General features: G+C 74.8%; 53 protein-coding genes, 4 tRNA genes and 2 pseudogenes. 38 read left to right on the forward strand and 21 right to left on the reverse strand.

Features of this window, described 5'->3' with window-relative positions; translation table 11 throughout:
• Positions 1-1,050 (reverse strand): adenylate/guanylate cyclase domain-containing protein, encoded by a 1,050-nt coding sequence (locus ACI78U_RS02865; protein ID WP_456873779.1) that lies wholly within the window; start codon positions 1,048-1,050, stop codon positions 1-3.
• Positions 1,051-1,324: 274 nt separating this feature from the next.
• On the opposite strand from ACI78U_RS02865, the gene ACI78U_RS02870 reads away from it, so the two are divergent.
• The 5 genes from ACI78U_RS02870 to ACI78U_RS02890 all read left to right on the forward strand — a co-directional run bounded on the left by ACI78U_RS02870 (position 1,325) and on the right by ACI78U_RS02890 (position 8,141).
• Positions 1,325-2,311: an ABC transporter ATP-binding protein gene (locus ACI78U_RS02870; protein WP_456873780.1), complete on the forward strand. Its 987-nt coding sequence runs from the start codon at positions 1,325-1,327 to the stop codon at positions 2,309-2,311.
• The gene (locus tag ACI78U_RS02875; RefSeq protein ID WP_456873781.1) at positions 2,308-3,072 is read left to right on the forward strand and encodes an ABC transporter permease subunit; all 765 of its coding nucleotides are present in this window, start codon (positions 2,308-2,310) and stop codon (positions 3,070-3,072) included. Before ACI78U_RS02870 ends, ACI78U_RS02875 begins: the two co-directional genes overlap by 4 nt.
• 45 nt (positions 3,073-3,117) lie before the next feature.
• Positions 3,118-3,927 (forward strand): ankyrin repeat domain-containing protein, encoded by an 810-nt coding sequence (locus tag ACI78U_RS02880; protein WP_456873782.1) that lies wholly within the window; start codon positions 3,118-3,120, stop codon positions 3,925-3,927.
• 181 nt (positions 3,928-4,108) lie between these two features.
• The gene (locus tag ACI78U_RS02885) at positions 4,109-7,933 is read left to right on the forward strand and encodes a multifunctional oxoglutarate decarboxylase/oxoglutarate dehydrogenase thiamine pyrophosphate-binding subunit/dihydrolipoyllysine-residue succinyltransferase subunit (protein ID WP_456873783.1); all 3,825 of its coding nucleotides are present in this window, start codon (positions 4,109-4,111) and stop codon (positions 7,931-7,933) included.
• A 16-nt stretch (positions 7,934-7,949) separates the two neighbouring features.
• The gene (locus ACI78U_RS02890) at positions 7,950-8,141 is read left to right on the forward strand and encodes a DUF6104 family protein (RefSeq protein ID WP_456873784.1); all 192 of its coding nucleotides are present in this window, start codon (positions 7,950-7,952) and stop codon (positions 8,139-8,141) included.
• Positions 8,142-8,261: 120 nt separating this feature from the next.
• Here the strand turns inward: ACI78U_RS02890 and ACI78U_RS02895 are convergent, their stop codons facing one another.
• Positions 8,262-9,701 carry an AI-2E family transporter gene (locus ACI78U_RS02895; protein WP_456873785.1) on the reverse strand — a complete coding sequence of 480 codons (1,440 nt, stop codon included), beginning with the start codon at positions 9,699-9,701 and terminating at the stop codon, positions 8,262-8,264.
• Between the two features lie 103 nt (positions 9,702-9,804).
• Here ACI78U_RS02895 and purB point away from each other — a divergent pair, with 103 nt between their 5' ends.
• From purB to ACI78U_RS02935, 8 genes are all read left to right on the forward strand, one after another.
• Positions 9,805-11,112, forward strand: coding sequence for an adenylosuccinate lyase (purB, locus tag ACI78U_RS02900; protein WP_456873786.1), 1,308 nt, complete (start codon positions 9,805-9,807; stop codon positions 11,110-11,112).
• Positions 11,109-11,972 carry a phosphoribosylaminoimidazolesuccinocarboxamide synthase gene (locus ACI78U_RS02905; protein WP_456873787.1) on the forward strand — a complete coding sequence of 288 codons (864 nt, stop codon included), beginning with the start codon at positions 11,109-11,111 and terminating at the stop codon, positions 11,970-11,972. The genes purB and ACI78U_RS02905 overlap by 4 nt, the downstream gene beginning before the upstream one ends.
• A gap of 1 nt (position 11,973) precedes the next feature.
• A complete protein-coding gene (locus tag ACI78U_RS02910; RefSeq protein WP_456873788.1) occupies positions 11,974-12,738 on the forward strand; it encodes an alpha/beta fold hydrolase in 765 nt (254 codons plus the stop codon).
• Positions 12,739-12,868: 130 nt separating this feature from the next.
• Complete coding sequence (locus ACI78U_RS02915) at positions 12,869-13,747, forward strand: DUF559 domain-containing protein (RefSeq protein ID WP_456873789.1); 879 nt, start codon at positions 12,869-12,871, stop codon at positions 13,745-13,747.
• A gap of 91 nt (positions 13,748-13,838) precedes the next feature.
• Positions 13,839-14,078, forward strand: coding sequence for a phosphoribosylformylglycinamidine synthase subunit PurS (purS, locus tag ACI78U_RS02920; protein WP_456873790.1), 240 nt, complete (start codon positions 13,839-13,841; stop codon positions 14,076-14,078).
• An 11-nt stretch (positions 14,079-14,089) separates the two neighbouring features.
• A complete protein-coding gene (gene purQ, locus ACI78U_RS02925) occupies positions 14,090-14,761 on the forward strand; it encodes a phosphoribosylformylglycinamidine synthase subunit PurQ (RefSeq protein WP_456873791.1) in 672 nt (223 codons plus the stop codon).
• Entirely contained in the window at positions 14,758-17,103 is a 2,346-nt protein-coding gene (purL, locus tag ACI78U_RS02930) for a phosphoribosylformylglycinamidine synthase subunit PurL (protein ID WP_456873792.1), read from the forward strand. The genes purQ and purL overlap by 4 nt, the downstream gene beginning before the upstream one ends.
• Positions 17,103-17,492 carry a sterol carrier family protein gene (locus tag ACI78U_RS02935; RefSeq protein ID WP_456873793.1) on the forward strand — a complete coding sequence of 130 codons (390 nt, stop codon included), beginning with the start codon at positions 17,103-17,105 and terminating at the stop codon, positions 17,490-17,492. Before purL ends, ACI78U_RS02935 begins: the two co-directional genes overlap by 1 nt.
• 34 nt (positions 17,493-17,526) lie before the next feature.
• Here the strand turns inward: ACI78U_RS02935 and ACI78U_RS02940 are convergent, their stop codons facing one another.
• A complete protein-coding gene (locus ACI78U_RS02940) occupies positions 17,527-17,685 on the reverse strand; it encodes an MFS transporter small subunit (RefSeq protein ID WP_456873794.1) in 159 nt (52 codons plus the stop codon).
• A complete protein-coding gene (locus ACI78U_RS02945; RefSeq protein WP_456873795.1) occupies positions 17,682-19,100 on the reverse strand; it encodes an L-lactate MFS transporter in 1,419 nt (472 codons plus the stop codon). Before ACI78U_RS02945 ends, ACI78U_RS02940 begins: the two co-directional genes overlap by 4 nt.
• Positions 19,101-19,244: 144 nt before the next feature.
• On the opposite strand from ACI78U_RS02945, the gene ACI78U_RS02950 reads away from it, so the two are divergent.
• Together ACI78U_RS02950 and ACI78U_RS02955 are read left to right on the forward strand one after the other, a co-directional pair.
• On the forward strand, positions 19,245-20,330 hold the full coding sequence (locus ACI78U_RS02950; protein ID WP_456873796.1) for an S-(hydroxymethyl)mycothiol dehydrogenase: 1,086 nt from the start codon (positions 19,245-19,247) through the stop codon (positions 20,328-20,330).
• Positions 20,330-20,938 (forward strand): MBL fold metallo-hydrolase, encoded by a 609-nt coding sequence (locus tag ACI78U_RS02955; RefSeq protein WP_456873797.1) that lies wholly within the window; start codon positions 20,330-20,332, stop codon positions 20,936-20,938. The genes ACI78U_RS02950 and ACI78U_RS02955 overlap by 1 nt, the downstream gene beginning before the upstream one ends.
• A gap of 18 nt (positions 20,939-20,956) precedes the next feature.
• Here the strand turns inward: ACI78U_RS02955 and ACI78U_RS02960 are convergent, their stop codons facing one another.
• Complete coding sequence (locus ACI78U_RS02960) at positions 20,957-21,280, reverse strand: hypothetical protein (RefSeq protein ID WP_456873798.1); 324 nt, start codon at positions 21,278-21,280, stop codon at positions 20,957-20,959.
• Positions 21,281-21,460: 180 nt separating this feature from the next.
• Between ACI78U_RS02960 and purF the strand changes: the two genes are divergently transcribed.
• Positions 21,461-22,993 (forward strand): amidophosphoribosyltransferase, encoded by a 1,533-nt coding sequence (gene purF, locus ACI78U_RS02965; RefSeq protein ID WP_456873799.1) that lies wholly within the window; start codon positions 21,461-21,463, stop codon positions 22,991-22,993.
• Positions 22,990-24,042, forward strand: coding sequence for a phosphoribosylformylglycinamidine cyclo-ligase (gene purM / locus ACI78U_RS02970; protein ID WP_456873800.1), 1,053 nt, complete (start codon positions 22,990-22,992; stop codon positions 24,040-24,042). The genes purF and purM overlap by 4 nt, the downstream gene beginning before the upstream one ends.
• An 81-nt stretch (positions 24,043-24,123) precedes the next feature.
• Here the strand turns inward: purM and ACI78U_RS02975 are convergent, their stop codons facing one another.
• Both ACI78U_RS02975 and ACI78U_RS02980 read right to left on the reverse strand, forming a co-directional pair.
• The gene (locus ACI78U_RS02975; RefSeq protein ID WP_456873801.1) at positions 24,124-24,342 is read right to left on the reverse strand and encodes a DUF3073 domain-containing protein; all 219 of its coding nucleotides are present in this window, start codon (positions 24,340-24,342) and stop codon (positions 24,124-24,126) included.
• Positions 24,343-24,537: 195 nt separating this feature from the next.
• Positions 24,538-25,602 (reverse strand): Glu/Leu/Phe/Val family dehydrogenase, encoded by a 1,065-nt coding sequence (locus ACI78U_RS02980; protein ID WP_456873802.1) that lies wholly within the window; start codon positions 25,600-25,602, stop codon positions 24,538-24,540.
• Between the two features lie 298 nt (positions 25,603-25,900).
• Between ACI78U_RS02980 and ACI78U_RS02985 the strand changes: the two genes are divergently transcribed.
• Entirely contained in the window at positions 25,901-27,208 is a 1,308-nt protein-coding gene (locus ACI78U_RS02985; RefSeq protein WP_456873803.1) for a M23 family metallopeptidase, read from the forward strand.
• Positions 27,209-27,291: 83 nt separating this feature from the next.
• On the opposite strand, the gene ACI78U_RS02990 is transcribed toward ACI78U_RS02985, so the two are convergent.
• A complete protein-coding gene (locus ACI78U_RS02990; protein ID WP_456873804.1) occupies positions 27,292-27,837 on the reverse strand; it encodes a hypothetical protein in 546 nt (181 codons plus the stop codon).
• A 59-nt stretch (positions 27,838-27,896) separates the two neighbouring features.
• On the opposite strand from ACI78U_RS02990, the gene ACI78U_RS02995 reads away from it, so the two are divergent.
• The 5 genes from ACI78U_RS02995 to ACI78U_RS03015 all read left to right on the forward strand — a co-directional run bounded on the left by ACI78U_RS02995 (position 27,897) and on the right by ACI78U_RS03015 (position 34,178).
• Positions 27,897-28,763 (forward strand): MBL fold metallo-hydrolase, encoded by an 867-nt coding sequence (locus tag ACI78U_RS02995; RefSeq protein WP_456873805.1) that lies wholly within the window; start codon positions 27,897-27,899, stop codon positions 28,761-28,763.
• Entirely contained in the window at positions 28,760-30,070 is a 1,311-nt protein-coding gene (locus tag ACI78U_RS03000) for a class I adenylate-forming enzyme family protein (protein ID WP_456873806.1), read from the forward strand. Before ACI78U_RS02995 ends, ACI78U_RS03000 begins: the two co-directional genes overlap by 4 nt.
• Entirely contained in the window at positions 30,067-31,596 is a 1,530-nt protein-coding gene (mftG, locus tag ACI78U_RS03005; protein ID WP_456873807.1) for a mycofactocin dehydrogenase MftG, read from the forward strand. Before ACI78U_RS03000 ends, mftG begins: the two co-directional genes overlap by 4 nt.
• A gap of 87 nt (positions 31,597-31,683) precedes the next feature.
• Positions 31,684-32,670: a phosphotriesterase family protein gene (locus ACI78U_RS03010; RefSeq protein WP_456873808.1), complete on the forward strand. Its 987-nt coding sequence runs from the start codon at positions 31,684-31,686 to the stop codon at positions 32,668-32,670.
• Positions 32,670-34,178, forward strand: a complete 1,509-nt coding sequence (locus tag ACI78U_RS03015) for a class I adenylate-forming enzyme family protein (protein WP_456873809.1) — start codon at positions 32,670-32,672, stop codon at positions 34,176-34,178. The genes ACI78U_RS03010 and ACI78U_RS03015 overlap by 1 nt, the downstream gene beginning before the upstream one ends.
• A 66-nt stretch (positions 34,179-34,244) precedes the next feature.
• On the opposite strand, the gene ACI78U_RS03020 is transcribed toward ACI78U_RS03015, so the two are convergent.
• Entirely contained in the window at positions 34,245-34,445 is a 201-nt protein-coding gene (locus ACI78U_RS03020) for a hypothetical protein (RefSeq protein WP_456873810.1), read from the reverse strand.
• A gap of 195 nt (positions 34,446-34,640) precedes the next feature.
• Between ACI78U_RS03020 and ACI78U_RS03025 the strand changes: the two genes are divergently transcribed.
• Positions 34,641-35,348: a phosphodiesterase gene (locus ACI78U_RS03025; protein ID WP_456873811.1), complete on the forward strand. Its 708-nt coding sequence runs from the start codon at positions 34,641-34,643 to the stop codon at positions 35,346-35,348.
• 159 nt (positions 35,349-35,507) lie between these two features.
• Positions 35,508-36,476: a glycosyltransferase gene (locus ACI78U_RS03030; RefSeq protein WP_456873812.1), complete on the forward strand. Its 969-nt coding sequence runs from the start codon at positions 35,508-35,510 to the stop codon at positions 36,474-36,476.
• A gap of 2 nt (positions 36,477-36,478) precedes the next feature.
• Here the strand turns inward: ACI78U_RS03030 and ACI78U_RS03035 are convergent, their stop codons facing one another.
• The 4 genes from ACI78U_RS03035 to ACI78U_RS03050 form a co-directional block, all read right to left on the reverse strand.
• Positions 36,479-36,934 (reverse strand): GNAT family N-acetyltransferase, encoded by a 456-nt coding sequence (locus ACI78U_RS03035; RefSeq protein WP_456873813.1) that lies wholly within the window; start codon positions 36,932-36,934, stop codon positions 36,479-36,481.
• Positions 36,935-36,959: 25 nt separating this feature from the next.
• Positions 36,960-37,033: transfer RNA gene (locus ACI78U_RS03040), tRNA-Phe, on the reverse strand.
• Between the two features lie 23 nt (positions 37,034-37,056).
• Positions 37,057-37,130: transfer RNA gene (locus tag ACI78U_RS03045), tRNA-Asp, on the reverse strand.
• A 15-nt stretch (positions 37,131-37,145) separates the two neighbouring features.
• A tRNA-Glu gene (locus ACI78U_RS03050) sits at positions 37,146-37,218 on the reverse strand.
• Between the two features lie 426 nt (positions 37,219-37,644).
• Between ACI78U_RS03050 and ACI78U_RS03055 the strand changes: the two are divergent.
• Positions 37,645-37,969 (forward strand): annotated as a pseudogene (locus tag ACI78U_RS03055) (AMIN-like domain-containing (lipo)protein).
• Here the strand turns inward: ACI78U_RS03055 and ACI78U_RS03060 are convergent.
• The 4 genes from ACI78U_RS03060 to ACI78U_RS03075 all read right to left on the reverse strand — a co-directional run bounded on the left by ACI78U_RS03060 (position 37,966) and on the right by ACI78U_RS03075 (position 41,173).
• Positions 37,966-38,295, reverse strand: a complete 330-nt coding sequence (locus tag ACI78U_RS03060) for a hypothetical protein (protein WP_456873814.1) — start codon at positions 38,293-38,295, stop codon at positions 37,966-37,968. The pseudogene ACI78U_RS03055 and the gene ACI78U_RS03060 overlap by 4 nt on opposite strands.
• A gap of 24 nt (positions 38,296-38,319) precedes the next feature.
• Positions 38,320-39,813 (reverse strand): metallophosphoesterase family protein, encoded by a 1,494-nt coding sequence (locus ACI78U_RS03065; protein WP_456873815.1) that lies wholly within the window; start codon positions 39,811-39,813, stop codon positions 38,320-38,322.
• A 191-nt stretch (positions 39,814-40,004) separates the two neighbouring features.
• Positions 40,005-40,607 carry an NAD(P)H:quinone oxidoreductase gene (gene wrbA, locus ACI78U_RS03070; protein WP_456873816.1) on the reverse strand — a complete coding sequence of 201 codons (603 nt, stop codon included), beginning with the start codon at positions 40,605-40,607 and terminating at the stop codon, positions 40,005-40,007.
• Positions 40,608-40,714: 107 nt separating this feature from the next.
• Positions 40,715-41,173: a GtrA family protein gene (locus ACI78U_RS03075; protein WP_456873817.1), complete on the reverse strand. Its 459-nt coding sequence runs from the start codon at positions 41,171-41,173 to the stop codon at positions 40,715-40,717.
• A 166-nt stretch (positions 41,174-41,339) separates the two neighbouring features.
• Here ACI78U_RS03075 and ACI78U_RS03080 point away from each other — a divergent pair, with 166 nt between their 5' ends.
• From ACI78U_RS03080 to ACI78U_RS03110, 7 genes are all read left to right on the forward strand, one after another.
• Complete coding sequence (locus ACI78U_RS03080) at positions 41,340-41,783, forward strand: VanZ family protein (protein ID WP_456873818.1); 444 nt, start codon at positions 41,340-41,342, stop codon at positions 41,781-41,783.
• On the forward strand, positions 41,780-42,661 hold the full coding sequence (locus ACI78U_RS03085; protein ID WP_456873819.1) for a Rieske 2Fe-2S domain-containing protein: 882 nt from the start codon (positions 41,780-41,782) through the stop codon (positions 42,659-42,661). Before ACI78U_RS03080 ends, ACI78U_RS03085 begins: the two co-directional genes overlap by 4 nt.
• A gap of 28 nt (positions 42,662-42,689) precedes the next feature.
• Positions 42,690-43,553 carry a hypothetical protein gene (locus tag ACI78U_RS03090; protein ID WP_456873820.1) on the forward strand — a complete coding sequence of 288 codons (864 nt, stop codon included), beginning with the start codon at positions 42,690-42,692 and terminating at the stop codon, positions 43,551-43,553.
• A 358-nt stretch (positions 43,554-43,911) separates the two neighbouring features.
• A tRNA-Lys gene (locus ACI78U_RS03095) sits at positions 43,912-43,984 on the forward strand.
• A 460-nt stretch (positions 43,985-44,444) separates the two neighbouring features.
• Positions 44,445-47,240, forward strand: a complete 2,796-nt coding sequence (locus ACI78U_RS03100; protein WP_456873821.1) for a toll/interleukin-1 receptor domain-containing protein — start codon at positions 44,445-44,447, stop codon at positions 47,238-47,240.
• 393 nt (positions 47,241-47,633) lie between these two features.
• Entirely contained in the window at positions 47,634-48,260 is a 627-nt protein-coding gene (locus ACI78U_RS03105) for a dihydrofolate reductase family protein (protein ID WP_456873822.1), read from the forward strand.
• Positions 48,257-48,670 carry a VOC family protein gene (locus ACI78U_RS03110; RefSeq protein WP_456873823.1) on the forward strand — a complete coding sequence of 138 codons (414 nt, stop codon included), beginning with the start codon at positions 48,257-48,259 and terminating at the stop codon, positions 48,668-48,670. The genes ACI78U_RS03105 and ACI78U_RS03110 overlap by 4 nt, the downstream gene beginning before the upstream one ends.
• 34 nt (positions 48,671-48,704) lie before the next feature.
• On the opposite strand, the pseudogene ACI78U_RS03115 reads toward ACI78U_RS03110, so the two are convergent.
• Positions 48,705-50,141 (reverse strand): annotated as a pseudogene (locus tag ACI78U_RS03115) (iron-siderophore ABC transporter substrate-binding protein).
• Between the two features lie 48 nt (positions 50,142-50,189).
• Here ACI78U_RS03115 and ACI78U_RS03120 point away from each other — a divergent pair.
• From ACI78U_RS03120 to ACI78U_RS03140, 5 genes are read left to right on the forward strand one after another with little or no spacing between them, the layout of a single operon-like run.
• Complete coding sequence (locus ACI78U_RS03120) at positions 50,190-50,684, forward strand: DUF2975 domain-containing protein (protein ID WP_456873824.1); 495 nt, start codon at positions 50,190-50,192, stop codon at positions 50,682-50,684.
• Complete coding sequence (locus ACI78U_RS03125) at positions 50,684-50,929, forward strand: helix-turn-helix domain-containing protein (RefSeq protein ID WP_456873825.1); 246 nt, start codon at positions 50,684-50,686, stop codon at positions 50,927-50,929. Before ACI78U_RS03120 ends, ACI78U_RS03125 begins: the two co-directional genes overlap by 1 nt.
• Positions 50,926-51,855, forward strand: a complete 930-nt coding sequence (locus ACI78U_RS03130; protein ID WP_456873826.1) for an ABC transporter ATP-binding protein — start codon at positions 50,926-50,928, stop codon at positions 51,853-51,855. Before ACI78U_RS03125 ends, ACI78U_RS03130 begins: the two co-directional genes overlap by 4 nt.
• Positions 51,852-52,643 carry a hypothetical protein gene (locus ACI78U_RS03135; RefSeq protein ID WP_456873827.1) on the forward strand — a complete coding sequence of 264 codons (792 nt, stop codon included), beginning with the start codon at positions 51,852-51,854 and terminating at the stop codon, positions 52,641-52,643. Before ACI78U_RS03130 ends, ACI78U_RS03135 begins: the two co-directional genes overlap by 4 nt.
• Positions 52,640-53,779, forward strand: a complete 1,140-nt coding sequence (locus ACI78U_RS03140) for an NAD(P)/FAD-dependent oxidoreductase (protein ID WP_456873828.1) — start codon at positions 52,640-52,642, stop codon at positions 53,777-53,779. The genes ACI78U_RS03135 and ACI78U_RS03140 overlap by 4 nt, the downstream gene beginning before the upstream one ends.
• 4 nt (positions 53,780-53,783) lie before the next feature.
• On the opposite strand, the gene ACI78U_RS03145 is transcribed toward ACI78U_RS03140, so the two are convergent.
• The 3 genes from ACI78U_RS03145 to ACI78U_RS03155 are packed head-to-tail and all read right to left on the reverse strand — an operon-like array spanning position 53,784 to position 56,116.
• A complete protein-coding gene (locus tag ACI78U_RS03145; protein ID WP_456873829.1) occupies positions 53,784-54,284 on the reverse strand; it encodes a VOC family protein in 501 nt (166 codons plus the stop codon).
• Positions 54,281-54,715: a GNAT family N-acetyltransferase gene (locus ACI78U_RS03150; protein WP_456873861.1), complete on the reverse strand. Its 435-nt coding sequence runs from the start codon at positions 54,713-54,715 to the stop codon at positions 54,281-54,283. The genes ACI78U_RS03145 and ACI78U_RS03150 overlap by 4 nt, the downstream gene beginning before the upstream one ends.
• A gap of 18 nt (positions 54,716-54,733) precedes the next feature.
• A complete protein-coding gene (locus ACI78U_RS03155) occupies positions 54,734-56,116 on the reverse strand; it encodes a cytochrome P450 (protein WP_456873830.1) in 1,383 nt (460 codons plus the stop codon).
• Positions 56,117-56,159 lie beyond the last annotated feature (43 nt).

Consider the following 56,159-nt stretch of genomic DNA (forward strand, 5'->3'; position numbering starts at 1 on the left):
TCAGCCGTCGTGCGGGTTCCCGTCGCACGGGGCCGCGCCGGGCTCCCCCGCCGCCTGCCGGCTGACCCGCCAGGGCTGCACCGACTCGTAGCCGCGCACCGCCACCGGCTCCATGGGCCGCACCCGGTACTGCGGCAGGCCGCGCACGTGCCCGGCGAGCACCCGGTCGACCAGCAACGCCCCGGCCGGGGCGATCGACGTGAGCCGGCTGGCGAGGTTGACCACCGGCGAGTAGACGTCGCCCAGGCGGGTGAGCACCGCCCCGTAGGCGGCGCCCACGCGCAGCGGCGGGCGGTCCCCGGCGTCCCAGGCGGTGGGCAGCCGCAGCCCGATCTCGACGGCGTCGACGGCGGAGGCGGCGGTGAAGAGGACCCCGTCGCCGACGGTCTTGACCACCCGGCCGCGCGAGCGGGCGATCACCTCGGTCGCCGTCGCCTCGAAGGCCTCGACCATCGCGCCGAGCTCGCGGCCGCCCATGCCGCGCGAGCGGGACGTGTAGCCGACCAGGTCGGCGAAGCCCACGGCCAGCTCGCGCCGGTCCCCCGGCGTCTCGGAGGACAGCGCCCGGTCGACGTTCGCCGCGAGGTGCCGCCGCCACACGTAGTCCTGCGTGCGGCTCAGCAGCGGGATCAGCGCCTCGGCGGTGGCCACGACGTCGACCGGCGTCCCGGGGGCCTGCTCCCGGGCCCGGCGGACGAGCGCGTCGGCGAGCAGGTCGGTCTGCCAGTCGGCCAGCCGGGACAGCGCCTGGCCGGTGGCGCGGGCGATGGACGCCTCGCTGCCGGGGTCGACGAAGCCGGAGTCGATCAGCTCCGACACCGTGGCCAGGGCCCCGACGTCGGCGAGGGTGAAGGCGGGGTCGTCGTCGGCGACGTCGGGGAAGCCCAGCGCCCGCCACAACCGCTGGGTTCGCTCGGGGGGCATGCCGGCCGCCGCGGCGACCTCGAGCCGGGTCAGCCGGCGCGGGCCACCGAGCAGCAGCCGCTCCAGCGCCTCCCGGACGTCGGGATCGGGCGGGATCGGCTCGGGGTCGGGTCCGGCGAGGTGCACGGCGACCTGCCCCGGCTCAGCCCGTCGTCCGGCCGGCGGGGGCGCCGGAGACCGTTCCCGCCCGACAGCCGCTCACGGCAGCGCACTGTAGTGACCGGACGGCGGGCGCGTGTGCCCGTGGTCACGCGCGCGGCGAACGGCGGGTGGACGACGGGTGGCCGGCGGGCGTCGGGCGGCACGCCGTGGGCCGCAGGCCTCGGTCGGCGGCGGGCGGTGCGCTTGGATGACGGGGCACGGGGGTGCGGACGGCGGCAGGGCGCGACGAGGAGGACCGATGGCCAGCGGCACCACCGCAGGACCCCGACCCGTGCGGATCGAGGTGTCCGGCCTGACCAAGACCTTCGGCACGGTGCGCGCCGTCTCCGACCTCGGGTTCACCGTGGAGCCCGGCTCGGTCACCGGCTTCCTCGGCCCCAACGGCGCGGGCAAGACGACGACGCTGCGGATGGTCCTCGGCCTGATCACCCCCGACACCGGCACCGCCACCTTCGACGGCGTCCCCTACGCGGCGCTGCGCGAGCCGGTGCGCACGGTGGGCGCGGTCCTCGAGACCGCCTTCCACCCGGCCCGCTCCGGCCGCGACCACCTGCGCGTGTACTGCCGCGCCGCCGGGATCCCGGTCGGCCGCGCCGACGAGGTCCTCGAGCGGGTGGGGCTCGCGACGGCGGGACGGCGCCGGGCCGGCGGCTACTCGCTGGGCATGCGGCAGCGACTCGCGCTGGCCACCGCGCTGCTCGGCGACCCGCCCGTCCTGGTGCTCGACGAGCCGGCCAACGGCCTGGACCCCGAGGGGATCCTCTGGCTCCGCGGCTTCCTGCGGCACCTCGCCCACGACGAGGGCCGCACCGTCCTGGTGTCGAGCCACCTGCTCGCCGAGATGGAGCAGACCGCCGACCGCGTCGTCATCGTCGGCGCCGGCCGGCTGGTGCGGCAGGGCTCGATCGCCGAGCTGCGCTCGGGCGCCCAGGGCGCCGGCACCGTGCTCGCGCGCAGCCCGGAGGCCGACCGGCTGGCCGGGGTGCTCGCCACCGCGGGGCTCGCGGCCACCCGCAGCGACGACGGCCTGGTCACCGTGGAGGGCGCGACCCCGGCCGAGGTCGGCGCGCGGGCCTTCGCCGCGCAGGTGGAGCTGCACGAGCTGCGCGCCGAGACCACCGGCCTCGAGGACCTCTACTTCCGGCTCACCGCCGGCCAGGAGCAGTTCGCGGCCGGCTCCCCCGCCGGGCCCGCGCAGTACACGACCGAGGGAGCGGCCCGATGAGCGCGCTCGTCCGCGCCGAGTGGACCAAGCTGGTCACCACCCGCGTCTGGATCGGCCTGGTCATCGGCGCGTGCGTGATGGCCGGCGGGTTCGCCGCGCTGTTCACCGGCCTGGCCGGCGTGGAGCAGAACGGCCAGCCGGGCCTGCCGTCGGTGGGCACGCCGCAGTACGAGGAGGTCGTGTTCTCCGTCGCGGCCAACGCCAGCGTCTTCCTGCTCATCCTCGGGATCATCGGGATGACCCAGGAGTACCGGCACCGGACGGCGACGCCGACCTTCCTCACCACCCCGCGCCGCGGCCGCGTCGTCGCCGCCAAGCTGCTGGCCTACGCCGCCGCGGCGGTGCCGGTCGCGCTGCTGGTGCTCGCCGTCGACGTCGTCGTCGTGCTGCTCTACGCCGGCGCGCGCGGGGCGGCGCCGTCGCTGGACGGGGACAACCTGCGCACGCTGGGCACCGCGGGCCTGGTGCTGGTCGTGTTCGCCGTGATCGGCGTCGGCGTGGGCGCGCTGCTGCGCAACCAGGTCGGCGCCATCGTCGGCTCGCTGGTGTACCTCTACGTCGTCGAGCCGATCATCTCCTCGATCGGCGCGATCCAGGGCGCCTACAAGTGGTTGCCCGGCGGCGCGGTGCAGGCCGTCACGTCGGACTTCCAGGCGCCCGAGCTGCTCGACCCGTGGCAGGGCGGCCTGCTGCTGCTCGGCTACGGCCTGGTCGCGGCGCTGCTGGGCACCCTGCTGGCCGTCCGCCGCGACGTCGTCTGAGCCCCGGCCGGCGCGCACCCCACACCGAGGACGAAGGACCCCTGCATGACCACCCGCATGACGGTGCAGCGACTCGCACGCCTGGTGCAGACCGGCGACGTCGAGGCCGTGCGCGCCGCCGTCACCGACGCGCCGCGGCTGCTCGCCGGGACCGTGGAGCAGGCCGGCGAGAGCGGCTGGACGCCGCTGCACCTGGCCGTGGCCGCCGGCCGCGAGGACGTCGTCCGCGAGCTCGCCGCGGCCGGCGCCGACCTCGGGGCGCGCACCGAGTCCGGCCGCACGCCGCTGCACGTCGCCGTCGAGCACGCCTCCGGGCTGGTGCCGGTCCTCGACGAGCTCGGCGCCCCGGTCGACGCCCCCGCCGCCGCCTACCTCGACGACGTCGGCCGGCTGGCCGGCGAGCTCGACGGTGGCGCGCCGCTCACCGACCCGGGCACCGGGCTGGACCTGCTCACCGTGGCCGCGGCCGGTGGGGCGGCCGGCACCCTGCGGCTGCTGCTCGAGCGCGGGGCCGACCCCGACGGCGGGGCGCTGGCCGCGGCCGCGGCGGTGCGCCGGCCCGACCTGGTGCGCGTGCTGCTCGACGCCGGCGCCCGCGTCGACCGCCGCGACCCCGACACCGGCCGCACGCCGCTGCACGAGGCCGTGGCCGCCGGACCGGGCGGCGACGCGCCCGAGGTCGTGCGCCTCCTGCTGGCCGCCGGGGCCGACGTCGACGCGACCACCTCCGACGGCGCGAGCGCCCTCGACATCGGCCGGGTCGCCGCGGCCCGCCACCGACGCGACGACGCAGGTCAGGCCGGTGCCCGCGACGCGCTCGTCGACCTGCTCGTGGCCGCCGGCGCCCGCAGCTGAGCCCGCGCGCGAGGATCCCCCGGGCAGGCCCGGCGCGCGAGCCGGACGGCAGGTCGGGCGGGAGCGACCGGCGTAGAGTCAACGCCCGGTCCAGAGACGTCCACCGACGACGAAGAAGGCACTCGACCCCGTGTCACGCGACAACTCATCCCGGCCGTCCTCCACCGGTACCTCCTCGGCGGTGGCGGGCTTCGGCACCAACGAGTGGCTGGTCGAGGAGATGTACCAGCAGTTCCTCGCCGACCCGTCCAGCGTGGACCAGGCGTGGCACGAGTTCTTCGCCGACTACCGGCCGGGCAGCCCGGTCGCGGCCAGCGACGACCGTGAGCAGGCGCCCGCCCCGGCCGAGGCCGTGGCGACCGCGCCCACGAACCCGTCGCCGACGCCGGCCCCGGCCGCCGCGCCGGCCGCGGGCAACGGCGCCGAGCCCGCCGCGCGCCCGGCCGCCGCCGACGCCGCCGCCTCCGCCCCCGCGGCGGCCGCCCCGGCAGCGCCCGCCCCGGCACCGGCCGCCACCCGGTCGACCCCGGTGCCGGAGCGCACCGAGGACACCGTCGTCGACCGCGCCGCCGACCGTGCCGAGCAGAAGGCGAAGGCCGCCCCGGCCGCGGCCGCGCCGCAGCCGGCGAAGGCCCCTGCCGGCGACGGGCCGAAGCGGACGCCGCTGCGCGGCGCCGCCGCCAGCGTCGTCAAGAACATGAACGCCTCGCTCACCGTGCCCACGGCGACGAGCGTGCGCGCGGTGCCGGCCAAGCTGCTGGCCGACAACCGCATCGTCGTCAACAACCACCTCAAGCGCTCGCGCGGCGGCAAGGTCTCCTTCACCCACCTGATCGGCTACGCGCTGGTCCGGGCGCTGGACGACTTCCCGAACATGAACGCCGCCTTCGCCGAGGTCGACGGCAAGCCGACCCTCGTGCAGCCCGAGCACGTCAACTTCGGCCTGGCCATCGACCTGCCCAAGGCCGACGGCTCCCGCTCGCTGGTCGTCGCCTCGATCAAGGCCGCCGAGGAGATGGACTTCGCCCAGTTCTGGGGCGCCTACGAGGACGTCATCCGCCGGGCCCGCGCCGGCAAGCTGACCCTCGAGGACTTCTCGGGCACCACGATCAGCCTGACCAACCCGGGCACGATCGGCACCGTCCACTCGGTGCCGCGGCTGACCGCCGGCCAGGGCGCGATCATCGGCGTCGGCGCCATGGAGTACCCGGCCGAGTTCCAGGGGATGAGCCCCGAGGCGCTGACCGAGCTCGGTGTCTCGAAGATCATCACGCTGACCTCGACCTACGACCACCGGATCATCCAGGGCGCCGAGTCCGGCGACTTCCTGCGCCGCCTGCACCAGCTGCTGCTGGGCGAGGACGGCTTCTACGACGAGGTCTTCCGGTCGCTGCGCATCCCCTACGAGCCGGTGCGCTGGATGCCCGACGTGCGGGTCAGCCGCGAGGGGCAGATCGACAAGGAAGCCCGGGTCATCGAGGTCATCGAGTCCTACCGGCGCAACGGCCACCTCATGGCCGACACCGACCCGCTCGAGTTCAAGGTCCGCAGCCACCCCGACCTCGACATCCTCCAGCACGGTCTGACGCTGTGGGACCTCGACCGGACCTTCCCCGTCGGCGGCTTCGCCGGCGAGAAGGTGATGCCGCTGCGCGACATCCTCGGCGTGCTGCGCAACTCCTACTGCCGCACCGTCGGCGTGGAGTACATGCACATCACCGACCCCGAGGAGCGCGAGTGGCTCCAGCAGCGCATCGAGGTCAAGCACGAGCAGCCCGACCGGGAGAAGCAGAAGCACATCCTCGGCCGGCTCAACGCCGCTGAGGCCTTCGAGACCTTCCTGCAGACCAAGTACGTCGGCCAGAAGCGGTTCAGCCTCGAGGGCGGCGAGTCGGTCATCCCGCTGCTCGACGAGGTGCTCATCGCCGGCACCGACCACGGCCTCGACGAGGTCGCGATCGGCATGGCCCACCGCGGCCGGCTCAACGTGCTGGCCAACGTGCTCGGCAAGAGCTACGCCAAGATCTTCGGCGAGTTCGAGGGCAACATCGACCCCGGCACCGTCCAGGGCTCCGGCGACGTCAAGTACCACCTCGGCGCCGAGGGGACCTTCGAGAACCCGTTCACGCCCGGTGCGGAGATCGCCGTCTCGCTGGCCAGCAACCCCTCGCACCTGGAGACGGTCAACCCCGTCCTCGAGGGCGTCGTCCGCGCCAAGCAGGACATGATCGACAAGGGCGAGCAGGGCTTCACCGTCCTGCCGGTGCTGCTGCACGGCGACGCCGCGTTCGCCGGCCAGGGCGTGGTCCAGGAGACGCTGAACCTGTCGCAGCTGCGCGGCTACCGCACCGGCGGCACCGTGCACGTCGTCATCAACAACCAGGTCGGCTTCACCACCAGCCCGGCGGCGTCGCGCTCGAGCCTGTACTCCACCGACGTCGCGCGGATGGTCAACGCGCCGGTCTTCCACGTCAACGGCGACGACCCCGAGGCGTGCGTCCGCATGGCCCGGCTCGCCGTCGAGTACCGGCAGGCGTTCAAGAAGGACGTCGTCATCGACCTCGTCTGCTACCGCCGCCGCGGGCACAACGAGGGCGACGACCCGTCCATGACCCAGCCGCTGATGTACGAGATCATCGACCGCAAGCGCTCGGTCCGGAAGCTCTACACCGAGGCGCTCATCGGCCGCGGCGACATCACCCTCGCCGAGGCCGAGGAGGCCCTGAAGGACTACCGCGACCAGCTGGAGCGGGCCTTCGCCGAGACGCACGACGCGAGCGAGACCCCCAAGCCGCAGCCGGTCATGGACCAGCCCGACGAGCAGGGGACGGCGGTGGCCACCGCCATCACCCTCGAGGTGATGAAGGCGATCGGCGACGCGCACGTGTCCCTGCCCGCCGAGTTCACCGTGCACCCCAAGCTCAAGCGGATGCTCGAGCGGCGCGCGGCGATGGTGAGCGAGGGCGGCATCGACTGGGCGATGGGCGAGCTGCTCGCCTACGGGTCGCTGCTGATGCAGGGCATCCCGGTGCGGCTGGCCGGTCAGGACTCCCGCCGGGGCACGTTCGTGCAACGGCACGCGGTCCTCATCGACCGGGAGACCGCCGCCGAGTACACCCCGCTGGCCCACCTGGCCGAGGACCAGGCGAAGTTCTTCGTCTACGACTCGCTGCTGTCCGAGTACGCCGCGCTGGGATTCGAGTACGGCTACTCGGTGGCCAACCCGAGGGCGCTGGTGCTCTGGGAGGCGCAGTTCGGCGACTTCATCAACGGCGCGCAGATGGTCATCGACGAGTACATCAGCTCCGGCGAGGCCAAGTGGGGCCAGCGCTCGGGCGTGGTGCTGCTGCTGCCGCACGGCCTCGAGGGCCAGGGCCCCGACCACTCCAGCGGCCGCATCGAGCGCTTCCTGCAGGTGTCGGCGGAGAACAACATCACCGTCGCCAACTGCACGACGCCGGGCAACTACTTCCACCTGCTCCGCCGCCAGGCGCTCTCCGACGTGCACCGGCCGCTGGTCGTGTTCACGCCGAAGTCGCTGCTGCGGGCCAAGGCGGCGGTCAGCCCCGTCGCGGACTTCACCGACGAGGGCTTCCGCCCGGTGCTCGGCGACCCGGGCGTCGGGGGCGAGCCGCTCGACGACGCCGCGGTGCGCCGGGTGCTGCTGTGCAGCGGCAAGGTCGCCTACGACCTCCTGGCGCAGCGCGAGGCCGAGGGCCGCGCCGACACCGCCGTCGTCCGCGTGGAGCAGCTGTACCCGCTGCCCGGCGAGCAGGTCCGGCAGGCCCTCGACCGCTACCCGAACGCGACCGACCTGGTCTGGGTGCAGGAGGAGCCGGCGAACATGGGCGCCTGGTCGTTCATGGCGCTCAACCTGCCCGAGCACCTCGGCGGCCGGACCCTGCGCCGGGTCAGCCGCCGCGCCTCGGCCAGCCCCGCCGTCGGCTCGGCCAAGGTGCACGAGGTCGAGCAGAAGGAGCTCGTCGCCCAGGCGTTCGCCGACTGACCGGGTACTCCACGACGTGTACTTCACCGACAGGGGCCTGGAGGAGCTGGCCGACCGGCGGGGCGGGGAGCAGGTGACCCTCGCCTGGCTGGCCGACCAGCTGCAGGCCTTCGTGGACCAGCACCCGGACTTCGAGGTGCCGATCGAGCGGCTGGCGACCTGGCTGGCGCGCGGCGGCACCGACGACCTCGACGACCTCGACGACTGACGGCGCCTGCCCGCGCGATGATCAGGTGACCTGATCGTGGCGGGGGGGGGCCCCCCCCCCCCCCCCCGCGGGGGGCCCCCCCCCCCCGACGATCAGGTCACCTGATCCTGGCGCCGACCGTCAGCCCCGGACCCCCACCGCCGGGCGGGCGCGCTCGGGGCGCGGCTCGGGCGGCCGCGGGCCCTCGTGCCGCCGGGACAGGTAGGTGCCGGCCACGTTGGCGCAGGCCACCACCGGGACCGCGATCAGCGCGCCGAAGATGCCCGCGAGGAGCACTCCGGCCGCGATCGCCAGCACGACGGCCAGCGGGTGCACGTGCACGGCCCTGCCCAGCAGCAGCGGCTGTAGCAGGTGCGCCTCGATCTGCATGACCAGGATGACGATCGCCAGGGCGATCAGGGCCTTCACCAGGCCGACGGAGACCAGCGCCACGAGCACCGCGATCGTGCCGGCCAGGAACGACCCGATGAGCGGGATGAACGCCCCGAGGAAGACCAGCGCGGCCAGCGGGACCACCAGCGGGACGCCCAGGATCGCCAGGCCGATGCCGATGCCGACGGCGTCGAAGGCCGCGACGACGACGGTGGCGCGGACGTAGGAGATCAGCGTGCGCCAGGAGCGGCGGGCGGCCTCGTCGATGTACGCGCGCGAGTCGCGGGGGAACAGACCGACCAGCCACAGCCAGATGGACCGGCCGTCCTTGAGGAAGAAGAACAGCGTGAACAGCGTCAGGACGATCCCGGTGAACACCTCACCGACCGTGGCGGCCGTGGTGAGCGCGCCGCTGGCGAGCGTCTCCTGGTTGGCGGTGAAGAAGTCCTGCACCTGGGTGAGCGCCTCGTCGATCTGCCGCTGGCTGACCGGGAAGGTCTCGACGACGAAGTCGCGGATCTGGTCGAGCCCCTCGGTGACCTGGTCGGCGAGGTCGGTGAAGCCGGCGGTCACCTGCTGGACGACCATCGTGATGATCCCGGCCACCACCGACAGCCCGACCAGGAGCATCACGGTGGCAGCCAGGGATCGGGGCCAGCCGTGCCGGATCAGAGCAGCCGCACCGGGCTGGAACAGGGCCGCCAGCAGCAGCCCGACCATCACCGGGACGAGGACCACGGCGACGTGGGAGGCCGCGTACAGCAGCACGTAGAGGCCGGCCAGGACGGCGATCAGCCGCCACGACCACGCGGCCGCCGTCCGCAGGCCGCTGGGCACCGACGCGTCGCCGCTGGGCGCCTCCCGGCCGGGGCCGAGCAGCCGGCGGCCGCGCTCGGAGCGCCGGTGCGCGCGGCCGCCGTCGGGTGGCCCGCTGACCCCGCCGGGCGCGAGCGGGCCGTCGAGGTCGGGCGCCCCCGGCTCGGGGCTGCCCAGGGGCGGGTCGCCGTTGGCGGGGAGGCCGTCGGGGACGGCGCCGTTCCCGGCGCCGTTCCCGGCGTCGGTCCCGGCGTCGTGGACGAGGATCGCGCGGTCGTCGTCGCGCTCCGGCCACGCGTACGGATCGCGCTCGCTCGCGGCCCGGATGCGCTCGCGCGCCCGGGCGACCAGGTGGTTGGCCCGTCGCAGCATGGGGGTCCTTCCGCGGGAGTGGGCCGCCGTTCTCGATCACGCTAGCCCTGCGAGAGGATGGCCCCGTGCCTCGACGAGCTGACCGGGTGCGGGCGGTACCCGCGTGATCGACCGCTACACGCTCCCCGAGATGGGCCGGGTCTGGAGCGACGAGCACAAGTACGAGCTCTGGTGCCGGGTCGAGACGCTGGTGCTCGAGGCGCACGCGGCCGCGGGACGGGTGCCGGCCGACGTCGTCGAGCCGGTGCGCGCCGCGCCACCACCCACGCCGCAGCGCGTGGCGGAGATCGAGGAGACGACGCAGCACGACGTCATCGCCTTCCTCACCGCGTGGGCCGACAACACCGAGCCCCGGTCCGCCGCGGCGTACGTGCACCACGGCATGACGTCGTCGGACCTGCTCGACACCGCGCTGGCCGTGCAGCTCACGGAGGCCACCGACGTGCTGCTGACCAAGGCCGACCGGTTGGTGGCCGCGCTGCGCGACCACGGGCTGGCGCACCGCGACACCCTCCGCGTCGGGCGCACGCACGGCGTGCACGCCGAGCCGGTGGTGTGGGGGCACCGGGTGGCCGACCTGGCCTTCGCCATGGCCCGGTCCCGCGACCGGCTGCGCGCGGCCCGTGAGCGCGTGGGCGTCGTCGCCATCTCCGGCGCCGTCGGCACCTACTCGCTGATCGACCCCTCGGTGGAGGTGGTGGTCGCCGAGGCGCTGGACCTGCGGCCGGCCGACGCCTCCACCCAGGTGGTCCTCCGCGACTCGATCAGCGAGTGGGTGGCCGCGCTGGCGGTGATCGCGACGGTGTGCGAGGCGATCGCCCTGGAGGTCCGGCACGGGCAGCGCACCGAGGTGCGGGAGCTGTCGGAGGCGTTCGGCTCGGGCCAGAAGGGCTCCAGCGCGATGCCGCACAAGAAGAACCCCATCCGCTCCGAGCGGATCGCCGGGCTCGCGCGGGTGGTGCGCGCCGCCGTCGTGCCGGTGATGGAGGGCATCCCGCTGTGGCACGAGCGCGACATCTCGCACTCCTCCACCGAGCGGGTCTTCCTGCCCGACGCCGCCATCACCACCGACTACCTGCTGCACCTCACCACCGGCCTGGTGGAGAACCTGGTGGTCGACGTCGACCGGATGCGGGCCAACCTCGACCTCACCGGCGGGCTGATCTACACCTCCGCCGTCCTGCTGGAGCTGGTCGAGTCCGGGTCCTCACGGGAGGACGCGTACGCGCTCGTCCAGGGCGCGGCGATGGAGACGTGGAACACCGGGACCCCCTTCCGGTCGACGCTGCGGGACCGCGCGGCCGCCTCCGGTGTGGCGCTCGACGAGGCACGGCTGGACGACGTCTGCCGGCCCGAGGGCTACGTGCGCAACCTCGGCCCGCTGTTCGACCGGCTGGCCCGGCTGACGTGAGCCTCGGGCTGCCCCTCGTCGCGCGGGGCAAGGTGCGCGAGGTCTACGACGCCGGGGACGACCGGCTGCTGCTGGTCGCCTCCGACCGGATCTCGGCCTACGACCACGTGCTGCCCACGCCGATCCCCGACAAGGGGCGGGTGCTCACCGCGCTGTCGGTGTGGTGGTTCGAGCAGCTGACACCGGTGCTCTCCTCGTCCGGCGCCACCCACCACCTGCTGTCGGCGTCCGACGTGCCCGCCGCCGTGGCCGGCCGGGCGATGCTGGTGCGGCGGCTGGAGATGCTGCCGGTGGAGTGCGTCGCCCGCGGCTACCTGTCGGGCTCGGGGACGGCGGAGTACTCGCGCACGGGCTCGATCCGCGACGTGCCGCTGCCTGCGGGGCTGGTCGAGGGGTCGCGACTGCCCGAGCCGGTGTTCACGCCGTCGACGAAGGCCGCCGCCGGCGCGCACGACGAGGCGATCGACTTCGCGCGCGTCGAGTCGCTGGTGGGCGCGGCCCGGGCCGCGGAGCTGCGCGAGCTGACGCTGGCGCTGTACCGGCGCGGGGCCGAGATCGCCGCCGGCGCGGGCATCCTGCTGGCCGACACCAAGGTCGAGTTCGGGCTGTCCGCCGACGGGGGGCTGGTGCTCGGCGACGAGGTGCTCACGCCCGACTCGTCCCGCTTCTGGCCCGCGGCGTCGTGGTCCCCGGGCGCGGCGCAGCCCTCGTTCGACAAGCAGTACGTCCGCGACTGGCTGACCGCCTCGGGCTGGGACCGCGTCTCGCCGCCGCCCGAGCTGCCCGACGACGTCGTGGCCGCCACGCGCGAGCGGTACGTCGCCGCCTACGAGCAGCTGACGGGCACTACCTTCCGCTGACGTGCCGTCGACGCGTACCGGTCTGTCCGCCCGCACCGGCGGGTCCGGCGGGGACCTGCTGCTCCTGCTCCACGGGCTCGGTGCGACCGGCGCCGTCTGGAACCGGCTGCTGCCGCTGGTCGAGCGCTCCTGGCCGGGCTCCTGGGCGGTGCCCGACCTGCGCGGGCACGGGGCGTCCCTCGCCGAGCCGCCCTACGGGTACGCGGTGCACGCCGCGGACGTGGCGTCGCTCGCGGCCGAGTCCGGTGCCACGCGGGTGACGGTGCTCGGGCACTCGTTCGGCGGGGTGGTCGGCGCGGTGCTCGCCGGTGGCTGGTACGGCGTCGACGTGGCGCGGGTGGTGGCGGTCGGCGTCAAGATCGACTGGACCGACGACGAGGTCGCGCGGGCCCGTGCGCTGGCCGCCCGCCCGCCACAGGTGTTCCCCACCGCCGCCGAGGCCGCCGAACGGCACCTGCGGCTGGCCGGGCTGACCGGGCTCGTCGACCCCTCGTCCGAGGTGGCCGCCGCGGGCGTCCGGGAGACCGCCGGCGGCTTCACCCCGGCGCTGGACCCGCGGGCGTTCGGCGCCGTCGGCCCGTCGGTGGAGGAGGTCCTGTCCCGCGCGGAGGCGCCGCTGCGCCTGGCGGCCGGCTCGGCCGACCCGATGGTGGGGCTGCCCGCGATGCGGCGGGTCGACCCCGACGCGGTGCTGCTCGAGGGCGCCGGGCACAACGCCCACTGGGAGGACCCCGACGCGGTGTGGCGCCTCGTCGTCGACTCCTGACCCGCTTCTGTCTCCGCGAGATCGGCGGTCTCGTGGCCATCAGTCACTGATCGCCACGAGATCGCCGATCTCGCGGAGGGCCTGTGGACGACGGGAGCAGGACGCGTGCCGTTCGCGACAGAGTGCGCGGGTGCCGACCCGTCGTGTCCGATCCCGTCTCACCGGTCCCGCGACCCGGGCTCAGGCGCTCGACGCCGGCGTCCGCGACTGGCAGCTGCGACATGCCGACGTCGAGCGCCTCTCCCGTGACACGTACCTGCCGCGTGCGCTGTCCGGGGAGGTGCGCTCCCGCCTCGCCGCCGTCCTGCTGACCGCGCCGCCCGGCGCCGTGGCCAGCCATGCGACCGCCGCGGTCCTCTGGGACGTCGAGATCCCGCTGCAGGACCGCTCGGACCGGCGGGTCGACGTGACGGTCCCGATGGACTCCCGGTCCGGGAGCCGCCGTGACCGCCGGGTGCACCGCACGCCGCTCCCGGCCGAGGACGTCACCCGGTGTGGCTCGATGCCGGTCACCACGCCGGAGCGGACGTGGCGCGACCTCGCCGGGGTCCTGCAGCCGCCGGCCCTGCTCGCCGTGACCGACCAGTTCCTCGACCGTCGGGTGTCGCGGGCCGACCTCGAGCGCCAGCTGGACCGACGGCCGACCGGACGTGGGTCGGCCCGCGCCCGCGCCGTCCTGCCGGTCGCCGACCCGCGCGCGGAGTCCCCGATGGAGTCGGTGCTGCGGTGGCTGGTGCACGCCGCCGGTCTGCCCGACCCGGTCCTGCAGCACGTCGTCCGCGACGACGCCGGGCGACAGCTCGGCCGCGCGGACCTGGCGTGGCCCGACCGGCGGGTGATCGTCGAGTTCGACGGCGACGTCCACCGTGAGCGGGACGTCTTCGTCGGCGACCTGCGTCGGCAGAACCGTCTGGTCGCCGCTGGGTGGACGGTCCTGCGCTTCACCTCCGCCGACGTCCTCGGCCGGCCCGACGAGGTCATCGCGGAGATCCGCCGGGCCCTGCGCTGACGAGATCGGCGCTCTCGTGGCCATCGCCCGCTCATCGCCACGAGACCGCCGATCTCGGGGGCCACTGGGCGTCCCGGTACGCTCGGGAGCCGTGCCGCAGGTGGTCGTCGACGTCGTCCTCAAGCCGGAGATCTCCGACCCCCAGGGCCAGGCGGTGCTCGGCGCACTGGGCCGGCTGGGGCACACCCGGGTGACCGGCGTCCGCCAGGGCAAGCACTTCGTCCTCGACGTCGAGGGCACGCCCGACCGGGCCGAGCTCGAGCAGATCGCCGAGACGCTGCTGGCCAACCCGGTCATCGAGGACGTCGAGCTGCACCTGCCCACCGACTGACGAGGACCCCCGTGCGCATCGGTGTCATCACCTTCCCGGGCTCCCTGGACGACGTCGACGCCGCCCGCGCGGTGCGCCTCGCCGGAGCCGAGCCCGTCTCCCTCTGGCACGCCGACCACGACCTGAGGGACGTCGACGCCGTCGTCCTCCCCGGCGGGTTCTCCTACGGCGACTACCTGCGCGCCGGCGCGATCGCCGCCCGGTCGCCGCTGGTGCAGGACGTCGTGCAGGCCGCGAGGAGCGGCCTCCCGGTGCTCGGCATCTGCAACGGCTTCCAGGTGCTGTGCGAGGCGGGCCTGTTGCCGGGCGCGCTCACCCGCAACAGCCACCTGCACTTCCGCAACCGGGACCAGCGGCTGCGCATCGAGCGGGCCGACACCGCGTGGACCTCGGACTACGCGTCCGGCCAGGAGATCGTGGTGCCGGTCAAGAACGGTGAGGGCCGCTACGTCGCCGCCCCGGCCGACCTCGAGCGACTGGAGGGCGAGGGCCGGGTCGCGGTGCGCTACGTCGGCGGCAACCCCAACGGCAGCCTGCGCGACATCGCCGGTGTCACCAGCGACGACGGCCGGGTGGTCGGGCTGATGCCCCACCCCGAGCACGCCGTCGAGGAGCTCACCGGGCCGTCGACCGACGGGCTCGGCTTCTTCACCAGCGTCCTGAAGGCGGTCGTCGGCGCATGACCGAGTCGGCCACCGCGGGGCTCTCCGACCTCGACACCGGCCCCGGGCCGCTGTCGCACCGGCTCGACACCGTCGCGCTCGCGCAGAGCTCGCCCGACCTCGAGCAGCCCTACGCCGAGCTGGGGCTGAAGAGCGACGAGTACGCCCGCATCCGGGACATCCTCGGCCGCCGCCCCACCACCGCCGAGCTGGCCATGTACTCGGTCATGTGGAGCGAGCACTGCTCCTACAAGAGCTCGAAGGTGCACCTGCGCCGCTTCGGCGACCTGCCCCGCGGCGAGCACCTGCTCGTCGGCATCGGCGAGAACGCCGGCGTGGTCGACGTCGGCGACGGTTACGCGGTCACCTTCAAGGTCGAGAGCCACAACCACCCCAGCTACGTCGAGCCCTACCAGGGTGCGGCCACCGGCGTCGGCGGGATCGTCCGCGACATCCTCACCATGGGCGCGCGGCCGGTGGCGGTGATGGACTCGCTGCGGTTCGGTCCGGCCGACGCGCCCGACACCGCCCGCGTGCTGCCCGGCGTCGTCGCCGGCGTCGGCGGCTACGGCAACTGTCTCGGGCTGCCCAACATCGGCGGCGAGCTGCTCTTCGACGACTGCTACGCCGGCAACCCCCTGGTCAACGCCCTGTGCGTCGGCGTCATGCGGCACGAGGACGTGCGGCTGGCCAAGGCCGAGGGCGTCGGCAACAAGGTCGTCCTGTTCGGCGCCCGCACCGGCGGTGACGGCATCGGCGGCGTCAGCGTGCTGGCCAGCGAGACCTTCGACGAGGAGGGCCCCGCCAAGCGCCCGAGCGTGCAGGTCGGCGACCCGTTCACCGAGAAGCTGCTCATCGAGGCGTGCCTGGAGATCTTCGCGGCCGACCTGGTCACCGGGATCCAGGACCTCGGCGGCGCCGGACTGTCCTGCGCGACGTCGGAGCTGGCCAGCGCCGGCACCGGCGGCATGCACGTCGACCTCGACCGCGTCCCGCTGCGCGACAGCACCCTGACGCCGGCCGAGATCCTGATGAGCGAGTCGCAGGAGCGCATGTGCGCGATCGTCGAGCCGGCGAAGGTCGCCGACTTCCTCGCCGTCTGCGAGCGGTGGGACGTGCTCGCCACCGTCATCGGTGAGGTCACCGACGGCGATCGGCTCACCGTCGACTGGCACGGCGAGCGCATCGTCGACGTCCCGCCGCGCACCGTCGCCCACGAGGGCCCGGTCTACGAGCGGCCGATGCGGCGCCCCGCCGACCTCGACGACCTGCACGCCGACGACCCCGCCGCGCTGCCCCGGCCGGCCACGCCGGAGGAGCTGGCCGCGCACTGGCTGGCGCTCGTCGCCCGTCCCGACGGCGCGGACAAGACGTGGGTCACCGAGCAGTACGACCGCTACGTGCGCGGCAACACCGTGCTGGCCCAGCCCGACGACGCCGGCGTCGTCCGGATCGACGAGGACACCCACCGCGGCATCGCGCTGAGCCTCGACGGCAACGCCCGCTTCGCCCGCCTCGACCCCTACACCGGCGCGCAGCTCAACCTCGCCGAGGCATACCGCAACGTCGCCGTCACCGGCGCCCGCCCGCTGGCGGTCACCAACTGCCTGAACTTCGGCTCCCCGGAGGAGCCCGAGGTCATGTGGCAGTTCGCCGAGGCCGTGCGCGGCCTCGCCGACGCCTGCCGCGACCTGGGCCTGCCGGTCACCGGCGGCAACGTCAGCCTCTACAACCAGACCGGCGACGTCGCCATCGACCCGACGCCGGTCATCGGGGTGCTCGGCGTGCACGACGACGTCCGCCACCGCGTGCCCACCGGCTGGCGGGCCGACGGCGAGACCGTGCTGCTGCTGGGCCGGACCCGGCCGGAGTTCGGCGGGTCGGCCTGGGCGTCCGTGGCCCACGGCCACCTCGGCGGCCGCCCGCCCGCGGTCGACCTCGAGGCCGAGCGGACGCTGGGCGAGGTGCTCGGGGCGCTGGGCCGGGAGGGCCTGGTCGGCTCCGCGCACGACCTCGCCGACGGCGGCCTGGCGCAGGCGCTGGCCGAGTCGGCGCTGCGGTACGGCGTGGGCGCCCGACTGGCGCTCGGCGACGACCCGTTCACCGCCCTGTTCAGCGAGTCCGGCGCCCGGGCCGTCGTCACCACGACCGACCCCGAGGCGGTGCGCGCCACCGCCGAGTGGGCCGGGGTGACCGTGACCGAGCTCGGCACCACCGGCGGGGACGCGCTCACCGTCCACGGCGTCGCCGAGCTGCCGCTGGCCGAGCTGCGCGCCGCCTGGACGGCGACCCTGCCCGCGCTGTTCGGCACGCCCGAGGCCACCGTGGGCACCGTGCCGGCGGGCACCGTCCCCACGAGCTGATGCCCGGCCGGCAGCCGATCCCCGCCGACGAGTTGCGCGCCGCCGTCGACGCCGTTCGCCCGTGGCTGGCCGGCGAGGCCGACCAGCCGGCCCGGCCGGTGCTCGGCGCGGCGGTGAAGACCAGCGCGCGCTGGCTGGCCCAGCAGGTGCCGGGCCGGTCGGTCGAGCTGCGGGTGCCGCCGCACGTCGCCGTCCAGCTCGTGCCCGGACCCCGGCACACCCGCGGGACGCCGCCCAACGTCGTCGAGACCGACGCGGCGACCTGGCTGCGGCTGGCCACGGGGGAGACGACCTGGGCCGACGCCGTGGACAGCGGCGCGGTCAGCGCCAGCGGCAACCGCGCCGACCTCTCGGCGCACCTGCCGCTGCCGCCCCTGCGCCGGTCCTGATCCCGTGCACTTCCGCGGAAGTGCACGGAGGGCCTCAGCCGGTGAAGAGCGTGAGCGCGGTCTTCACCGTCTGGAACAGGCCGTAGGCGAGCGGGACCCCGACCAGCGTCCACGCGAACGCGATCAGCCCGACCGGGGTGTGCACCGGCCGCTGGTCGCCGGCGGACTGCTCGCTCGAGATCGACGTGCTCATCGGACGGTGCTCCGTTCACGGGTCGAGGCAGTGGCGGGGCTGTCGGCGTGCCGGGGCTCGTGCCACTTGCTGGCCACCGGGCGCACCAGCAGGTTGGCGACGAACCCGATGGCGAGCAGGCCGACCATGATGAACAGCGCCGGCCGGTAGTTGGCGGCGACCAGGCTGCCCGGCTCGCCCTGGGTGTCGAGGACGCTGTTGACGATGAGCGGCCCGGCGACGCCGGCGGCCGACCACGCGGTGAGCAGCCGGCCGTGGATGGCGCCCACCTGGTAGGTGCCGAACAGGTCGCGCAGGTACGCCGGGATGGTGGCGAAACCGCCGCCGTAGAACGAGATGATCACCGCGGCGAGCAGCACGAACACCCAGGTGGCGCTGCTGCCGATGGTGGCCAGCGCGACGTAGAGCACCAGGCCGACGCCGAGGTAGACCATGTAGATCGGCTTGCGGCCGATGTAGTCCGACGTCGAGGACCACACGAACCGGCCGGCCATGTTGAACAGCGACAGGACGCCGACGAAGCCGGCCGCGGCGGTCGCGGCGACCGTCGAGGTGTCGCCGGTGCGGAAGAAGTCCTGGATCATCGGGGCGGCCTGCTCGAGGATCCCGATGCCCGCGGTGACGTTGCAGAACAGCACCGTCCACAGCAGCCAGAACTGCGGCGTCTTGACCGCGTTCCTCGCCGACACGCTCTCGGTGGTGACCAGCGCCTTCTGCTTGATCGTCGACGGGTCGAAACCGTCCGGCTTCCAGCCCTCGGCGGGCACCCGCACCAGGAAGGCGCCGAACATCATGAAGACCAGGTAGACCGCAGCGAAGGTGAAGAACAGCGCCGCCACCGCGCCCCCGTTGGGCACCGAGCCCTGCGTGCTGGGGTCGTAGGAGGGGTCGTACCAGCTCATCAGCTGCCGGGACAGCGGCGAGGCGACGAGCGCGCCACCGCCGAAGCCCATGATCGCCATGCCGGTGGCCAGGCCCGGGCGGTCGGGGAACCACTTGATCAGCGTGGAGACCGGCGAGATGTAGCCGATGCCCAGGCCGATGCCGCCGATGACGCCGTAGCCCAGGTAGAGCAGCCACAGTTGGCGGGTCTCGATGCCCAGCCCGCCCACGAGGAAGCCGGTGACCCAGAGGCAGGCCGCGGTGAACATCGCCGCCCGCGGGCCGTTGCGGTCCACCCACGTCCCGAACAGCGCGGCCGACAGGCCCAGCATCACGATGGCGATCGAGAAGACGATCCCGATCGCGGTCTGCGTGGTCTGGAAGTCCTCGACCAGGGCGGTCTTGTAGACGCTGGTGGCGTACGCCTGGCCGATGCACAGGTGCACCGCCAGCGCCGCCGGCGGGATGAGCCAGCGGTTGAAGCCGGGTCGGGCGACGATGCGCTCTCGCCGCAGGAAGCCGGGTAGCGCCACGGTGACCTCCGCTCGGTCGGCACGGCCGGCCCCGCACGGGTCCTGACCAGTCGAGAACGCTACGTCGGTGTCCCGGAACCCGCGCGTCGAGCAGGTCCTGACCAGCGGGAGCGGGGCCGACGGCGGCGCCCGTAGGGTCAGCGCATGGCCTACGAGGTGAGGGGCGTGGTCGCCCGCAGCAAGGGTGCTCCGGTGAGCGTCGAGACGGTCGTCGTGCCCGATCCCGGCCCCGGGGAGGCGGTGGTCGACGTGCAGGCCTGCGGGGTGTGCCACACCGACCTGCACTACCGCGAGGGCGGCATCAACGACGAGTACCCGTTCCTGCTCGGCCACGAGGCCGCCGGGACCGTGGCGGCCGTCGGCGAGGGCGTCACCAACGTCGCGGTCGGCGACTTCGTGGTCCTGAACTGGCGCGCGGTGTGCGGGCAGTGCCGCGCCTGCCTCAAGGGCCAGTTGCACTACTGCTTCGACACGCACAACGCGGCGCAGAAGATGACCCTGACCGACGGCACCGCGCTGTCGCCGGCGCTGGGCATCGGCGCGTTCGTGGAGAAGACGCTGGTCCACTCCGGGCAGTGCACGAAGGTCGACCCCGGGACCCCCGCCACCGCCGCGGGGCTGCTCGGCTGCGGCGTGATGGCCGGCGTCGGCGCCGCGATCAACACCGGCGGCGTGCAGCGCGGCGAGTCCGTCGCCGTCTTCGGCTGCGGCGGCGTCGGCGACGCCGCCATCGCCGGGGCGAGGCTGGCCGGGGCGACGACGATCGTCGCCGTCGACGTCGACGACCGGAAGCTGGAGTGGGCGAAGCAGTTCGGCGCCACCCACACCGTCAACTCGCGGTCCACCGACGCCGTCGAGGCGATCAAGGGGTACACCGGCGGGTTCGGCGTCGACGTCGCCATCGACGCCGTCGGCCGTCCGGAGGTGTTCGAGCAGGCCTTCTACGCCCGCGATCTCGCCGGCCGCGTCGTCCTCGTCGGGGTCCCGACGCCGGACATGCAGCTGACCCTGCCGATGATCGAGCTGTTCGGCCGCGGCGGGGCGCTGAAGTCCTCCTGGTACGGCGACTGCCTGCCCAGCCGCGACTTCCCGATGCTGGCCGACCTGCACCGGCAGGGCCGCTTCCCGTTGGCCGACTTCGTCACCGAGACCATCGGCCTCGACGACGTCGAGGCCGCCTTCGAGAAGATGCACAAGGGCGAGGTGCTGCGCAGCGTGGTGGTGCTCTGATGACCGCCCGCATCGAGAAGGCCGTGGTCAGCGGGGTGTTCAGCCTCGACGGGCAGGACTTCGACGTCGACAACAACGTCTGGCTGGTCGGCGACGACGACGAGGTCCTCGTGATCGACGCGCCGCACCGGGTCGAGCCGATCGTCGAGGCGGTCGGCGGGCGGCGGGTGACCGCGATCGTGCTCACGCACGGGCACAACGACCACGTCACGGCGGCGGTCGACCTGCGGGCGGCCACCGGCGCGCCGATCTGGTTCCACCCCGCCGACCGGATGCTGTGGGAGATGGTGCACCCCGACGCCACCCCCGACGAGGACCTCGCCGAGGGCACCCGGTTCCGGGTGGCCGGCACGTCGCTGACCGCGCTGCACACCCCCGGTCACTCGCCGGGCAGCACCTGCCTGCACGCACCCGACCTGGCCGCCGTCTTCACCGGCGACACGCTCTTCTCCGGCGGGCCGGGCGCGACGGGGCGCAGCTTCAGCGACCACCCGACCATCGTGCGGTCGATCCGCAGCAAGCTGCTGACCCTGCACGGCGACACCGTGGTGCACACCGGCCACGGCGAGGACACCCGCATCTCCGCCGAGCTCGGCACCGTCCGGTAGGACGGCGCCGGACGGCGGTCACGCGGGGTCGGCGTCCCGCGTCGCGCTCTCCCCGCCGGGCCGGTCGTCCGGGGCCGACGACCGCTCCAGCCGCTGGCGGATCGCCGCCACGTTCAGCGCGAGGTCCTCGAGCGCCTCGACGGCGCGGGTGGCCAGCGCGAACGAGAGGTTCTCGCGCCGCTCCTCGGCGGTGGGCTCACGGCGGCGCTCCCACGAGGACGGGCCCCGCTCGGTGGCCCGCGCCCAGGGGTCGTCGTCGCCGCGGGACTGCTCGAACAGCCCGCGCAGCATCCGCTGGGCCATCTCGAGGAACTCAGCCGGGTCGGGCCGGTCGCTGCTCATGTCTGATCCTCTCTGGTGCGTGCCGAGGGTCAACGCGCCGAACCGGGCTCGGGTTCCACCGGCGGTGACCGGCGGGCCGACCTGGGCGGACCCCGCGGGGGTGGTCACGGTCACGGCGCGATCGGCTGGTGCCCCCGGGGTCGCGCGTAGGCTCATGGGGTGCCTCGCGGTGACGGACGCTTGACGCAGGCCCTCGACCCCCACGCCCCCGGACCCCAGGACGCCTGCGGTGTCTTCGGCGTCTGGGCGCCGGGGGAGGAGGTCGCCAAGCTGACCTACTTCGGTCTCTACGCGCTCCAGCACCGCGGTCAGGAGGCGGCGGGCATCGCGGTCTCCGACGGCGCGTCGGTCGTCGTCTACAAGGACCTCGGGCTGGTCAGCCAGGTGTTCGACGAGTCGACGCTGGGCAGCCTGCGCGGCCACCTCGCCGTCGGCCACACCCGGTACTCCACCACCGGCTCCTCCACCTGGGAGAACGCCCAGCCGACGTTCCGCACCACCGACGCCGGCACCGGCCTGGCGCTGTGCCACAACGGCAACCTGGTCAACACCGCCGAGCTGGCGAGCAGGGCGGCCGACGCCGGCGTCCCCGGCGCCTTCACCGCCAGCACCGACTCCGACCTGGTCACCTCGCTCATCGCCGCCCGGCCCGACATGAGCGTCGAGGCGGCGGCCATGGAGGTGCTCCCGCAGCTGCGCGGCGCCTTCAGCCTCACCTTCATGGACGAGGACACCCTCTACGCCGCCCGCGACCCGCAGGGCGTCCGCCCGCTGGTGCTCGGCCGGCTCGAGCGCGGCTGGGTGGTCGCCAGCGAGACCGCGGCCCTCGACATCGTGGGCGCCTCCGTCGTCCGCGAGGTCGAGCCCGGCGAGCTGCTCGCCATCGACGAGAACGGGCTGCGCAGCCAGCACTTCGCCGTCGCCGAGCCCAAGGGCTGCGTGTTCGAGTACGTCTACCTCGCCCGCCCCGACACCACGATCGGCGGCCGCAGCGTGCACGCCGCCCGGGTCGAGATCGGCCGCCGGCTGGCGAAGGAGCACCCGGCCGACGCCGACCTGGTGATCCCGGTCCCGGAGTCCGGCACCCCGGCCGCCGTCGGGTACGCCGAGGCCAGCGGCATCCCCTACGGGCTGGGCCTGGTCAAGAACTCCTACGTCGGGCGCACGTTCATCCAGCCCAGCCAGACCATCCGGCAGCTGGGCATCCGCCTGAAGCTCAACCCGCTGCGCGACGTCATCCGCGGCAAGCGGCTGGTCGTCGTCGACGACTCGATCGTCCGCGGGAACACCCAGCGCGCGCTGATCCGCATGCTCCGCGAGGCCGGCGCGGTCGAGGTGCACGTCCGGATCTCCAGCCCGCCGGTGAAGTGGCCCTGTTTCTACGGCATCGACTTCGCCAGCCGCGCCGAGCTGGTCGCCAACGGCCTCGACGTCGACGGCGTGCGCGCCTCGATCAACGCCGACTCCCTCGGCTACGTCTCCGAGCAGGGGCTGATCACCGCGACCGAGCAGCCGGCCACCCGGCTGTGCACCGCCTGCTTCACCGGCGAGTACCCGATCCCGCTGGCCGAGACCGGCGGGCTGGGCAAGCACGTGCTCGAGGGGATCGAGCGCCGGGTCGACGACCAGCGCGCGGTCAGCGGGTGGACCGGCCGGCAGGCCGGCAGCCCCACGGTGGCCGGCGGCGCCGACGAGGCCCTGCGCCGTCCGTGAGCGGGGGCGAGTTCACCTACGCCGCGTCCGGCGTCGACATCGACGCGGGTGAGCGCGCCGTCACCCTCATGCGGACGGCGGTCGAGCGGACCCGGCGTCCCGAGGTCGTGGGCGGCCTCGGTGGCTTCGCCGGGCTGTTCGCGCTCGACACCGCCCGCTACCGGCGGCCGCTGCTGGCCTCCTCCACCGACGGCGTCGGCACGAAGATCGCGCTGGCGCGGCAGCTGGACCGGCACGGCACCGTGGGCATCGACCTGGTCGCGATGGTCGTCGACGACCTGGTGGCCTGCGGCGCCGAGCCGTTGTTCCTGCAGGACTACGTGGCCTGCGGGAAGGTCGTCCCCGAGCGCATCGCCGCGATCGTCACCGGCATCGCGGCCGGCTGCGAGCAGGCCGGCGCCTCGCTGGTGGGCGGGGAGACCGCCGAGCACGGCGACCTCATGGGCCCCGACGAGTACGACCTGGCCGCCACCGCGGTCGGCGTCGTCGAGGCCGACGCGGTGCTGGGTCCCGAGCGGGTCGGCGACGGCGACGCCGTGGTGGCGATGGCCGCCAGCGGCTTCCACTCCAACGGCTACTCGCTGGTCCGCCGCGTGGTCGCCGCCGCCGGTCTCGACCTCGGCGCCACCCCGGCCGGCCTGGACCGCCCGCTGGGCGACGTGCTGCTCGAGCCCACCCGCATCTACGCGCTCGACTGCCTGGCGCTCGTGGCCGAGCTCGGTGTCGACGGCGTGCACGCCCTCGCGCACGTCACCGGCGGAGGCCTGGCCGGCAACACCGCGCGGGTCGTACCTGACGGGCTGGAGGCCGTGCTCGACCGCGGCACCTGGGCGCTGCCCGCGGCCGTGTCGCTGCTCGAGGAGCACGGCGTGCCGCGGACGGAGTCCGAGCGCGCGTTCAACTGCGGTGTCGGCATGGTCGCCGTCGTCGCGGCCGGGGCCGCCGACCGCGCCGTCGCCCTGCTCACCGAGTGCGGCGTGCCGGCGTGGGTGGCCGGGACCGTGCGCACCGGAGGCACCGGCGCACGCCTGGTGGGCCGCTACCGGTGAGGACGGCACGCACCGCCGTTCCTCGCAGGACGACGGTGCGTGGCGCTCAGCGTGCTCGGGAGCCCGGCGGTCAGCCGACCGTCAGCGACTGGCCGCCCAGTCGTCGTCGGCGTCGTCGTCCGCCCAGCGGTCGGTGTACTCGTCGTCGTCCTCGTCGTCGTCCTTGGCCGCCGGAGCGGTGTACGTCGACGGAGAACCGGCCAGCTCGCGCTGCAGCGCGGAGAGGTCGGTGTTCGGTGAGCTGTACTTGAGCTCACGGGCCACGCGTGTCTGCTTGGCCTTCGCTCGGCCGCGCCCCATCGGCTCGACCCCCTCATAACGGAGAACGGGAGCCCAGCTCACGGGCTGGACGGCCCGCGTGGCGACCCCGACTGAGTGACTGTGTCTTGACCAAGACTACGACACGAGACGGGCGCGGGCACGGGTCCTCCCCCCGCCGTCCCCCGACCGGGGCGTGGTGGTGGACACGCCCCGGTCGCAGCGGGTCCGCCGCGGTCAGCGGGGGAGGCGGATGGTGGCCAGCCGGCCCACCGCGCGGATGCGCTCCTCGGCCAGCCGGTCGGCGGCCACGGCCGGGGAGATGCCGTCGGCCTCGGCGGTCTCGAAGACCCGCAGGGCGACGTCGAAGATGCCGGCCGCCTTGGCCTCGGCGCGGGCGAAGGAGAAGCCGTGCCGCTCGTCCTCTACCTGGATGACGCCGCCGGCGTTCACCAGGTAGTCGGGGGCGTAGAGGATCCCGCGCTTGGTCAGCTGGTCGGGGATGCCCTCGTGCGCCAGCTGGTTGTTGGCGCCGCCGCAGACGATCTCCGCGGCCAGCACGGCCACCGTCTCGTCGTCGAGGGCGCCGCCGAGCGCGCACGGCGCGTACACGTCGGCCGGCGTGCTCACCAGCGTGGCCGTGTCGGAGACGGCGTCGACCCCGGGGTGCCGGGCCAGCACCCGCTCGACGGCGGCGGTGTCGACGTCGGTGACCACGACGTCGGCGCCGTCGGTGACCAGCCGGTCGACCAGCCAGCTGCCCACCTTGCCGACGCCGGCGACGGCGACCGTGCGCCCGGCCAGCGACGCGGTGCCCCAGCGGTGCTGCGCGGCCGCGCGCATGCCCTGGAAGACGCCGAAGGCGGTGAGCACCGAGGAGTCGCCGCAGCCCCCGTAGACCTCGGAGCGGCCGTGGGCGAATCGCGTCTCGCGGGCCACCAGGTCGAGGTCGGCGTTGGTGGTGCCGACGTCGCAGGCGGTCAGGTACCGGCCGCCCAGGGACTCGACGAACCGGCCGTAGGCGCGCAGCAGCGGCTCGGTCTTGTCGGTGCGGGGGTCTCCGATGACCACGGCCTTGCCCCCGCCGAGGTCGAGCCCGGCGAGGCTGTTCTTGTACGACATGGCCCGGGCCAGCCGCAGCGCGTCGGCGACCGCCTCGTCCTCGCTGGCGTAGGGGTGGAACCGGGTGCCGCCCAGGGCCGGGCCCAGCGCGGTGGAGTGGATCGCGATCACCGCCCGCAGGCCCGAGGCCGGATCGGAGCAGAAGACCACCTGTTCGGTGCCGGAGGCGAGGACGTCCACGTCCGCCGAGCCTAGAGTGCGGCTCCGGCCGGACGTGACGCCGGACTCAGTTCCTCGAGGTTCCCCTTCCCGTTGTCGACAAGTCGTGTGACGGAAAGGCGGTGACCCCCCGGCGCGGTCACGGTGTGACTCCCGTGCCGCGTGTTGCCTCCGTGACACGCTGTGGCTGGTGCGACGCTGGCCCGGCCCACCTGCCCCCCTCTGCTCCAGGGAGCGCTCGATGCCGCAGTGCCGACCCGGCCGGCGACCTCCCCGTCGCCCCGCCACGGCCCGCACGCACCGCCGGCCGGTCCGCGCCGTGCTGGCCGCACTGCTCACCGGCGTGGTCCTGCTCGGGACCGCCGGGCCGGCGTCGGCCGTGCCGCCACCGCCGCCCAACCCGTCCGACGAGGAGATCACCGGCGCGCAGGCCGCGCAGGACGCCGCCGCGGCCGAGGTCGGCCGGTTGCAGGCCGAGGTCGCTCTCGCCCAGACCGAGCTCGAGCGGCTCGGCGTGCAGGCGGAGGCCGCCGGCACCGCCTACCTGGCCGCCGAGGAGGCCCTGGCGCTGGCGCAGGCAGCCGCGGACCAGGCGGCTGCCGACCTCGCGGCCGCGGCCGCCGCCGTCGACGCCGCGATCGCCCGCATCGGCGGCTTCGCGCACGACAGCTACATGAACGGGTCCACCCTCACCACCGCGGCCGCGCTGCTGGACTCCGCCGGTCCGGGTGAGCTGATCCAGCGGGCCGCGATGCTCGACTACGTCGCCGACACGCAGGTCGACGTGCTCGAGGAACTCGAGATCGCCCGTGTCCGGCAGGCCAACGCCGAGTCCTCGGCCCGGGTCACCCGCGACCAGATGGCCGCCGCGGAGGAGGAGGCGGCCGCCGCCAAGGCCGCCGCCGACGCGCAGCTGGCCGCGCAGCAGGAGGCGGTCGCGGCCGCCGAGGCGAACAAGGCCGCCCTCGACCAGCAGTTGCAGGACGCCCAGATCCGGCTGCTGGAGCTGCAGGGGGCGCGGGACGCCTACGCCGAGTGGCAGCGGCAGAAGGAGGCCGAGGAGGCTGCGGCCGCCGCGGCTGCGGCCCGTGCCGCGGAGGAGGCCGCCGCCGCGGCTGCGGCCGCCCGCGCCGCCGCAGCCGCCGCGGCCGCAGCTCCGGCGCCGTCCTCGTCCTCGTCCTCGTCCTCGTCCTCGGCCGGCAGCAGCGCCCCGGTCAGCGGGTCGGGCTACGTCAAGCCCACCTCCGGGCGCACGTCGAGCTGCTACGGCATGCGCTGGGGTGTGCTGCACGGCGGCGTCGACATCGCCGCCCCGATCGGCACGCCCGTCTACGCCGCGACCTCCGGCACCGTGGTCCGCACCGGCCCGGCGACCGGCTTCGGCCTGGCCGTCTACATCCGCGGCTCCGACGGCGCGGTCACCGTGTACGGCCACGTCAACACCGAGTACGTCCAGGCCGGTGAGCGGGTGGTCGCCGGGGAGCTCATCGCCGAGGTCGGCAACCGCGGCCAGTCCACCGGGCCGCACCTGCACTTCGAGGTCCACCCGTCGGGTGCCATGTACGGCGGCCAGGTCGACCCGGTGCCGTGGCTGCGGGCCCGCGGGGTGAGCATCAGCGGCTGCTGACCCGCACGGACGACGACGGCCCGTCCCCCGCGTGTGCGGGGGACGGGCCGTTCGTCGTCCGGGCCTCCTGCGGAGGTCCTCGCCTAGCTCGTGGGGGCGGCCGCGGTGCAGTTGGCCTGCGTGAACTGCTGGACGGCGGTGCCGTCGGGGCCGTTGGCCACGCCGACGAACTCCTGGGCGGCCGTCTGCAGCTGGGCCTGGCCCTCGGGGGTGCTGATGTCGATCGAGCCGGCCTGGTCGGCGAAGGTCTGTACGGCGTCGCCCACGACCTGCCACGACGAGGCGATCTCCGCCGGCGGCTGGACGGCGTCGAACGCGCCGGCGGCCTGCTGCAGCAGGGGCGGCAGCTGCTCGGGCGTGGCGGCGCCGAGCTGGTTGCCCAGCTCGTTGAACTCGGCGGCCTGGGCGCAGAACTCGGCGACGGCGGGGTCGTCGCTCGTGGTCGGGGCCGGGCTGCTGGTCTCGCTCGGGGACGGCGAGGACGACGACGCGCTCGACGAGCTGGTGTCGGCGCTGGTGGACTCCGCGGCCTCCTCGCCCTCGGACCCTCCTCCGCTGCAGGAGGTGAGCAGGACGGCGGCAGCCGCGGCGACCAGCGCGGAGCGGGAGCGGGACGTCAGGGAACGCATGCGGCGAGGCTAGCCGCCGGGCGGGCGGCCCGCCCCGCCGCGCGGCTACCGTGCCGGACGTGCGCGCCCCGGCAGACCCCCGTGTCACGTGGGACCTCCCCCGCCCCGGTTCGCTGTCCCGGACGGCGGAACTGGAGCCGCTGGTCACCCGGGTGCTGGCGCCCAACCCCTCGGGGATGACCCTCGACGGCACCAACACCTACGTCGTCGGCGCACCCGGCAGCGGGCAGGCGGTCCTGGTCGACCCCGGGCCCGACGACCCCGCCCACCTGGCCGCGGTGGAGGCGGCGCTGGCCGCCCGCGACGCCCGCTGCGTGGCCGTCCTCGTCACCCACCACCACGTCGACCACGCCGAGGCCGCGCAGCCGTGGGGTGCCCGTCTCGGCGCGCAGGTGGGCGCGGCCGACCCGGCCGTCGCCGGACCCGGCGGCCGGGTGCTCGAGCCCGGCGAGCGGCTGCACCTGGCCGGCACCGTCCTCGGGGTCGTGCCCACGCCCGGGCACACCGCCGACCACCTGGCCTTCCGGCTGGAGTCCGGCGCGGTGCTGGTCGGCGACCACGTGCTCGGCCGCGGCACCTCCGTGGTCACCCACCCCGAGGGGGACGTGGTGGCCTACCTGGAGTCGCTGCGCCGGGTGCACGACCTCGGCCCCAGCGCGCTGTACTGCGGGCACGGCCCCGAGCTGACCGAGGACCCGGGCGCCGTCCTCGACTTCTACCGCGCCCACCGCGCGTTCCGGGAGGCGCAGCTGCTCGCGGCGCTGGTGCGCGGCGCCGGCACGGTCGACGCGCTCGTGGCCGACGTCTACGCGGAGGTGCCGCGGGAGCTGTGGCCGGCGGCGGCACAGTCGACCCGCGCCACGCTGGCCAAGCTCGCCGCGGACGGGCACGTCGTCGTCGACGCCGACCGCGTCTCGCTGCCGTGACCGCGGGCGTCGCGGTCGTCCGGGCCGCCGACAGCGAGCACGACCAGCGGCGCGCCGCGGCAGCGCTGCGCTCGGCCGGCCTGCGCGCCGGTGACCGGCTCCTGGTGTCGGCCGCGTCGTCGCCGGCCCTGCTCGCCGTCGTCCTGGGGGCGCTGCGGACCGGGATCGTGCCCGTGGTGCTCGACCCGGCGCTGCCGCAGGCCGAGCGGGCGGCGCTGGCCGCCGACGCCGACCCGGCCCTCGACGTCGGGGACGAGCCCGGCCGGCTGCTCGCCGGCCGGGACGGTGCGGACCTCGCCGACGTGCCGCTGGCCCGGCCGATGCACTACACGTCGGGGACCACCGGGCGGCGCAAGGGCGTGTGGTCCGGCGTCCTGGACGACGCCGACGCGCGCGCCCTGGCCGCCGAGGAGATCGACCTGTGGGGCTTCGCCCCCACCGACCGGCACCTGGTCCTCTCGCCGCTGCACCACTCCGCGCCCCTGCGCTTCGCCGTCTCCACCCTGCTGGCCGGCGGCGCGGTGCTGCTCCCCGGGCCGTTCGACGCCGCCCGGGTCGCCGCGGCGACCGGCCGCCACGCCCCGACGACGACGTTCTGCGTGCCCACGCACCTGCGCCGGCTGCTGGCCCGCGACGACGTCGACTGGTCCTCGTTCCGCCGGCTCGTGCACGCCGGTGCGCCCTGCGCCGAGCCGCTGAAGCGGGCGGTGCTCGGCGCGCTCCCAGCGGGCTCCGTGTGGGAGTTCTACGGCTCCACGGAGGCGCAGTTCACCGTCTGCTCCCCGGAGGACTGGCTCGCGCACCCCGGCAGCGTGGGCCGGGCCCGATCGGGCCGGCGGCTGGAGACCGACGGCCGCGGGCAGCTGTGGTGCGCCGTGCCGCGCTGGGCGCGGTTCGAGTACTGGCGGGCACCGGAGAAGACGGCGGCGGCCTGGCGGGGCGACCGGGTGACCGTCGGCGACCTCGGACGCGTCGATCCCGACGGCACCGTGTGGCTCGACGGCCGCCGCGAGGACCTGGTCATCTCCGGCGGGGTGAACGTCTACCCGGCCGAGGTGGAGGCGGTCCTCGACGCGCACCCGGACGTGGTGGAGAGCGCGGTGGTCGGCGTCGCCGACGAGGAGTGGGGCCAGCGGGTGGTCGCGGCCTACGTGGGCAGCGCCGAGCCGGCCGACCTCGGCGCCTGGGCGCGGGAGCGGCTGGCCCCGGCCAAGCGGCCCAAGAGCCTGCACCGGGTGGGGGAGCTCCCCCGCACCTCCACCGGCAAGGTGCGCCGGCTGGACCTGCCGGGGGTCCTGGGCCTGTGACCGGGGAGGCCGACGTCGTCGTGGTCGGCGCGGGCTCGGCCGGCTGCGCGCTGGCCGCCCGCCTCGCCGACGCCGGCCGGTCGGTCCTGCTGCTCGAGGCCGGCGCCGACCACGCCCGGCCCGCCGACTTCCCGCCGGACCTGCGCGACGCCACCACGCTGCGCGCCGCCGTCCCCGGGCACCCGGCCAGCTGGTCGCTGACCACCGAGCTGACCCCCGGCGTGCGCGCCCCGCTGCCCCGCGGGCGGGTGGTCGGCGGGTCCAGCGCGGTCAACGGCGGCTACTTCGTCCGGGCCACGCCCGCCGACCACGCCGGGTGGGCCGCCGCGGGCAACGACCTGTGGAGCCTGGAGGCCACGCTGCCGGCCTGGTGCCGGCTCGAGGACGACCGGCAGTACGGCCACCGGCCCGGGCACGGCAGCGGTGGGCCGGTGCCGGTCACCCGGCCCACCGGCCGGTCGCCGCTGGCCGACGCGTTCGCCGCCGCGGCCGCCGAGCTCGGCGTCCCCGTGGAGCCGGACAAGAACGCCGGCGGCCCGCCCGGGTACGGACCGGTGCCCCTGACCGTCGACGGCGGCGTGCGCGTCAACACCGCGATGGCCTACCTCTCCCCCCGGCGCGGCTCCCCGCGGCTGACCGTGCGGGGCGGGGTCCGGGTGCGGCGGGTGCTCGTCGAGCGCGGCCGCGCCGTGGGGGTCGACACCGACGCCGGGCCGGTGCGGGCGGCCGAGGTGGTGCTCGCGGCCGGCGCCGTGGGCTCGCCGCACCTGCTGCTGCTGTCGGGCATCGGGCCGGCCGCCGGGCTGCGGGCGCTCGGGATCGACGTCGTCGCCGACCTGCAGGGGGTGGGCGCCGACCTCAGCGACCACCCGCTGGTCCACCTGCCCTGGGTGCCCGTCGCCGGCCTGCCGGCGGGCGACTGGCCGCTGCCGCTGCACGGCGTCCTCAACGCCACCTCGTCGGACTCGCCGGTGCCCGGTGACCTCGAGGTGCTGCCCTGGCTACGGCCCTGGGGTGTGGTGGTCCCCGGCAGCGGCGGGGACGCCCGCACGCTGTCGCTGAGCGCCGGTCTGTACCGGGAGGAGAGCCGCGGCCGGCTCTCGCTGGTCTCGGCCGACCCCGCTGCGGCGCCGCGCATCGAGCACCGGTACCTCGCGACCGCCGCCGACCGGCGGCGGCTGCGCGAGGCGGTGCGCCTGGCCGACGGCCTGCTGCGGACGCCGGCCGTGGCCCCGCTGGTCGCCGATCGCCCCGGCCCGGGCGACGCCGTCCTCGCCGACGACCGCGCCCTCGACGGCTGGATCGCCGCGCACCTCGCGACGGCGATCCACCTCGCCGGCGGCGCGCGGATGGGCCCCGACGGCGATCCCGGGGCCGTCGTCGACCAGCACCTGCGCGTGCGCGGCGTCGCGGGGCTGCGGGTGGCCGACACGTCCGTGCTGCCCGAGGTGCCGACCCGCGGCCCGGCGGCGACCGCGGTGCTGGTCGGGGAGCGCGCCGCCGAGCTGGTGACGGCGCCGTCCTGACCGCCGTGCGGCCCAGGTCACAGCACCGATAGCGTCCCGGTGCCCGCCCGGCACCGGCGCCGGGCGCCCCGACCGCGAGGAGAGCCCGTGCCGCAGGTGCAGACCGTCCGAGGTCCCGTCGACACCGCCGAGCTCGGCCAGACGCTCATGCACGAGCACGTGTTCGTGCTCGACGCCGAGATCCAGCAGAACTACCCCGACGAGTGGGGCAGCGAGGACGACCGGGTCGCCGACGCGGTGCAGAAGCTGACCGAGCTGACCGCGACGGGGGTGCGGACCATCGTCGACCCGACCGTCATCGGGCTGGGCCGCTACATCCCCCGCATCCAGCGGATCGCCGAGCAGGTCGACCTCAACATCGTCGTGGCCACCGGCTGCTACACCTACGACGACGTCCCGTTCTTCTTCCACCACCGCGGCCCGGCGCTCAACGAGGCCCTGGGCACCGAGGTGCCCGACCCGATGGTCGACATGTTCGTCGGCGACATCACCGAGGGGATCGCGAACACCGGCGTGCGCGCCGGCCTGCTCAAGTGCGCGATCCACCACCAGGGCATGACGTCGGGTGTCGAGCGGGTCATGCGCGCCGTCGCGAAGGCGCACCGCGCCACCGGCACCCCGATCACCGTGCACACCCACCCGGGCAGCCGCACCGGTCTCGCGGTGCAGAAGGTGCTCGACGACGAGGGCGTGGACCCCCGCCGGGTCGTCCTCGGCCACAGCGGCGACACCACCGACGCCGACCACCTCTCCGAGCTCGCCGAGGCCGGCTTCGTGCTCGGCATGGACCGGTTCGGCATCAACCTGGACACGACGTTCGAGGCGCGCGCCGACATCGTCGTGGAGATGTGCCGCCGAGGCTTCGCCGGGCAGATGGTGCTGTCGCAGGACGCGTCCTGCTACATCGACTGGCTGGACCCCGGCGTGATGGCCCTGCTGCCGCAGTGGCACTACACGCACATCCACGAGGACGTGCTGCCCTACCTGCGCCAGCACGGCGTGACCGAGGAGCAGATCACCACCATGCTCGTCGACGTCCCGCGGCGGTACTTCGAGGACACCGGGGTGTACTGATGGCCGCGTCCCCCTTCGACGAGAGCGGGATCGAGCGCGACGCCGCGGGCGTCAAGCACTACACCGGGCTGCCGGACTCGGTCGTGGCGATGCTGCGCGCGTCGGTCGAGCGGGACCCCGACGGCGAGGCCGTGGTCGAGCTCGACGGGCCGCGGCTGACCTTCCGGCAGCTGTGGGACGGCGCCGCGCGGGTCGCCGGCGGGCTGCGCGAGGCCGGCGTCGGCCGCGGCGACCGGGTGGCGATCCGGCTGGGCAACGGCGCCGACTGGGTGCTGGGCTTCTTCGGCACCCTGCTGGCCGGGGGCGTGGCGGTGCCGGTCAACACCCGGTTCACCGAGGACGAGGCGCGCTACGTCGTCGACGACAGCGGCGCCCGCGTCGTCCTGGCGCCCGGCACCCCGCTGCCCGAGGGCACGCCGTACGCCGAGGAGGGACTGGGCCGCTCGGACCTGGCGGCGATCTTCTACACCTCGGGGACCACCGGCTTCCCCAAGGGCGCCATGACCAGCCACGAGAACTTCCTGACCAACACCGAGAACGCCCGCCGCGTGGTCGGCCTGGCCGGGCACGACCCGTCGCTGCGCAACCTGGTCAGCGTGCCGCTGTTCCACGTCACCGGCTGCAACAGCCAGCTGCTGGTCGCGCTGGAGAGCGGCGCCGCGGCGGTGGTGATGCCGGCCTTCGAGGGCGGCCGGTTCCTGCGGGCCGTGCCCGAGGAGCGGATCGCGGTGCTGACCTCGGTGCCCGCGGTGTACTGGCTGGCCATCAGCTCGGCGGGTTTCGCCGACGTCGACGTGAGCGGTGTCCGGTACACCACCTACGGCGGCGCGCCGATCGCCCCCGACCTGGTGCAGCGGATCAAGCGGGCGTTCCCCGCGGCGCGGGTGGGCAACGGCTTCGGCCTGTCGGAGACCTCGTCGATCTCCACCTTCCTGCCGCACGAGTACGCCGACGCCCACGCCGACTCGGTGGGCTTCCCGGCGCCGGTGGTCGACCTGCGGCTGGCCGATCCCGACCCGGAGACCGGGGTCGGGGAGCTGCTCATCCGCGGCGCGAACGTGGTGCAGGGCTACTGGGGGAAGCCCGAGGCCACCGCCGAGGCGTTCGCGGGCGGCTGGCTGCACTCCGGCGACCTCGCGCGGATCGACGACGAGGGCCTCACCTACGTCGTCGACCGCGCCAAGGACATGATCAACCGGGGCGGCGAGAACGTGTACTGCGTCGAGGTCGAGAACGCCCTCGCGGCCGCGCCCGGGGTGTTCGAGGTGGCGGTGGTGGGCGTCCCCGACCCGGTGATGGGGGAGAAGGTCGGCGCCGTCGTCGTGCCCCTGCCGGGCACCGAGCTCGACGTCGGCGCGGTGCTGGCCCACGCCCGGGCGCACCTGGCCGAATTCAAGGTGCCGCAGTTCGTGTCCGTGCGCTCGGCGGTGCTGCCGCGCAACCCGGGCGGCAAGGTGCTCAAGCCGGTGCTGCGCCGGGAGACCTCCTGGGAGCCGGTGCCCCGCTGAGCAGGGGGACCGCCGCGTCCCGGCGGCGCGCTGGCCGCAGCCGCCGGGACGGCGGGTCGGGGACGGTCAGCGGACCGTCGGGATCTCCGAGGTGGTCGTACCGGTCAGCGGCGACCACGCGTCGGGGTGCGGCCGGCCGGCGTCGGCGACCCAGCCGGCGGGGCGGTCGCTGCGGGTGGCGGGCCGGGCGCTCAGGCTGACGATCAGGGCGAGCAGGACCAGGAAGCCGAGGAGGACCCCGCCGATGACCAGGAGCGTCGTGAGCACTCACAGACGGTAGGCAGCGGACCGGTCCGGACCACAGGGCAAGGAACGACGGACATCCCAGCGGACTCCGGCAGGTCCTGCCCATCGCGCGTCCCCCGCCGGAGCGTCGGGTCGTGCACTTCCGCGGAAGGGCACGGGGTCGCACCGTGACGAGCCGTGCAGTTCCGCGGAAGTGCACGCGGGTAGGGAGGGCGCGTGGAGGACCTGGCGCGACTGGCCGGCCGGATCGCCGCGGTACCGCTGGGGACCCTGGCGCGCCGGCGCTCCGGCAAGCCCATGCACCCCCGCGGCGCGGTGCTCGACGCCGTCCTCGAGCGCGACGGCACGGTGCCCGACTGGGGCGTGCCCTGGCTGACCGGCCCGGCGCGCGAGCCCGCCGTCGTCCGGCTCTCCCGGGGGGCGGGACTCCCGGCGCCGCTGCCCGACCTCCTGGGGCTGGCCGTCCGCCTCCCCGGCGGCGACCGGCCGGTGGACCTGCTCCTGTCGACCGCCGGCCGCGGCCGGTGGACCCGCTACCTGCCCGTGCCGCGCACCGACGCCGCTGTTCCCTACTCCTCGTTCATGGGCTACCGGTCGGCCGCCGGGACACTGCGCCTGGCCGCCGTCCCGGACGGACCGGTGCACGTCCCGTCCGATCCCGAGCCCGTCCGCGCCGAGGCGCCCGGCACGGTCTTCCGGCTGCTGGTGGCGCGCGGGACGGGGGAGTGGACGCCGTTCGCCCGACTCCTGCTCGGCGCCCCGGTCGGTGAGCCGGACCCGGACCTGCGCTTCGACGCCGTCCGCAACCCGCCACCGGGGTTGCTCGCCGACGGCCCGATGGCCCGCTTCCGGGCCCCGGCCTACGCCGCGGCGCGGGAGGGCAGGAGCACATCCCCCGAACGAGTGACGTGGACCACTCGGTGAGATCGCACACGGTTGTGCGGCACCATCCTCGGGTATCCGAGACGGCGGCGTTCACCGAGGAGCACCGCCCTGCTGTCGCAGTGCTCGGACACAGGAGGGGTGCAGGCTCGCGTGGTCCACGCACTTCCGCCCTCCGCGTCCCGTGCGCCGGTCCGCCTCGTGACGGTGCCGCACCGCGACCCCTACGTCGACGCCGTGGTGCCGGGGAACGCCGTGCGGGTGGGACCCGACCACGAGCCGAGCCCGTGGCTGGACCCGGGCTACCTGACCGCCTGGGCGCACCGCGTCGACGTCGTCCACGTGCACGCCGGCTACGGGCACCTGCCCGAGGACGAGGTCGTGAGCTGGACCGAGGCACTGCGCCGCACCGGGGTGCCGCTGGTGGTGACCGTGCACCAGTTGCGCGACCCGGCCCGGCCCGAGCGGCGCCGCCACGACGCGCACCTGGCCGCGCTGCTGGCCACCGCCGAGGTGGTCTTCACCCTCACCCCCGGGGCCGCCGACGAGATCGCCGAGCGCTTCGGGCGGACGGCGATCGTGGTGGCGCACCCGTTGGTGGCGACGGCCGACCCGCAGATCGGCGCCGAGCGCGGCCTGGTCGGGCTGGCGCTGGGCGCCTCGCGGACGGCGGTGCCCGACCCTGCGGGACTGGTGCAGGCGGCGCTGTCGGGCGCGGTGTCCGGCGGCGGCCGGCTGCGGGTGTTCCTCGAGCCGGGCGAGGAGCCACCCGGCGGGCCGGAGTTCGCCAGCGCCGAGGGGCTGGAGGTGGTGACCCGCGACCCGGTGCGGTGGACGCAGCAGCTGCAGGAGCTGCACGTCGCCGTCCTGCCGGAGCGCTGCGGCACGCACTCGCGCGACCTCGAGATCTGCCGCGACGTCGGCACCCGTGTGGTCGCGCCCAGTTGCGGCTGGTTCGCCGACCAGTGGAGCGACGTGGTCGTCTACGGCAACGACGAGGAGACCGGGTTCGACCCGGTGTCGCTCAACGCCGCGGTCGGTGCGGCGCTGACCCGGCCGATGCCGCGGCCGGCCGATCGGGCCTGGCGTGACGGGCAGCTCGCGGCGGTGCGCGCGGTGCACGGTCAGGTGTACGAGCAGGTGCTGGCCGACCGGGTGGTCGGCGTCTGAGGTCACCCGCCGTGGACGGCGTCGACCACCCACAGCCCCGGCAGCACCTCGCGCTCGCCGGTCTCCCGGAAGCCCGCCTGCGCGTACAGGCGACGAGCCGGGCGGTTGTCCCGGCCGGTGGAGACGGTGACCCGGCGACCGGCGGCGTCGGCGAGGGCGGCGGCCACCAGGGCCCGGCCGGCGCCGCGCCGGGCGGACGCGGGATCGACGACCAGCCGGTCGATGTCGACCCCGCCGGGCGTGTCCCGCCGGCCGAGGGCGCCGACGACCGCGCCGTCCCGGAGTGCCACCAGCCAGTCCAGGCCCGTGGCGACGAGGGCGGCGACGTCCTCGGCGAGGGCGGGGATGCGGTCGTCGCCGATCAGCCGCGCCTCGACGGCGTAGGCGGCGTGCTGGACCTCGAGGAGGCGGGTGGCGAGGACGGGGTCGCGCGCCGGGTCGCGGCGTTCGACGACCACCGGGCTCCGTCCGCGGGGGAGTGTGTGGGCAGGGGCGGGGTCGAACCGCCGACCTCTCGCTTTTCAGGCGAGCGCTCGTACCGACTGAGCTACCTGCCCCTCCCGGTGTCTCCACCGGAGAGCGACCCTGACGGGACTCGAACCCGCGACCTCCGCCGTGACAGGGCGGCGCGCTAACCAACTGCGCTACAGGGCCTTGCTGTGTGGTGCGTGCCCCCAACGGGGTTCGAACCCGTGCTACCGCCTTGAAAGGGCGGCGTCCTGGACCGCTAGACGATGGGGGCTCGTGTTCGCCGGGGGCAGGGAGAACGATACACGGCCCCCGGCGGTGCTCCGGACCCACCCCCGGCCCCGGTGTGCCGCGCCGCTGCGCGCCGGTCCCGAGAGCCGGGCCGGCCAGCTGTCGCGATCCCCGCGTGACCCGCCGTGCCGCCCCGTCCCTCTGCGCCGTCCTGACCGCGGGCCCGCTGCTCACCGGGTGCAGCGGGGAGCCGGGTCCGGCGGGGTCGTCCACGGCGACCTCCTCGGCGACCTCCTCGGCGACCTCGTCGGCGACGGACGGCGGCGGGGACACCGCGGAGCCCACCGAGACCGGCGGCGGGGACGCCGGCACCTCGCCCGACACCGCTGAGGCCTCCGCGGACGCCCGGGTGACCGTCACCGACATCCGCACCGGCCGGCACGACGGCTTCGACCGGGTGGTGCTCGAGGTGGCCGGCACCGGCACGCCCGGCTGGGACGTCCGCTACGTCGACGTCGCCGCCTCGCAGGGCCGCGGCGACGAGGTGGAGGTGGCCGGTGCTGCAGGTGACCGTCACCGGCGCCGGGTACCCCTTCGACACCGGCGTCGAGGAGTTCGCCGGCCCCGACCCGCTGCCGGGCCGGGGCACCGCGAACGTCACCGAGGTCGTCTTCGACGCCACCTTCGAGGGCACGACGGTGGCCTTCGTCGGCACCCGCGCGGAGTCCCCGTTCCGCGTGTACCCGCTGCAGGACCCCGCGCGCGTGGTGGTCGAAGTCGCCGACCCGGCCTAGTTGAGGCTGGCGCGCAGCTCGACCCCGTCGTCGCTCACGCTGGTGCACTCCAGTGCCAGCGGCCCGGCGGCGACGCTCTCGCCCTCGCCGCAGGAGACGCTGGCGCCCCCGACGCTGATCGAGGCCCGCCCGTCCTGCACCCCGCCGAAGGTCACCGTCTGGCCGAGGATCTCGACCTCGCTGCCCTCGCCGTCGAGCGTGACGGTGCAGGCCGAGCCGGAGCACGAGACGCCGTTCGAGGTGAACGAGCAGCCGGCGAGGGGGACCAGCGCCAGGGCGCCGGCGAGGAGGCCGGCGGCCAGGCGGGTGCGGGACGTGGTGGACATGGCGGCGAGCGTAGGGCGGGCGGGTCAGCCGGTCGGGGAGGCCGGGGTCCCGTCGCCGGCGCCGTCCGGTGTGCCGTTCCCCGTGCCGTCGGCCGGCTCGGCCTCCGGGACGACGGTGCGCTCGATGGTCACCTCGGTCTCGCCCAGGCCGCCGAGCGTGATGTCGTCGTAGGCGACCAGCTCGCCGGTGTCGGGGTCCAGGTAGAGGACCGTGCAGGTCAGCGGCTCGGGGTACTCGCCCTGCAGCGCGCGCAGGCCGGCGCCGCCGGTGGAGCCCTGCACCATGAGCAGCGTGCCCTCGTCGAGGGTCTCGACCTCGCGCTCGTGCGTGTGCCCGGCCAGGACCAGTGGCACGACGCCGTCCAGCGGGAGCGCCTGCTCCGGGTCGTGCACCATCGCGATCGCCGGCGGCTCGGGCTGCTCCTCGGCCAGCTCCGCGAGGTCCTCGCCGGTCTGCTCGAGTGACGGGGTGTCGCCGGTGGCGGTCTGGTCGGGGGTGAAGCGCGGGTCGCGCGCCCCCACCACGGTCAGTCCGGCCACCGTCGTCGCCGAGGTGTCGAGGACGGTGGCGTTCGGCTGCCCGGCGACCAGCCCGGCGGTGACCACGGAGTCGTGGTTGCCGCGGATGAAGACGTAGGGCACGCCGAGCTGCCCGATCGAGGAGATGAGCCGGTTCTCGGGCTCGCTGCCCCAGTCGGTGATGTCCCCGGTGTCCAGCACGCCGTCGACGTCGAACTGGTCGACGACCTGGCGCACCAGGTCGAAGCCGGCGGGGTTGAGGTGCAGGTCGGAGACGTGCAGCAGGGCGACGGTGTCGTCGTCGCGGGTGGGGGTGGGCAGGGTCGAGATCGTCGCGTACAGCGTGCTGACGTTGGTGACGAGGTCCTCGAGGGAGGCCCGGTAGGCGTCGAAGCGGGCGACGATCTCGCGGGCGTCGCCGATCAGGCTGGTCGCGTTGACCAGCAGCCCGGTGTAGGTGGGCGTGGACAGCGCCTCCGGTCGCCAGGTGAGCGCGCCCAGGCCGGCCGTGCCGGCGAGCAGCGCCACCGACAGGCCGGCGGCCACCAGCGGCTCCCGGCGGCGCCGCAGGACGACCAGCGAGGTGAGCGCGGCACCGCCGACGGCGGCGGCGGCGGAGACCCAGGCCAGCCGGACGACGGCGTCCTGCAGGTCGGCGCTGACCCGGTCGACGAGGCCGTCGACGCGGCTGGGGTCGGCCACCAGTGCCCGCACCCGCGCCTCGTCGACCCGGGTGAGCTGGACGTCGAGCCCGAAGGGGCCGTCGAAGGCGTCGACGTCGAGGGCGCCCAGCGGCGGGATCTCCACGGTGGCGCCGCCGCCGGACGGGGTGAGCGCGAACGTGGCGTCGAACGGGCCGAGCGGCTCCTCCACCCGCCCGAACAGCAGCACGCCGACCAGGGCGCCGGTGAGGGCGAGCGCCAACCGGACCAGCCAGCGGCCGGCGGTCCGTCGACGGCGCGGCCAGGGCCCCGGGTCGGGCGCCGTCGGCTCGCTCATCCGACGAGGCTAGCCAGGCCGGGGGCGTCCGGCGCTCCCCCGGAGGGGGTGTCCGCCGGCGTCCGCCCGTCCGCCCGCCGGCGTCCGCCCGCCGACGTCCTCCCTCACCGCAGCGCGTCCTCCCTCGTGGTGGGCCGTGAGGGAGGACCCGCCACGATCAGGTCACCTGATCCCGGACCGGGCCCACGCGATCAGGCGGCCAGCTTCGCGGTCACCTCCGCCAGGCGGCGCCCCTGGTAGCGGGCCGCGGCCCGCTCGGCGTCGGTCACCGTGGCCGACTTGCCGCCGGAGGCGTTGGAGACGCCGTAGGGGTTGCCGCCGGCCTCGAACAGCAGCGGGTCGGTGTAGCCCGGCGGCACGATGACGGCGCCGAAGTGCGAGAAGACGTTGAACAGCGTGAGGATCGTCGTCTCGTTGCCGCCGTGGACGTTCTGCGCGCTGGTGAACGCCGTGGCGCCCTTGTTCGCCAGCTTGCCGGTGAACCACAGGCCGCCGAGGGTGTCGATGAACTGCTTCATCTGGCTGGCCGGCGTGCCGAAGCGCGTGGGGGTGCCCAGCGCGTACCCGTCGGCCCACTCGAGGTCGGCGGGCGTGGCCTCCTGCACCTCGCCGGCAGTGGCGTCGACGTGCGCGCGCCACAGCGGGTTGGAGTCGATGGCCTCCTCGGGGGCCAGCTCGGGCACCCGGCGCAGCCGGACCTCGGCCCCGGCCTCCTCGGCGCCCTCCGCGAGCGCGGACGCGAGCTGGTGCACGTTGCCGGTGGAGGAGTAGTAGACGACGGCGATCCTGGTCATGGGGTCCCTCTGTTCTGGTGTCCCGGACGGTCCGGTTCTGGTTGCGAGTTCAACCATCGATGCGGACCGTGCCCCCTCCTCCCGGCGTGTCAAACCTGCCGACGGATTCAGACCGAACGGGGGCGGAACACCCAGCGCAGGGCGATGAAGCGCAGCGTGCCGATGGTGGCCGTCACCGCGCCGATGACCAGGATCTCGGTGAGGATCGCCGGGTCGCTGACCACCGCGTTGAACCAGCTCAGCGCCAGGCTGGTGGCGACCACACCGAGGGCGGCGAGCGCGCCGCCCTCCCACTGGGCGGTCCAGAAGCGGACGTACTCGCCGGCGTGGAAGCTGATCCGCCGGTGCATCTCGTTGGCCAGCATCGACGAGAGGACCGAGCCGACCACGTTGGCGGGGACGTCGCCGAACCCGTTGAGCAGCCAGTACAGCAGCGCGTAGACGGCGCTGGAGACCCCGCCGACGAACACGAACCGCGAGAACTGGCCGACCACGCTGTCGGAGCGCACCAGGGCCGCGAGGTCACTGCTGGCCGCCGGGCGGTGCAGCAGTGACGGGCAGGTCACGGGCTCTCCTCGTCCGGGCGGCTGGTGCGGTCAGCATGCAGGGTGCCCCTGACAGTTGCCTGGGAGCCAGCGGTATACGCGCCGACACCCCCGCCGGACCGTGTCGATCACGTCACTCCGGGCGCGTCCAGCCTGCTCACAGGGTCTTCGGTCACCGTCGGCAGTCATGGACACCCGACCCGTGCTGACGACCGGGGCCGCCGTCGCGCTCGTGGCGGTGGCCGCCCTCACGCTGCTGCCCGCGGGCGCCGGCGGCTCCGAGTGGGGCTCGCCCGCCGTCGAGGTGCGCTGGTACCTCACCGGGCTGGACTCCCGGGCGACGGTGCTGCAGCTGCTGGGCAACCTGCTGCTGCTCGTGCCGCTGGCCGCCGTCGCCGTGCTGCGCTGGCCGGTGCTGCGCCGGCCTGCGGTGCTCGCGCTCGCCGCCGCCGCGGCCGGTGCCGCGATCGAGACGCTGCAGTGGGCGCTGCCGCTGGGTCGCGTGGTCTCGCCGCTGGACGCGCTGCTCAACGCCACCGGCGCCGTCGTCGCCGGACTGCTGGTCGGAGGCCTGTCCGGCGCCTGCACCCGGCATCACGGCCGGTCGGCGGGGGTAGGGAGCCGCGCATGAGCCTGATGGGTTTCCTCGACCGCCTCGCCGACGTGAGCACCTTCGACAAGGTCATCGACTCGGCCCGCTCGGCCGTGCAGGCGGCGCTGAAGCCCGGAGCCCTCAAGGACGCCCTCCACGGCACCTGGCTGGGCCACCCGCTGCACCCGGTGCTCGTGCAGGTCCCCGTGGGCAGCTGGGCCTCCGCCGGGCTGCTCGACGCGATCCCGCCGCTGCGGCCCGCCGCCACCGTCCTCATCGGCACCGGCGTCGCCGTCTCGGTGCCCGCCGCGCTGTCGGGCGCGGCCGACTGGTCGGAGCAGGAGATCGGCGTCCGCCGGCTGGGGGCGCTGCACGCGGCGGCCAACACCGTCGCCCTCGGGCTCTACGTCGGCTCGCTGGTCGCCCGGTCCAGGGGCCGGGGGACGCTGGGCCGGGTGCTGTCCTACACCGGGCTCGGCATCGCCACCGGCTCGGCGGCGGTCGGCGGGCACATGTCCTACGCGCAGTCCTCGGGCGCCTCTCACGCGGCCACCGCGGCCCGCGCGCTGACCTCCGACTGGATCGACCTCGGCCCGCTCGACGACCTGCCGGAGGGCCGGCCGGCGCTGCGGACCGGCACCGGCAGCGGCGTGGCCGTGCCGCTCGCCGCCGTCCGCCGGGGCGGGCGGGTCGACGTCTTCGTCGGGTCCTGCTCCCACCTGGCCGGGCCGCTGTACGAGGGCAGCATCGAGGAGGTGCGCGGGCACGCGTGCCTGGTCTGCCCGTGGCACGACTCCGCCTTCGACCTGGACGACGGCGAACCCCGGCGCGGCCCGGCGGCCAACCCGCAGGAGAAGCTCGAGGTGCGGATGGACGCCGGGCACGTGTTGGCGCGGCTGCCCGCGCGGCACCAGTAGGACCGCCGGCGCGCCTACCCTGCCCGGCATGAGGCGGACGGCGGCCGGGCTGGCGCTCCTGCTGTGCGCGGGGTGCGGTGCCGCCCCGGCGGTGTCGTCGGCCCCGTCGTCGTCGACGGCGGCGTCGTCGTCCTCCGCCGCGCTGTCCTCCGGCCCGCCGGTGCCGCCGGTCGCCGGCATCGAGGCGGTCGCCGTGCAGCTCCGCACCGACGAGGCCGTCGGCGGCCAGGTGCAGGTGCGGGTGACCGACACCGGCAGCGAGCCGTTCACGGTCACCTCCGTCGCGATCGACTCGCCCGGGTTCGCGCCGCTGCCCGACCGCGCCGTGACCGCGGCGTTCGCGCCCGGGCGCACCATCGACCTGCCGACGCCCTTCGGCGAGGCGGTGTGCGACCGCGCCGCCGAGCCCGCGGCCGCGCGGCTGACCGTCGTCCGTCCCGACGGGCGCAGCGAGGTGCTGCGCGTGCCGCTGGCGGCCGAGGACCTCGCCCGGATCCACGCCGAGACCTGCGCGGCGCGGGCGGTGCTCGCCGTCGCCGGGGTCACGGTGACCGGCCTGGCCCTCGAGGGCGAGACCGTCACCGGGTCGCTCCAACTGACCCGTGGGGGCGACGACGACCGCGCGGTGACCCTGACCCGGCTGGAGGGCAACGTGCTCTACGACGTCGACGCCGACCTGCCGGTGACGCTGGGCGAGGGGGAGCGGGGCCGCGAGGTCGGCCTGACGTTCACGACGGCGCGCTGTGACCCCCACGCGCTGGCGGAGACCAAGCAGCCGCACCTGTTCCTGCTCGGCGTGCAGGTGGACGGCGAGGACGAGGTCACCGTGGACCTGCCGCTGGACCAGGCGCAGCGCGACGTGCTGTTCGCGCTGACGGAGAGCGCCTGCTGACCGACCCCCGACGTGGGACCGGTCCGGCCGGCCCGGGGGGAACGGGACGGCCGGACCGGGGTCTGGCGTGCCGGCGCCGTCGGCGCCGCACTGGTGGTGACCGTAGGTAGTCGGGAGCGGCGGCCACGATCCCCCGGACGGGTGGACGCCCCCGTCCGAGTGGTGACGGCGGACACGGAGGGTTCCGACGGCGGTCCCAGGGGCACCCCCGCCGGGTGTTCCTCTTCTTCTCGAACCGGTTGGGCTGTCTCGGGTCCCTGCTCGTCTCGGCGGTGCTGACGATCGTCGTCCTACTGGTCCTGGACGTGCTGTGACCGGCCGGTGACCGCCGCGCTCGTCTGGGAGACTCGACGGCAGCGGGCCTCTAGCTCAACTGGCAGAGCAGCGGACTTTTAATCCGCGGGTTGTGGGTTCGATCCCCACGGGGCCCACCGCTCTGACTGTGTGGTTTCGCCTGATGCTTGACGAACGAGCGTCGGATGGGTCTTGACGTGTTGCGGTTGATGGTTGGCAGCTGTACTGGCGGCTGATCCTTGACGCTTGCTCAAGTGGGTCGCCTTCTACAACACCGGGCGCCCGCACCAGGCGCTGCATATGGCCACGCCGGCCGACCGCTTCGCCTCTCGTACCCCGCCACTGCCCCGTTGCGGATCTCCTGACGCGGTCACAGCGGGCGCCAGGGGGCATCGTTGCGGACGCTGAGCCGCTGCCTCATCCCGCGCTGACGACCGGGCCGCGCCGGTGCCAGTCGTGCACACTCTGTGGGAATCGGTCGCCTTGTGAGGCACGTGGCGGTCCGACACCTGGTGAAGGGGGCCAGGCGCGGTGACCCACACGTCTCGGTCTTCGGCCGCTCGTTCGGGACGACCGGCGTCGAGCGCGAGGGATGCCATGGCTGCGGCGAGTGGTGCACCGGCGAGGTCGACTGCTCGGTACGACGCCTTCATCTCCTACAGCCACGCACAAAGCCGACCCGTTGCCGAGGCGCTGCAGGCGGAGGTGGAGCGGTTCGGCGGCCGCTGGTACCGGCCCCGGCAATTGCGCATCTTCCGGGATGAGACCAACCTGGCCGCCGCGCCGGACCTGTGGAGCACCATCAGGACCGCCCTGGCGTCCTCTGAGTGGTTCATCCTCATGGCTTCCCCAGCGGCTGCGTCGTCGCGGTGGGTAAGTGAAGAGGTCAGATGGTGGCTCGAGAACCGGGACGCCGACAGGATCCTCATCGCCCTGACAGCCGGAGAGATCGCCTGGAAGGACCGAGACTTCGACTGGGACCGTACCGATGCGTTGCCCACCACCCTCTCCGGGGCTTTCAGCGACGTGCCGTTGTGGGTTGACCTCAAGCCACTGGTCTCAGGCCCGTCGACGACAGTCGAGGACCGTCCGGGGGAACACCGTGTCCGCCTTGGCGACTTCGCGGCGGAGTTCGCCGCGCCTCTGATCGGTCTGGACAAGGACCTGCTCATCGGCCGGCACATCCGTGAGCGCCGCCGCCTGCGTCGGACGGTGCAGGCGGTGGTCCTGACGCTCTGTCTTCTCGCCGCGGCAGCGGGCACCGCTGCAGTCATCGCCTTCCAGCAACGAGGCGAGGCAATCCGTGAGCGCAACGTCGCGGAAGCTCGACGAATCGCCGCGACGGCCGACGCAGCACGGCAGCAACGGCCCGACGTGGCGTTGCTCTTGGCAGTCGAAGCGCTGCGCATCGCCCCGGTCGCCGAGGCGGAGGCCAGTCTTCGGCGGACCCTCGTTGAGAGTCCGTACGACGGCAGTCTCCTCGGTCACACAGCCGGGGTCCAAGCGGTGGCCGCGTCAGCTCAGGGCGAGCTGGTCGCCACGGCTGGCGATGACGGTACGGCGATCCTCTGGGAAGTCGCAGATCCCTGGAACCGCGCGCGCCTGGCGACTCTCACCGGTTCCGGAGGGCCGATCCACGCACTGTCCTTCGACGGTACGGGGAACCTCTTGGCCACCGGCGAGTTCTCGAACGACTCCCTGCTCTGGGACGTGTCCGACCCTGCACGTGCGCACAAGCTCTCCGCTGTGCCCGCACCTGAGCCGGTGCGCTTCTTCCCGCGGGCGGCTGTCCTCTTCGCGGGCGGCAGCCTGTGGGACGTGTCGGCGCCCACGGCACCCGCCCCGCTGTCCGAGCTCCCCGGAGCCGAGACCCTCAGAGACGTCGACATCAGCCAGGACGGGACGACCCTGGTGATGGCCGCTCGGCCTGGCGCGAGCGCCATCTGGGACGTCTCCGACCCGCGGCACCCCCTTCCTCTGGGGACGATCCCGGTACTCGCCGACGACGCGACGCTCAGCCCCGACGGGAGGCTCGTCATCCTGGCGCCCGAGAGTGGCCCTGCGGAGGTGTGGGACCTGCGGGATCGTGCTCGGCCGACGTTCGTGAGCAGGCTTGCGGGGCCCCGCGACAACGTCGTCTTCGAGGCCGCCTTCAGCCCCGACGGCCGGACGCTGTGCACCGCCAACGGCGACGGCATCGCCGTGTGGGACCTCGAGGATGTCGCCCAGCCGGTCCTGACCCAGACGCTCACCGGTCACGACGGTGGTGCCTGGGGGATCGCGTTCCTGGCCGACGGCAGCCGGATGGTGACCGGAGGCGCGGATGGCGCCGCCTTGGTGTGGCTGCTGGATGACAAGGGTGCCGTCCGCCAGCGCGCTCGACTGGGACCGTTCCAGGATGAGCCGATTGCGAGCTTCTCCTCGGACGGTCGGACGATGGTGACGGCGACGTCGACGGATCCGATCACCGTCTGGGACCTGTCCGATGTCGATCACCCGGCCGAGGTCAGCGCCATCGAGCGGAGCTCGAGCCCTGTGTGGGATGTCGCGCTCAGCCCGGACGCTGCCGTTCTGGCTCGAAGCAGCAGCGAACAGGCGCCTGAGCTCTGGGACCTGACACGGCGCGAACAGCCGGCGTGGGCCTCTTCCCTCGGCAACCGCCCCGGAGTCGTCACCTTCGCCTCTGACGGGGATACGGTCGCGGTGCGAACGACCGGCCGGGAGATTGACCTGTGGGACGTCACGGATCCCCGTGCACCGGTGAGGTCGAGCGTCCTGCGGCCGGGCGGGGACGGGCCCAGCAGGTCAGCCGTCTTCGGACCGGACGGGCGGAGCCTGGCCGTCGCGACCAGCGAAGCCGTCGAGTTGTGGGACGTGCTGGACCTCACGAGACCTCGGCTCCTCTCGCGTATCGCCGAGCCCGCGGTGGACGTCGCGTTCAGCCCTCGTGGTGGGCTGCTTGCTACAGCCGGTCCAGGGCGTGTGTTCTCGTTGTGGGAGGTCAGCCGGCTCGAGGAACCCACAGTCGTCAGCACTGTCCGTGGCGACGACACCGGCGGCATGGTCGGCTTCAGTCCCGACGGAGGCGCCGTCATCACGGGCAGTGCGCAGGCGGTCGCTGTGGTCTGGAACATCACGGAACCCACCGTGCCGGTGGAGCTCGCTCGGGTCGAGGGCCACCACGGCAGCGTCTACCGGGTTGGGTTCAGTCCGGACGGACGCACGCTGCAGACCGGCAGCATGGACCTGACCCTCGGTTTGTGGGATCTGCCGCTCGCCACCGAGTACGTACGCGATCCCGTGGCAGTGGCGTGCCTGCTCACCGGCGGGACGCTGCCCTCGGAGATCCGCCACCAGTACCTGCCGGGGACGCCCTCTCGCGCGACGTGCTGATCGAACGAGCGACGGAAGAGCGCTGCGACTGTCAATACCATTAGTGACCATTAGTGACCATTAGTGATCGTGACACTTGGTCCGAGTGCCGATCTCATGAGGGCTTGACCGACCCCGCACGGTGCTTCGTTCTATCCGATGCCGCACGCCGTGCAGACATGAGCACGGGGTCAGGGCTGACGCGTACTGCGCGACAGTGAGGAAGAGGCTGCGGTCCGAGTCAGCACGCCACTCGGGCTCAATCCTGCGCAAACGGCATCATGCAGCACCGTTCGACACGTCCGGTTCCGGACTTCTGATCCGCGGGTTGTGGGTTCGATTCCCACGGGGCCCACGTTCGCCTCCGCGGCGCAACGCCCGATGAGTCCCGTGTCCGGTGTCGGTCAGAACCACATGAGCGTCGGGACCCAGTCGATCCGGCTGGACATGACCATGTCCCTCGACGGCTTCGTCGTCGGGCCGGAGGACGGCCCGGAGCAGCCGATGGGCATCGGCGGCTTCCGGCTGTTCAACTGGCTGGACCACCGACTCGACCCGGGACCGAACGGGCAGGTGTTCGCCGAGTCGATGGCGACGAGGGCCGTCATCTCGGGACGCCGCACCTACGACCACGCCGGCCACTGGGACGGCGACCACCACGACGGCGTCCCGGTCTTCGTGCTCACCCACCAGGTGCCCGAGGAGCCTCCCCCGGGCAGCGTGCGCTTCGTCACCGACGTCCGCGCCTGCGCCGCGCAGGCCCGCGCCGCCGCCGGTGACGCCGACGTGCTGGTCCTCGGCGCCGGCGCCGCCCAGGCGCTGCTCCGGGAGGGTGAGCTCGACGAGATGGAACTGCACGTCGTCCCCGTCCTCCTCGGAGGAGGACGACGGCTGTTCGACCACCTGCCCGCCGAGCGGACCGAGCTGGAGCTGACCCGCGAGCTGGACGCCGCCGATGCCGATCCGGAGCACCGGGTCCTGCACCTCCGCTACCGGGTACGGCGACCGCTCCCGACCTCGGACGCGGGAGGGGACCGATGAGGACGTTGCACGTGGGCCTCCGGGTCGCCGATCCCGAGCGGGCGCTCGCCTTCTACACGGCCGTCGGCTACGAGGTGGTCGGCCGGGTGCCGGAGACCCCGGTCGGACAGCTGACGATGCTCAAGCTGCCCGACGACGACGTGGTGCGCATCGAGCTCGTCTTCGACCCCACCGGGGCTCCCGGGGACCGGGGGAGCGGCCTCAGCCACCTGGTCGTCTCGGTGGAGTCGATGCACGCCACGGTCGCCGACCTCAGGACGAAGGGCATCGAGGTCGCGGACCCCACGTCACCCGACGACTCGGCGGACTTCCTGACCGCCTGGATCACCGACCCCGACGGCAACCGGATCGAGCTGGTCCAGTGGCCCGCCGGACACCCCGACGGTCTCACGGCGGCCGACTGGGCGTGACCGCGCCGGAGGCGTCGCGCCGGAGCACGGGCGCTCAGCCGAGGGCCGGCACCGCGGTGGACGGGTCGCCGTCGGCGGCAGCGGCCAGGGCCGGCACGACCTCGTCCAGCAGGTAGGGCAGCGACAGGGGGCTACCGAAGCCGAGCGCGGCGGACACGTCGCCGGAGTAGCCGCCGAGCAGGACCGTGCGGCCCTGGGTCACCACGTCGAGGACCGAGAACAGCCGGTCCGCGTCGGCGTCCGCCTGGTGGTACCCGTTCACCGCCAGCACGTCGGCCTCGAGCAGGTCCAGCCGCTCCTGGCTGACGTCGGTGCTGGCGTCGGGGACGGTGAAGCCGAGGTCGGTGAAGAACTGGGTCCGCAGGTCGTCCCGGCCGAGCCGGTAGTGGCCCGAGCCGACACCGGTCAGGTCCACGGCGATCGAGCGGTCGGCGAATCCGGGGTTCTCGTCGACCGCCTCCTGGAACCGGCCCTCGACGTCGTCGACCAGCTGCTGCGCCTCGTCCTCGCGGCCGAGCGCCTGGCCGATGAGCAGCGTCTGCTCCTGCCACGGGGTGGCTCCGTCGGCCTACTCGTCGGTCTGCGCGAGCGTGGGCGCGATGCCGGACAGCTGGTCGTAGACCGTCTGGTCCGTGAAGGAGTAGACGCCGACGATCAGGTCGGGCTCCAGCGCGGCGACGGCCTCGACGTCGATCTCCTCGCCGCCCACGGTCGGGATGTCCTCCGCCGGGAGCAGGTCCTCCGCCCAGGGACGGGTCGTGGCGTCGTAGTCGCCCAGGTTCTCGCGCTCGCCGACCGGCGTCACGCCCAGGGCCAGCACGAAGTCCTGGTCGTTGAAGCCGACGGTGACCACGCGCTGCGGTTCCCCGGGGATCTCCGTGGTGCCGTACTCGGTCTCGATCGTGACCGGGAGGCGCCCGACGAGGAGGATCCCGCGGCGGGTGCGGAGCCGTCGTCCTCCGACCCGCCGCAGGCGGTCAGTCCTGCTGACAGGGCCAGGACGGCGAGGGGGACCACGAGACGGGACGGACGCAACGGGGCCGGACGACGAGACACCAGGCGAGGTCAGCCTGCCCCAAGTAACGACCGCGTGGTCGCCCCGGCGCGGGTCGGCGTCAGTACTCGGTGCACTCCCTGGCGGGCAGGTCGGGGTGGCCGTGGAGCACCAGGCTCGTGCCACCGGCGTCCCTGCACGTCGGCGTACGGGTCGGCGATGCCGTGCCCCTGCAGCCAGGCGACCGTGCCCTCGCACACGGCGACCGCCTGCTGCGCCTCCGGGCTCCCGGCCCCGCTGCCGGGGTCGACGAGGCTGGTCCGGACCGCGACCCGGCCGGGCTCGGTCCGCTCGGCGGAGACGATCGCCGCGCCCCACACGGCGCCCCTGTTCGTCCCGCGGACCCTGATGCGGACTCTCGGCCGTCCGGCCCGGTGGCACGACGATCCCCCCACCGGGGTGAAAGCATCGCGACACGATGTCTATCGATTGACATTCGATAGGTCATCCGTGACAGTCGGCGGCATGCAGACGGTGCGTCGGGCGGTCGGACCGCTCAGGGTCCTGCTCGCGGTGGTCTTCCTCGCCCTGGTGGGCGCCCAGGCGTGGGCGGTGCCCCGGATGGTCCCCGACCTGGCCGACCCCTCGCTGGAGCAGTCGGTCGTGCGGTGGGTGATGACGGCCGCCGCGGTGCTCGCGCTGCTGTGCGTGCAGGTCGTCATCGTGTGCACCTGGCAGCTGCTGACGCTGGTCACCACCGACCGGATCTTCAGCGACGGCGCCTTCCCCTGGGTCGACGCCATCGTCGGCGCGATGGCCGCGGGGTGGGCGATGCTCCTGGGCACCTGGGTCTGCGTCTACTACTTCATCGTCGACGGCGTCAGCGACGACGCGGCGCTGTTCGTGATCCTGTTGGTGCTGTTGCTCGTGGGCGCCGTCGTCGGGCTGCTCATGGTCGTGATGCGCGCCCTGCTCCGGCAGGCCACGGCACTGCGCACCGACATGGAAGCGGTCATCTGATGCCCATCGTCGTGCGCATCGACGTCGAGCTGGCCCGGCGCAAGATGAGCGTGGGGGAGTTCGCCGACCGGGTCGGCCTCACCCCGGCCAACGTGGCGGTCCTCAAGAACGGCCGCGCCAAGGCCGTCCGCTTCAGCACCCTCGAGGCGATGTGCCGGGTGCTCGACTGCCAGCCCGGCGACCTGCTCGAGTGGGTCCCCGACGGCCAGGACGCGCCGCAGGCCGCCCAGGAGGCCCACCGGTGATCACCGTCCGCGGCCTGACCAAGCGCTACGGCGCCGTCCTCGCGGTCGACGACCTCACCTTCGACGTCGAGCCGGGGAAGGTCACCGGCTTCCTCGGCCCCAACGGGGCCGGCAAGTCCACGACGATGCGCGCGGTCCTGGGCCTCGACCGGCCGACGGCGGGGACGGCCCTGGTCAACGGGCGCCCGTACGCGGCGCTGGCCGAACCGCTGCGGGAGGTCGGGGCGATGCTCGACCCCGGCGCGGTCCACCCCGGCCGCACCGGCCGCGCCCACCTGCGCGTGGCCGCGCGGACCAACGGCATCCCGCGGCGCCGCGTCGACGAGGTGGTCGAGCAGGCCGGGCTGGGCGCCGCGGCGCGCCGCCGGATCGCCGGCTACTCGCTCGGCATGCGCCAGCGCCTCGGCATCGCCGCGGCCCTGCTCGGCGACCCCGGCGTGCTCCTGTTCGACGAGCCGGTCAACGGCCTCGACCTCGACGGTGTCCGCTGGATCCGCGGCCTGCTGCGCCGGCTCGCCGACGAGGGTCGCACCGTGCTGGTGTCCAGCCACCTGCTGAGCGAGGTCGAGCAGACCGCCGACCGGCTGGTGGTCGTCGGCCGCGGCCGCCTGGTCGCCGACACGACCACCGCGGAGCTCCTGCGCGGCCTCGGCGGTCGCCGGGTCCGGGTCCGGTGTGCCCGGCCCGACCTGCTGCTCCCCGGGCTCCGGGCGCGTGGAGCAGCCGTCGAGCAGGTCGGCGCGCACGAGCTGCAGGTCGAGGGGATCGGCGCCGAGGAGGTCGGCGAGGTCGCGGCCTCTGCGCAGGTCCCGCTGCACCACCTGTCGGAGGTCCAGCAGTCCCTCGAGGAGGCCTACCTGGCTCTGACCGCCGGCAGCGTGGAGTACGCCGGCCGCGACGAGGCGCCCGCGGGGGTGGCCCGGTGACGGCGGTCCTGGCGCCCGGAGCCGGTCGGGTGCCGGCCCGGCGCGTGCTCGCCCGCACCTGCGCCGCCGAGTGGACCCGGCTGTGGACCGTCCGCACCAGCTGGTGGTTCCTGCTGGCGGCCGCCGTCGTCCTGGTCGGACTCGGGGTCGTCGCCGGGGTGGAGGCGGCCGCGGACCCCGTGCCGTCCGGGGGTGACCCGGTCTGGCCCGGGGTGGCCGCCTTCGTCATGCCCGCCCAGTTCGCGCTGCTCGGCCTGGCCCTCACCGCGGTCACCGCCGACCACGCCACCGGCGGGATCGTGCCCACGCTGCAGTGGACGCCCCGCCGTGGCCTCCTGCTCCTCGCCCGCGCGGGGGTGGCGGTGGGCACGGCCACCGTCGCGGGTGTGCTGCTCGCCCTGGCCTCCGCCCTCGCCGCGCACGCGGCCCACCCCGACCTCACCCTGCCGGTGGACCAGGGTCTCGACGCGGTGGGCACCATCGCGCTCGTCGTGGCCGCCGGCGCCGCGCTCGCGGTGGGGCTGGGTGCCCTGCTCCGCAGCACCGCCGGCGCTCTCGTGGTGGTCTTCCTGCTGGTGCTGGTCATGCCGCTGGTCCTGCCCCAGTTCGGCCAGGGGTGGGCCACCGCGCTGGCCGAGGCCCTGCCCGGCTCCGGCGCGGCGTTCCTGCTCTTCGGCGGCGAGCCGGCGGGGATGACGTGGACGTCGTCGGTGACCGTCCTGCTCGCCTGGGCCGCCGGTGCCTTGCTGCTCGGCTGGCTGCGGTTCGCCCGGGACGACGTCCGGTGAACGCCGACGTCCTGGTGGTCGGCGCCGGGCTGGCCGGGCTGCACGCCGCCACGCAGCTCGCCCGCCGCGGCCACGACGTCCTGCTCGCCGACCGGCGGACCGTGCTCTCCGGCGCCGTCCGCACCACGGGGATCTTCGTCCGCCGGACGCTCGACGACTTCCCGCTGCCCGCGGAGCACCTCGGCCCGCCCATCCGGCGCACGGTGCTCTACCCGCCCGCGCTGGACCGCCCCGTGGTCCTCGACAGCGACCGCGACGAGTACCGGGTGGGCGACATGGGCCCGCTGTACGACGCCGCCGCCCGTGCCGCCGCCGACGCCGGCGTGCGGATCGCCCTGGCCACCCGCTACACCGGCCGGGACGGCGGCACCTGCCTGCTCGCCGGCCCCGGTGGGCCGGTGCGCGTGCGGGCCCGCTTCGTCGTCGGCGCCGACGGGGCCCGCTCCCGGGTGGCCCGGGACCTGGGCCTGGACCGCAACACGCACCTGCTGGTGGGCGCGGAAGAGGTCTTCCCCGTCACCGGCAGCGCGGGGCCGCCGGCCTTCCACTGCGTCCTCGACCCCACGCTCGCGCCCGGCTACCTGGCCTGGGTGGTCGACGACGGTCGGCACGCCCACGTCGGCGTGGCCGGGTACGCCGACCGCTTCCCCGACGGGCTGCGCCGGGCCCTGGCGCGGTTCCGCGTGACGGCACCCGGGCTGGCCGGCGTGACCGTAGCCGGCGACGTCGAGCGGCGCGGGGGCCCGATCCCGGTGGGCGGGCTGCTGCGGCGGATCGCCTGCGCCGACGGGCTGCTCGTCGGGGACGCCGCGGGCGCGGTCTCCCCGCTCACCGCCGGTGGCCTCGACCCCTGCCTGCGGCTGTCCGAGCACGCCGTCGACGTCCTCGACGACGCGCTGGGCGCCGGGCGGTCCGACGCGCTCGCGCACTACGACGGAGCGGCGCTGCGCCAGCGCTTCCGGGGCCGGCTCGCGCTGCGCCGGGGGCTGGCGCAGGTGCGCACGCCCGCGATGGCGACGGCGGCGTTCGCGCTGCTGCGCACGCCGCCGGGTCGCGTCGCGGCCCGCCGCGTCCTCTTCGGCGACCGCTCGTTCCCGACGGTCGCCCGGACCGTGCCCGCCCCGGCGGCGGTGTGAGGGATCAGAGCACGGTGGAGCCGTACATCTCGCCGAGCGGGTCGGCGATCAGCTCGATGCGGGCGCCGTCGGGGTCGCGGAAGTAGACCGAGACGCCGCTGTGCACCTCGTGCTCGACGCCGGCGTCGGTGAGCCGCTGCACCAGCTCCTGCCAGCGCTCGGGCTCGACGCTGATCGCCATGTGGTGCAGCCCGCCGAGCACCTCGGCGTACGGGCCGACGTCCAGGCCGGGGAAGTCGAAGAAGGCCAGCAGGTTGCCGTGGCCGATGTCGAAGAAGAAGTGCGAGGAGCCGGGGTAGTCGCGGTTCTCGATCAGCTCGGTGAGCGGGAAGCCGAGCACGTCCTGGAAGAACCGGATCGTCCGCTCGACGTCGCTGCTGATCAGTGCGGTGTGGTGCAGGCCGCGCGCGGTCGAGGCGGGGCGCTCGCCGGCGGGCTTGAGGTGCGCGGCGCGGATGCGGTCGCGCTCGGCCTCCAGGGCCGCCAGGTCGCGGGTCTGGGTCATCTCGGGGTCACCTCGGGTCGGGGGTCGGCGGGCAGCCTGAACTGGGCGCGGCGGTGGGCGGGGACGAGGTCGAGGTAGTCGGGGTGGCGCTCGATCCAGGCGCGGATGAACGGGCAGAACGGGAGCACCTGCGCGCCCTCCGCGCGGACAGCGTCCAGCGCCCGCCGGGCCAGCACGGACCCCAGCCCCCGGCCCTCGAAGGCCGGGTCGACCACGGTGTGGGTGAACGACACCGTTGACGGCGTCCGTCGGTACTCGGCGAACCCGGCGACCTCGCCGTCCACCAGCACCTCGAAGCGGGAGGCGTCGGGGCGGTCGACGACCTGCGCTGCGCTGTCGGTCACGGCTGTCCTCCGGTCGTCGGGGGCTCCGGTCGGCAGGGGCCCCGGTCGGCAGGGGCATCGTGGCGCAGGACGGCGGGGCGTGACCAGGGTGCGGCGGCGCGGCGGTCAGGCCGGGACGTGCGGGCGACCGGGCGCCGGTGCCGGCGCGGCGCGGCCCAGGACCACCGGCAGGGCCTCGTGGCCGCGCAGGACGATCGTGCCGCGGCGGCGGGACGGCCCCGCCGGTGCGAGGTCGGGAAACCGCTCGAACAGCGCCTGCAGCGCGACCTCCCCCTCCATCCGCGCCAGCGCGGCGCCGAGGCAGAAGTGGATGCCGCTGGAGAAGGCGACGTGGTCGCGGGCGTTGGCACGGGTGACGTCGAAGACGTGCGGGTCGGCGAAGACCAGCGGGTCGCGGTTCGCCGCGGCCAGCACCAGGATCACCAGGTCGCCCGCGCGGACCGGGACGCCGGCGACCGTGGTGTCGCGCAGCGCCCGCCGCCCGGTCCGCTGCACCGGTGACTCGACCCGCAGCACCTCGTCGACGGCGTTGGGCCAGAGCGCGGGGTCCGCGGCGAGCAGGCGGCGCTGGTCGGGGTGGGCGAACAGCAGCGCGGCGCCGTTGCTGATCAGGTTGACCGTCGTCTCGAAGCCGGCGCCGAACACCAGTGCGGCGGTGGCCAGCAGCTCCCGCTCGGTGAGCGCGCTGCCGTCGTCGTCGGCCGCGGTGACGAGGGCCGACAGCAGGTCCTCGCCGGGGTCGCGGCGCAGCCGCCGCAGGTGCCCGCGGAACCAGGCGTCGAGCTCGGCGAGGTTGCGCTCCACCTCGCGGTGGGTGCGCCAGGACACGCCCATGTCGAGGCTCGGGGTGGCCCCGTCGGCCCAGGCGAGGAACTGCTCGCGCATGCCCACCGGCACCCCGAGCACCTCGGAGATGACGGTGACCGGGAGCAGGCTCGCGTAGCGGGCGACCAGGTCGACCTGCCCGCCGGGCGCGGCGGGCCCGTGCTCGAGGTCGTCGAGCAGCTCGTCGGCGATCGTGCGCGTGCGCTCACGCAGCCGGGCGACGGCGCGGGCGCTGAAGGCGCGGCTGACCAGCCGGCGGTACCGGGTGTGCTCGGGCGGGTCGACGGCCAGCATCGACGGCGCGTCGATCGGCCCCACGCTCGGCCGGGGGCCGGCCAGCCGCAGCGCGGCCCGCAGCGCCGGCGGCAGGCCCTCGGTGCGCGACCCGCCGATCTGCCCGAAGTCGGGGCTGCGCAGCACCTCGGTGCACACGGCGTGGTGGACGCTGACCTTGGAGAACGCGCCGCCGACCAGCGGCGCGGGACGGCGCAGCCGCTCGTAGTGCGCGTACGGGTCCTCCCGGACGGCGGGGTCGCAGAGCACCTCGGCGTCGGGGTTGCCGGCGCGGGCGCGGGCCCGGATCGCCAGCCGCATCACCCCGTGCGTCGCGGCCCAGCGCACCGTGCCGCGCGCCGTGGACCCCGCCGTCGACCCCGCCGTCATCCCGCCGCCTCCCGCGTGCCCACAGGCCGGTACCGCTCGGTAC

The sequence above is a fragment of the Geodermatophilus sp. SYSU D00710 genome (assembly GCF_054050195.1).

Bases quoted from the DNA above. Each gene is read 5' to 3' on its own strand.
- ACI78U_RS02950 (WP_456873796.1), top strand. From the start codon at position 19,245: ATGGCCTACGAGGTGAGGGGCGTGGTCGCCCGCAGCAAGGGTGCTCCG.
- ACI78U_RS03145 (WP_456873829.1), bottom strand. From the start codon at position 54,284: ATGACCCAGACCCGCGACCTGGCGGCCCTGGAGGCCGAGCGCGACCGC.
- ACI78U_RS02875 (WP_456873781.1), top strand. From the start codon at position 2,308: ATGAGCGCGCTCGTCCGCGCCGAGTGGACCAAGCTGGTCACCACCCGC.
- ACI78U_RS03120 (WP_456873824.1), top strand. From the start codon at position 50,190: ATGCAGACGGTGCGTCGGGCGGTCGGACCGCTCAGGGTCCTGCTCGCG.
- ACI78U_RS02990 (WP_456873804.1), bottom strand. From the start codon at position 27,837: ATGCGTTCCCTGACGTCCCGCTCCCGCTCCGCGCTGGTCGCCGCGGCT.
- ACI78U_RS03065 (WP_456873815.1), bottom strand. From the start codon at position 39,813: ATGAGCGAGCCGACGGCGCCCGACCCGGGGCCCTGGCCGCGCCGTCGA.
- ACI78U_RS02880 (WP_456873782.1), top strand. From the start codon at position 3,118: ATGACCACCCGCATGACGGTGCAGCGACTCGCACGCCTGGTGCAGACC.
- ACI78U_RS03125 (WP_456873825.1), top strand. From the start codon at position 50,684: ATGCCCATCGTCGTGCGCATCGACGTCGAGCTGGCCCGGCGCAAGATG.
- wrbA (WP_456873816.1), bottom strand. From the start codon at position 40,607: ATGACCAGGATCGCCGTCGTCTACTACTCCTCCACCGGCAACGTGCAC.
- ACI78U_RS03060 (WP_456873814.1), bottom strand. From the start codon at position 38,295: ATGTCCACCACGTCCCGCACCCGCCTGGCCGCCGGCCTCCTCGCCGGC.
- ACI78U_RS03015 (WP_456873809.1), top strand. From the start codon at position 32,670: ATGGCCGCGTCCCCCTTCGACGAGAGCGGGATCGAGCGCGACGCCGCG.
- ACI78U_RS02935 (WP_456873793.1), top strand. From the start codon at position 17,103: ATGCCCGGCCGGCAGCCGATCCCCGCCGACGAGTTGCGCGCCGCCGTC.
- ACI78U_RS02895 (WP_456873785.1), bottom strand. From the start codon at position 9,701: ATGCTGCGACGGGCCAACCACCTGGTCGCCCGGGCGCGCGAGCGCATC.
- ACI78U_RS03110 (WP_456873823.1), top strand. From the start codon at position 48,257: ATGAGGACGTTGCACGTGGGCCTCCGGGTCGCCGATCCCGAGCGGGCG.
- ACI78U_RS03100 (WP_456873821.1), top strand. From the start codon at position 44,445: ATGGCTGCGGCGAGTGGTGCACCGGCGAGGTCGACTGCTCGGTACGAC.
- ACI78U_RS02870 (WP_456873780.1), top strand. From the start codon at position 1,325: ATGGCCAGCGGCACCACCGCAGGACCCCGACCCGTGCGGATCGAGGTG.
- ACI78U_RS03155 (WP_456873830.1), bottom strand. From the start codon at position 56,116: ATGACGGCGGGGTCGACGGCGGGGTCCACGGCGCGCGGCACGGTGCGC.
- ACI78U_RS02960 (WP_456873798.1), bottom strand. From the start codon at position 21,280: ATGAGCAGCGACCGGCCCGACCCGGCTGAGTTCCTCGAGATGGCCCAG.
- ACI78U_RS02975 (WP_456873801.1), bottom strand. From the start codon at position 24,342: ATGGGGCGCGGCCGAGCGAAGGCCAAGCAGACACGCGTGGCCCGTGAG.
- ACI78U_RS03080 (WP_456873818.1), top strand. From the start codon at position 41,340: ATGGACACCCGACCCGTGCTGACGACCGGGGCCGCCGTCGCGCTCGTG.
- ACI78U_RS03085 (WP_456873819.1), top strand. From the start codon at position 41,780: ATGAGCCTGATGGGTTTCCTCGACCGCCTCGCCGACGTGAGCACCTTC.
- ACI78U_RS03105 (WP_456873822.1), top strand. From the start codon at position 47,634: ATGAGCGTCGGGACCCAGTCGATCCGGCTGGACATGACCATGTCCCTC.
- ACI78U_RS02955 (WP_456873797.1), top strand. From the start codon at position 20,330: ATGACCGCCCGCATCGAGAAGGCCGTGGTCAGCGGGGTGTTCAGCCTC.
- purL (WP_456873792.1), top strand. From the start codon at position 14,758: ATGACCGAGTCGGCCACCGCGGGGCTCTCCGACCTCGACACCGGCCCC.
- ACI78U_RS03090 (WP_456873820.1), top strand. From the start codon at position 42,690: ATGAGGCGGACGGCGGCCGGGCTGGCGCTCCTGCTGTGCGCGGGGTGC.
- ACI78U_RS02940 (WP_456873794.1), bottom strand. From the start codon at position 17,685: ATGAGCACGTCGATCTCGAGCGAGCAGTCCGCCGGCGACCAGCGGCCG.